Origin of the sequence: Paenarthrobacter sp. TE4293, from assembly GCF_050435325.1 — a bacterium.
Lineage (GTDB): Bacteria > Actinomycetota > Actinomycetes > Actinomycetales > Micrococcaceae > Arthrobacter > Arthrobacter nitroguajacolicus_C.
In genome coordinates this window covers 57,672-115,342 of record NZ_JBNJRY010000004.1, presented here as the reverse complement: position 1 = coordinate 115,342, position 57,671 = coordinate 57,672, and the positions used below count along the sequence as shown (strand labels likewise).

At 63.6% G+C, this 57,671-nt stretch carries 46 protein-coding genes and 5 tRNA genes; 31 read left to right on the top strand and 20 right to left on the bottom strand.

The window, feature by feature from the left end:
* Positions 1–154: 154 nt before the first annotated feature.
* From QF015_RS09390 to QF015_RS09365, 6 genes are all read left to right on the top strand, one after another.
* On the top strand, positions 155–628 hold the full coding sequence (locus tag QF015_RS09390; protein WP_310208775.1) for an Lrp/AsnC family transcriptional regulator: 474 nt from the start codon (positions 155–157) through the stop codon (positions 626–628).
* A gap of 109 nt (positions 629–737) precedes the next feature.
* A complete protein-coding gene (locus tag QF015_RS09385; RefSeq protein WP_429388591.1) occupies positions 738–1,457 on the top strand; it encodes an NUDIX hydrolase in 720 nt (239 codons plus the stop codon).
* Positions 1,454–2,761 (top strand): quinolinate synthase NadA, encoded by a 1,308-nt coding sequence (gene nadA, locus QF015_RS09380; RefSeq protein WP_429388589.1) that lies wholly within the window; start codon positions 1,454–1,456, stop codon positions 2,759–2,761. The genes QF015_RS09385 and nadA overlap by 4 nt, the downstream gene beginning before the upstream one ends.
* Positions 2,762–2,802: 41 nt before the next feature.
* Positions 2,803–4,545 carry an L-aspartate oxidase gene (locus QF015_RS09375; RefSeq protein WP_429388587.1) on the top strand — a complete coding sequence of 581 codons (1,743 nt, stop codon included), beginning with the start codon at positions 2,803–2,805 and terminating at the stop codon, positions 4,543–4,545.
* A complete protein-coding gene (gene nadC, locus QF015_RS09370; RefSeq protein WP_310208769.1) occupies positions 4,538–5,416 on the top strand; it encodes a carboxylating nicotinate-nucleotide diphosphorylase in 879 nt (292 codons plus the stop codon). The genes QF015_RS09375 and nadC overlap by 8 nt, the downstream gene beginning before the upstream one ends.
* Before the next feature lie 15 nt (positions 5,417–5,431).
* Positions 5,432–6,598, top strand: a complete 1,167-nt coding sequence (locus QF015_RS09365) for a cysteine desulfurase family protein (protein WP_429388585.1) — start codon at positions 5,432–5,434, stop codon at positions 6,596–6,598.
* On the opposite strand, the gene QF015_RS09360 is transcribed toward QF015_RS09365, so the two are convergent.
* Positions 6,599–7,084: a GtrA family protein gene (locus QF015_RS09360; protein ID WP_429388584.1), complete on the bottom strand. Its 486-nt coding sequence runs from the start codon at positions 7,082–7,084 to the stop codon at positions 6,599–6,601.
* Between the two features lie 18 nt (positions 7,085–7,102).
* Complete coding sequence (locus tag QF015_RS09355) at positions 7,103–7,951, bottom strand: fumarylacetoacetate hydrolase family protein (protein WP_429388582.1); 849 nt, start codon at positions 7,949–7,951, stop codon at positions 7,103–7,105.
* 124 nt (positions 7,952–8,075) lie between these two features.
* Between QF015_RS09355 and QF015_RS09350 the strand changes: the two genes are divergently transcribed.
* Positions 8,076–9,272: an SLC13 family permease gene (locus QF015_RS09350; protein ID WP_429388580.1), complete on the top strand. Its 1,197-nt coding sequence runs from the start codon at positions 8,076–8,078 to the stop codon at positions 9,270–9,272.
* Here QF015_RS09350 and QF015_RS09345 read toward each other — a convergent pair.
* Positions 9,269–9,937: a DUF1684 domain-containing protein gene (locus QF015_RS09345; protein ID WP_429388579.1), complete on the bottom strand. Its 669-nt coding sequence runs from the start codon at positions 9,935–9,937 to the stop codon at positions 9,269–9,271. The two genes, QF015_RS09350 and QF015_RS09345, sit on opposite strands and share 4 nt — an antisense overlap.
* Positions 9,938–9,992: 55 nt before the next feature.
* Here QF015_RS09345 and QF015_RS09340 point away from each other — a divergent pair, with 55 nt between their 5' ends.
* On the top strand, positions 9,993–10,859 hold the full coding sequence (locus QF015_RS09340) for a hypothetical protein (RefSeq protein ID WP_429388577.1): 867 nt from the start codon (positions 9,993–9,995) through the stop codon (positions 10,857–10,859).
* A gap of 68 nt (positions 10,860–10,927) precedes the next feature.
* The gene (locus QF015_RS09335; RefSeq protein ID WP_429388575.1) at positions 10,928–11,734 is read left to right on the top strand and encodes a transglutaminase-like domain-containing protein; all 807 of its coding nucleotides are present in this window, start codon (positions 10,928–10,930) and stop codon (positions 11,732–11,734) included.
* Here QF015_RS09335 and QF015_RS09330 read toward each other — a convergent pair.
* The 7 genes from QF015_RS09330 to bcp all read right to left on the bottom strand — a co-directional run bounded on the left by QF015_RS09330 (position 11,731) and on the right by bcp (position 20,816).
* Positions 11,731–12,192, bottom strand: a complete 462-nt coding sequence (locus QF015_RS09330; RefSeq protein ID WP_310208755.1) for a MarR family winged helix-turn-helix transcriptional regulator — start codon at positions 12,190–12,192, stop codon at positions 11,731–11,733. The genes QF015_RS09335 and QF015_RS09330 overlap by 4 nt on opposite strands.
* Positions 12,192–13,316 (bottom strand): LLM class flavin-dependent oxidoreductase, encoded by a 1,125-nt coding sequence (locus QF015_RS09325; RefSeq protein ID WP_429388572.1) that lies wholly within the window; start codon positions 13,314–13,316, stop codon positions 12,192–12,194. Before QF015_RS09325 ends, QF015_RS09330 begins: the two co-directional genes overlap by 1 nt.
* A 150-nt stretch (positions 13,317–13,466) precedes the next feature.
* Positions 13,467–16,682 carry an efflux RND transporter permease subunit gene (locus QF015_RS09320; protein ID WP_429388570.1) on the bottom strand — a complete coding sequence of 1,072 codons (3,216 nt, stop codon included), beginning with the start codon at positions 16,680–16,682 and terminating at the stop codon, positions 13,467–13,469.
* Between the two features lie 67 nt (positions 16,683–16,749).
* A complete protein-coding gene (locus QF015_RS09315; protein ID WP_310208749.1) occupies positions 16,750–18,255 on the bottom strand; it encodes a malate:quinone oxidoreductase in 1,506 nt (501 codons plus the stop codon).
* A gap of 79 nt (positions 18,256–18,334) precedes the next feature.
* Positions 18,335–20,002, bottom strand: a complete 1,668-nt coding sequence (locus tag QF015_RS09310; RefSeq protein WP_397337279.1) for an ABC transporter substrate-binding protein — start codon at positions 20,000–20,002, stop codon at positions 18,335–18,337.
* A gap of 201 nt (positions 20,003–20,203) precedes the next feature.
* Positions 20,204–20,285, bottom strand: a tRNA-Leu gene (locus QF015_RS09305).
* 57 nt (positions 20,286–20,342) lie between these two features.
* Positions 20,343–20,816, bottom strand: a complete 474-nt coding sequence (bcp, locus tag QF015_RS09300) for a thioredoxin-dependent thiol peroxidase (protein WP_310208748.1) — start codon at positions 20,814–20,816, stop codon at positions 20,343–20,345.
* Positions 20,817–20,901: 85 nt separating this feature from the next.
* On the opposite strand from bcp, the gene QF015_RS09295 reads away from it, so the two are divergent.
* Positions 20,902–21,369 carry a MarR family winged helix-turn-helix transcriptional regulator gene (locus QF015_RS09295; RefSeq protein ID WP_429388567.1) on the top strand — a complete coding sequence of 156 codons (468 nt, stop codon included), beginning with the start codon at positions 20,902–20,904 and terminating at the stop codon, positions 21,367–21,369.
* Between the two features lie 86 nt (positions 21,370–21,455).
* On the opposite strand, the gene QF015_RS09290 is transcribed toward QF015_RS09295, so the two are convergent.
* The 4 genes from QF015_RS09290 to QF015_RS09275 form a co-directional block, all read right to left on the bottom strand.
* Positions 21,456–21,531 (bottom strand) — tRNA-Lys (locus tag QF015_RS09290).
* 190 nt (positions 21,532–21,721) lie between these two features.
* A tRNA-Lys gene (locus tag QF015_RS09285) sits at positions 21,722–21,797 on the bottom strand.
* A gap of 116 nt (positions 21,798–21,913) precedes the next feature.
* Complete coding sequence (locus tag QF015_RS09280) at positions 21,914–23,068, bottom strand: PQQ-dependent sugar dehydrogenase (protein ID WP_429388565.1); 1,155 nt, start codon at positions 23,066–23,068, stop codon at positions 21,914–21,916.
* A 26-nt stretch (positions 23,069–23,094) separates the two neighbouring features.
* On the bottom strand, positions 23,095–24,063 hold the full coding sequence (locus QF015_RS09275; RefSeq protein ID WP_429388562.1) for a hypothetical protein: 969 nt from the start codon (positions 24,061–24,063) through the stop codon (positions 23,095–23,097).
* 188 nt (positions 24,064–24,251) lie between these two features.
* On the opposite strand from QF015_RS09275, the gene QF015_RS09270 reads away from it, so the two are divergent.
* From QF015_RS09270 to metG, 9 genes are all read left to right on the top strand, one after another.
* A complete protein-coding gene (locus QF015_RS09270; protein ID WP_429388561.1) occupies positions 24,252–25,205 on the top strand; it encodes a LysR family transcriptional regulator in 954 nt (317 codons plus the stop codon).
* A 101-nt stretch (positions 25,206–25,306) separates the two neighbouring features.
* Entirely contained in the window at positions 25,307–27,028 is a 1,722-nt protein-coding gene (ilvD, locus tag QF015_RS09265; protein WP_310208739.1) for a dihydroxy-acid dehydratase, read from the top strand.
* 293 nt (positions 27,029–27,321) lie between these two features.
* Complete coding sequence (locus QF015_RS09260; RefSeq protein WP_017199595.1) at positions 27,322–29,226, top strand: acetolactate synthase large subunit; 1,905 nt, start codon at positions 27,322–27,324, stop codon at positions 29,224–29,226.
* Positions 29,227–29,228: 2 nt separating this feature from the next.
* Positions 29,229–29,741 carry an acetolactate synthase small subunit gene (ilvN, locus tag QF015_RS09255; RefSeq protein WP_021470923.1) on the top strand — a complete coding sequence of 171 codons (513 nt, stop codon included), beginning with the start codon at positions 29,229–29,231 and terminating at the stop codon, positions 29,739–29,741.
* Between the two features lie 76 nt (positions 29,742–29,817).
* Entirely contained in the window at positions 29,818–30,843 is a 1,026-nt protein-coding gene (gene ilvC / locus QF015_RS09250) for a ketol-acid reductoisomerase (protein ID WP_310208736.1), read from the top strand.
* A 285-nt stretch (positions 30,844–31,128) separates the two neighbouring features.
* Entirely contained in the window at positions 31,129–32,724 is a 1,596-nt protein-coding gene (gene serA / locus QF015_RS09245) for a phosphoglycerate dehydrogenase (RefSeq protein ID WP_310208734.1), read from the top strand.
* Between the two features lie 215 nt (positions 32,725–32,939).
* Positions 32,940–35,750: an FtsX-like permease family protein gene (locus QF015_RS09240; RefSeq protein WP_429388558.1), complete on the top strand. Its 2,811-nt coding sequence runs from the start codon at positions 32,940–32,942 to the stop codon at positions 35,748–35,750.
* Entirely contained in the window at positions 35,747–36,502 is a 756-nt protein-coding gene (locus QF015_RS09235) for an ABC transporter ATP-binding protein (RefSeq protein ID WP_310208730.1), read from the top strand. Before QF015_RS09240 ends, QF015_RS09235 begins: the two co-directional genes overlap by 4 nt.
* Before the next feature lie 34 nt (positions 36,503–36,536).
* On the top strand, positions 36,537–38,096 hold the full coding sequence (gene metG / locus QF015_RS09230; protein ID WP_310208728.1) for a methionine--tRNA ligase: 1,560 nt from the start codon (positions 36,537–36,539) through the stop codon (positions 38,094–38,096).
* Between the two features lie 128 nt (positions 38,097–38,224).
* Here metG and QF015_RS09225 read toward each other — a convergent pair whose 3' ends face one another.
* From QF015_RS09225 to QF015_RS09210, 4 genes are all read right to left on the bottom strand, one after another.
* Entirely contained in the window at positions 38,225–40,693 is a 2,469-nt protein-coding gene (locus QF015_RS09225) for an ABC transporter permease (RefSeq protein ID WP_429388555.1), read from the bottom strand.
* Positions 40,694–40,696: 3 nt separating this feature from the next.
* Positions 40,697–41,491, bottom strand: coding sequence for an ABC transporter ATP-binding protein (locus QF015_RS09220; RefSeq protein ID WP_429388552.1), 795 nt, complete (start codon positions 41,489–41,491; stop codon positions 40,697–40,699).
* Positions 41,492–41,579: 88 nt separating this feature from the next.
* Positions 41,580–42,293, bottom strand: coding sequence for a response regulator (locus QF015_RS09215; protein WP_429388549.1), 714 nt, complete (start codon positions 42,291–42,293; stop codon positions 41,580–41,582).
* 3 nt (positions 42,294–42,296) lie between these two features.
* Positions 42,297–43,481, bottom strand: a complete 1,185-nt coding sequence (locus tag QF015_RS09210) for a sensor histidine kinase (protein ID WP_310208719.1) — start codon at positions 43,479–43,481, stop codon at positions 42,297–42,299.
* 125 nt (positions 43,482–43,606) lie between these two features.
* Here QF015_RS09210 and QF015_RS09205 point away from each other — a divergent pair, with 125 nt between their 5' ends.
* The 10 genes from QF015_RS09205 (at position 43,607) to QF015_RS09160 (ending at position 54,130) form a co-directional block, all read left to right on the top strand.
* A complete protein-coding gene (locus QF015_RS09205; RefSeq protein WP_429388545.1) occupies positions 43,607–44,659 on the top strand; it encodes a 3-isopropylmalate dehydrogenase in 1,053 nt (350 codons plus the stop codon).
* Between the two features lie 120 nt (positions 44,660–44,779).
* Positions 44,780–45,892 (top strand): branched-chain amino acid aminotransferase, encoded by a 1,113-nt coding sequence (locus QF015_RS09200; protein ID WP_429388543.1) that lies wholly within the window; start codon positions 44,780–44,782, stop codon positions 45,890–45,892.
* A 316-nt stretch (positions 45,893–46,208) separates the two neighbouring features.
* A complete protein-coding gene (locus QF015_RS09195; RefSeq protein WP_310209263.1) occupies positions 46,209–47,021 on the top strand; it encodes an MBL fold metallo-hydrolase in 813 nt (270 codons plus the stop codon).
* A gap of 23 nt (positions 47,022–47,044) precedes the next feature.
* Complete coding sequence (locus tag QF015_RS09190) at positions 47,045–47,821, top strand: fumarylacetoacetate hydrolase family protein (RefSeq protein ID WP_311213430.1); 777 nt, start codon at positions 47,045–47,047, stop codon at positions 47,819–47,821.
* 132 nt (positions 47,822–47,953) lie between these two features.
* Positions 47,954–49,474 carry a glutamate--tRNA ligase gene (gltX, locus tag QF015_RS09185; protein WP_310208711.1) on the top strand — a complete coding sequence of 507 codons (1,521 nt, stop codon included), beginning with the start codon at positions 47,954–47,956 and terminating at the stop codon, positions 49,472–49,474.
* Between the two features lie 14 nt (positions 49,475–49,488).
* The gene (locus QF015_RS09180) at positions 49,489–50,226 is read left to right on the top strand and encodes an HAD family hydrolase (protein ID WP_429388541.1); all 738 of its coding nucleotides are present in this window, start codon (positions 49,489–49,491) and stop codon (positions 50,224–50,226) included.
* A 126-nt stretch (positions 50,227–50,352) separates the two neighbouring features.
* Positions 50,353–50,424: transfer RNA gene (locus tag QF015_RS09175), tRNA-Gln, on the top strand.
* Between the two features lie 128 nt (positions 50,425–50,552).
* A tRNA-Glu gene (locus QF015_RS09170) sits at positions 50,553–50,625 on the top strand.
* 98 nt (positions 50,626–50,723) lie between these two features.
* On the top strand, positions 50,724–52,514 hold the full coding sequence (locus QF015_RS09165; protein ID WP_429388539.1) for a dynamin family protein: 1,791 nt from the start codon (positions 50,724–50,726) through the stop codon (positions 52,512–52,514).
* A complete protein-coding gene (locus tag QF015_RS09160; RefSeq protein WP_429388537.1) occupies positions 52,511–54,130 on the top strand; it encodes a GTPase in 1,620 nt (539 codons plus the stop codon). Before QF015_RS09165 ends, QF015_RS09160 begins: the two co-directional genes overlap by 4 nt.
* Here the strand turns inward: QF015_RS09160 and QF015_RS09155 are convergent.
* Together QF015_RS09155 and QF015_RS09150 are read right to left on the bottom strand one after the other, a co-directional pair.
* A complete protein-coding gene (locus tag QF015_RS09155) occupies positions 54,127–54,663 on the bottom strand; it encodes a DUF1697 domain-containing protein (RefSeq protein ID WP_429388535.1) in 537 nt (178 codons plus the stop codon). The two genes, QF015_RS09160 and QF015_RS09155, sit on opposite strands and share 4 nt — an antisense overlap.
* 7 nt (positions 54,664–54,670) lie before the next feature.
* Entirely contained in the window at positions 54,671–55,390 is a 720-nt protein-coding gene (locus QF015_RS09150) for an IclR family transcriptional regulator (protein ID WP_014922101.1), read from the bottom strand.
* Positions 55,391–55,533: 143 nt separating this feature from the next.
* Between QF015_RS09150 and leuC the strand changes: the two genes are divergently transcribed.
* On the top strand, positions 55,534–56,985 hold the full coding sequence (gene leuC / locus QF015_RS09145; RefSeq protein ID WP_429388534.1) for a 3-isopropylmalate dehydratase large subunit: 1,452 nt from the start codon (positions 55,534–55,536) through the stop codon (positions 56,983–56,985).
* Between the two features lie 10 nt (positions 56,986–56,995).
* Complete coding sequence (leuD, locus tag QF015_RS09140; RefSeq protein WP_310208699.1) at positions 56,996–57,604, top strand: 3-isopropylmalate dehydratase small subunit; 609 nt, start codon at positions 56,996–56,998, stop codon at positions 57,602–57,604.
* Positions 57,605–57,671: the final 67 nt, after the last annotated feature.

The following is a 57,671-nucleotide window of genomic DNA, read 5'->3' as shown; positions in this document are numbered from 1 at the left end:
TTACATGCTGGTTTGGCGTGCCGGCCTCATGGGCTGGGCGCGCGGGCGTCGACGACGCAGCAAGAGCCGTGGAATAATTCTCGCAGTTTGTAAGATACATCACTTTTTGCTTAGGCGATGTGATGGGTACGGATCCCCGGGGACAGGAACTTTGATGCTGGTCGATGCGCTTGATGCAAAAATTGTACGTTTCTTCACTGATTCACCGCGATCTTCCGTGCTGGAGGCCTCCCGGGTGCTCAGGGTTGCCCGGGCCACGGTGCAGTCCCGCATCGACCGGATGATCGAGAACGGGGTCATCGGCTCCTGGGTTCCCCAGCCCGATCCTGCCAATTTCGGTTTTCCCGTGGTGGCCTTCTGCTCCGTCACCATCACGCAGGAAATTGGCCACGATGCGATCATCGAAAGCCTGGGCGCCATCCCGGAAATCATCGAGGTCCACACGGTCACGGGAAACTCGGACCTTATGGTGCGGATCGCGGCGCGTTCCAACCCCGACATGCAGCGTGTCCTCGATGCCATGATTGCCACCAAGTCCGTGGTCCGCTGCTCTTCGGTGATTGTCCTCAACAGCCACATCCAGGGCCGCACCCTTCCCTTGCTGGAGGCGGCGACCAAGAGCTTGTGACGTAAAGCATTTTGCGTGGCAGCCGCAGAGTCGTACCATTAGTTCTAGTCAAGGTGACTTTAACTAGCGCTCCAGTTCCAGGGAGCTCCCCCTGCGGCAGCGAAGCGAGGTGAATGCCGTGAACACCAACTCAGCCAATGTCGCCGAGAGGCGGCTTGCGCCGCCGTCGTTGGCTATCTCCACGGTGATCTTCGCCCTCCGTCCCAGCGAAAAATCCGGCCGCCCCACCCTTTGGCTGCCGCTGGTCCGCCGGATCAGGGAACCCTACAAGAACATGTGGGCCCTTCCCGGCGGTCCGCTGGCCCACGATGAATCACTCCAGGACGCCGCCTCCCGGAACCTTCGGGAGACCACCGGCCTGACACCGCATTACCTTGAACAGCTCTACGCTTTTGGTGGCCTGCACAGGTCACCCACCCAGCGTGTGGTCTCCATCGTCTACTGGGCACTGGTGCAACCCACCGAAGCTGCCTTGGCCGACGAGTCCGAGAATGTGCGGTGGTTCCGGGCCGACCGGCTCGGGGACCTCGCCTTCGACCACAACGCCATCGTGGACTACGCCTTGTGGCGGCTTCGCAACAAGATGGCCTACGGGTCCATCGCCTACCACCTGCTGGGAGAGTTCTTCACCCTCGCCCAGGTCCGCGAAGTCTATGAGGCCGTGCTGGACCGCCAGCTCGATCCCGCCAACTTCCGCCGACATATCAAGGCAGCACCGGAAATCGAAGAAACCGGTGAATACCTCCAGGGCGGCAAACACCGTCCACCCCGCCTCTACCGCTTCACCGGCACGCCCGGCCTCGGGCCAGATAACAGGAGTACACCATGAGCAGCGTCAACACTGCCGTCCAGCTGATCACTCGCGAGGAAGCCGAGAAGGGCCTCTCCCGGGCAGGGTCCACGTGCAGCCCGGCCTTGGCCAGGGGACCATGGGAGTACGACCTCGCCGAGGCCCTCGCCGGCGAGCCGGCATACGGCCCGGGCGCGTCAAGCGCAGACGTGGCACCCAGGGCCACACCGCGGCAGGGCCAGTTGCCGGAGGAGTACAAAAAGGCCTCCGACGCCGAACTGGACGCCCGCATCCGGGCGGCGAAAGAGATACTCGGGGACCGGGCCGTCATCCTGGGGCACTTTTACCAGCGCGACGAGGTCATCCAGTACGCAGACTTCGTCGGCGATTCCTTCCAGCTCGCCAACGCTGCGCTGACCAAGCCCGATGCCGAAGCCATCATCTTCTGCGGTGTCCACTTCATGGCAGAAACCGCCGATATCCTTTCCACGCCTGAGCAGGCCGTCATCCTGCCCAACCTCGCTGCCGGCTGCTCCATGGCAGATATGGCCGATGAAGACTCGGTGGAGGAATGCTGGGAGCAGCTGGAAGAGATCTTCGGCACCGAGCCTGACGCCGAAGGCCGCGTACCAGTCATCCCCGTCACGTACATGAACTCCTCCGCAGCGCTCAAAGCGTTCTGCGGCCGTAACGGCGGCATCGTCTGCACCTCCTCCAACGCGAAGGTAGTCCTGGAATGGGCCTTCGAGCGCGGTCAGCGGGTGCTGTTCTTCCCCGACCAGCACCTGGGCCGCAACACCGCCAAGGCACTGGGCGTCCCGCTGGAGCAGATGCCCATGTGGAACCCGCGCAAGGAACTGGGCGGCAACGACGAACAGCAACTTCTCGGTTCCCGGGTGATCCTGTGGCACGGCTTCTGCTCGGTCCACAAACGCTTCAATGTGGGCCAGATCGAGAAAGCCCGGCAAGACTTCCCGGGCGTCAACGTGATCGTCCACCCCGAATGCCCCATGGAAGTCGTGGACGCGGCAGATTCAGCAGGCTCCACGGACTTCATCAAGAAGGCCATCGCCGCCGCCACCGAACCCACCACGTTCGCCATCGGCACCGAGATCAACATGGTGAACCGGCTCGCCGCCGAAAACCCGCAGCACACCATCTTCTGCCTGGACCCCGTCATTTGCCCGTGCTCCACCATGTACCGCATCCACCCGGGCTACCTCGCCTGGGTCCTGGAGGAACTCGTGGAAGGACGCATCGTCAACCGCATCACGGTGGACGACTCCGTACAGGACAACGCCAAGATTGCGCTGGAGCGCATGTTGGCAGCCAAGCCGGCCTGACCTTCGTCACGCCACCCCGGACTAGCCGAATCGAGCCTCGCATGACAACAGAGAGCCTTGCCGGTGGCCCCGCGCCCCAACGGCTGATCGTCGTCGGAAGCGGCATTGCCGGACTGTACTCAGCCCTGCTTGCCGCAGAAGCCGGCGCGGAGGTGGTGCTGCTGACCAAGGGAGCGCTCGCCGACAGCAACACCTACTACGCCCAGGGTGGGATTTCAGCCGTCCTGGACGAGCCCGCTGCCGGCGATACTGTGGCCGCCCATATTGCCGACACGCTCAAGGCCGGCGCCGGACACTGCAACGAGGAAGCGGTGCGGGTGCTGTGCAGCGAGGCGCGGCTGGACATCGCCGGGTTGGGACGGTTCGGCGTCCACTTCGACCTTGACGACGACGGCGGTCCTTCCCTTGGTCTCGAAGCCGCCCACTCCGCACCACGGATCCTGCACGCCGGCGGCGACGCCACCGGCGCCGGGGTGGCGGCCGCACTGATCAGGACAGTCCTGGACTTCCATGCCGCAGGCAAGATCCACGTGATCGGGCACGCCCACGTCACATCGCTGACGTTGGGCGGGCCGCAGGGCGGCAAGGTGGTGGGTGCCAATGTCATCCAGGATGGCCGGGAGTTCGGAGTCGGTGGCGATGCTGTCCTGCTGGCAACCGGCGGAGCAGGGCAGGTGTTCGCCCAGACCACCAACCCATCTGTTGCCACCGCGGACGGGCTGGCGCTGGCATGGCGGGTCGGTGCCGCTGTGGCCGACCTCGAGTTTTTCCAGTTCCATCCCACGTGCATGGTTCGGCCCGCCGATGCCAGGGAAGTTGAAGGCAACAACGACCCCCTGCTGATCTCCGAAGCGGTCCGGGGTGAGGGCGCCATTCTGGTGGACGCGGCCGGTCACCGGTTCATGCCCGACTACCACCCCGACGCCGAGCTCGCCCCCAGGGACGTTGTTTCCCGCAGCATCGCCCTGCACCTTGCAAAACTCGGCGATCCCCATGGCCACGTCTTCCTCGACGCCACCGTGATCGAGGAACGGCGGGGCGAAGGCTTCCTTGCCCGGCGTTTCCCGACCCTGAGCAAACGGACCCGCCAGGCAGGCGTTGACTGGACCAAAGAACCGGTCCCCGTGGCGCCGGCGGCGCACTACTGGATGGGTGGGGTCGTGACTGACCTGTACGGCCGGACCTCTGTTCCCGGGTTGCTGGCTGCCGGTGAGGTTGCTTGTACGGGCGTGCAAGGGGCTAATCGGCTGGCCAGTAACTCGTTGCTCGAGGGTCTGGTGTTTGGGCGGCGGGCTGTTGAAGGGTTCCTTGGGTCGTCCAGTGGGTCGCCTGACGGAGTCCCTCTGCGTGCTGACTCGGCCGCGGGCGGCCTCGCTTTTACGAACGCTGCCGGGACCCCGGCAGGCGACAATCGCAGCGGAACCTTCAGCGAAACCGCCGAGTCAGCGGGAGCCAGCGGGTTCTCGAGGCAGGCACTTCGGCGGCTGATGACCGCCAAGGCAGGTGTCCTGCGTTCAGGTGACCTCCTGGCTGAGGCCGCAGAGGTTTTGGGGGAATGGGAAGAGACTGTTGGTCCCTTGAGCGTTCCGGGGTCTTTGGACGTGCGGGAGCATGAGGATTCCAATCTTTTGCTAGCGGCGCAGCTGCTCGTCCATGCAGCGCGGAAACGGCGGGCGTCCTTGGGCGCGCATTACCGCAGCGACGGTGTGGCGGAACCAGCCGCCGTCGAAGATTTTGACAAGCGTTACACCATGAGCCGGAAAGCGAGCCTCGTCCATGACTAACCTGACCCTCCCCGCAGCCCCTGTCCGGGACATTCTGGAACGGGCTTTCGCCGAGGACGCACCCAGTGGGGACATCACCTCGCAACTGCTGATCCCCGCCGATGCCCGGGCAACAGCTGTGCTGAACGCGCGTGTCCCCGGTGTTCTCAGTGGCGGTACCGTATTCCGTGACGCCATGAAGTATGTCGACCCTGCTACCGAGGTGGAACTGCTGCTCGCCGACGGTGAAGCGTTCGACGCCGGGGCGCACCTGGCGCGGGTCAGCGGCAGCGCCCGCTCGGTGCTGCTCGCCGAAAGGGTCGGTCTCAACCTGGTGCAGCGCATGAGCGCCATCGCCACCAAGACCTCGGAATTTGTCCGGCTCGTGGAAGGGACGCGTGCCCGGATCACGGACACCCGAAAGACGACGCCGGGCCTTCGCGTCCTGGAACGCTACGCCGTGCGCTGTGGTGGGGGAGCCAACCACCGGTACAGCTTGTCCGACGCCGTACTGGCCAAGGACAACCACTTGGCCGTCATGACCGGAGGCGATTCCAGCAAGCTGACTGGGCTGCTGCTTGCGGCCAAGGCCCAGCTCGGCCACACCACCCACTTCGAAGTAGAAGTGGACCGGCCCGGGCAGATCGAGGCTGTGCTGGCAGCAGGAGTGGACACCATCATGCTGGACAACTTCTCCCTTGAGGAGCTTCGCTCCGGGGTGAAGCAGGTGGACGGCCGGGCCATTGTGGAAGCCAGCGGCAACGTGAACATGAGCACGGTCACGGAGATTGCCGCAGCCGGCGTGGATGTCATCTCCATCGGCGGGCTCACGCACAGCGTCGCGGCCCTGGACCTTGGACTCGACGTCGAGCTCACGACTTCACGAAACTGAAAGGGCCCGACGCCCATGATCTTCCTCGACGCCGCAGCAACCACCCCAGTGCGCCGCGAGGTGCTTGAGGCCATGTGGCCGTACCTGAGCGGTGAGTTCGGCAATCCCTCCAGCCACCACACCCTCGGCGAAGCAGCAGCTGCCGGGCTTGCAGACGCGCGTGCCGGCGTCGCGGAGGTGCTCAACTGCCGTCCAGGTGAGGTGACCTTCACCTCGGGAGGGACAGAAGCAGACAACCTGGCCGTCAAGGGGATTGCGCTGGCCAGGCGGGCGGCAGATCCTGGGTTGAACCGGGTGGTCATCAGCGCCATCGAACATCCTGCGGTGGAGGAATCGGCGAAGTACCTGGAACGCGTGCATGGCTTCGTCGTGGACGTTCTTCCGGTGGACGGCGACGGCCTGGTGTCGGTGGACGTTCTGCGGTCCGCGATACGGCCCGAAACGGCCCTGGTCAGCATCATGTATGCCAATAACGAGATCGGAACTGTCCAGCCCATTGCATCCCTGGCGGCAGTGGCGCGGGAACTCCGCGTCCCGTTCCACACTGACGCCGTCCAGGCCGCCGGGTGGTTGCCGCTGGACGTCAAGGCGCTCGGCGTGGACGCCTTGAGCATTTCCGGGCACAAGCTTGGAGCGCCCAAGGGAACCGGCGTCCTGTTCAGCAAGGGACGGCTGCGCTTGGAACCCCTGGTTCACGGGGGAGGGCAGGAACGGGGTAAACGGTCCGGCACGGAGAATGTGGCAGGCGCCGTGGCGTTGTCCACCGCCCTGAGGTTGGCCAGCGCCGAGCAACCGGAACAGGCTGCGCGTGTTTCGGCCTTGAGGGACCGATTCATTGAGCGGGTCCTCGCCGGCGTACCCGCTGCCTTACTGACCGGTCATCGGAGTCACCGGCTGCCGTCAGTAGCGTCCTTTTGCTTCCCCGGAACCAGTGGCGAGTCAGTTTTGCTCGAACTCGAGCGGCTCGGCGTGGTGTGCTCCAGCGGCTCGGCATGCGCCGCCGGATCCGACGCGCCCTCGCCAGTGCTGGTGGCCCTCGGGATCGACCCCGGGACAGCCCAGACTGCCGTGCGCTTCAGCTTCACATCGACCGTCACCGACGTCGACTTGGAGCAAGCCGCGGCCGCCGTGGAGACCGCCGTCGGACGAGTCCGGAACCTGGCCTCCCCGCAGCCCAGCTGACTAGACGTGCCGTGCGCGCCGGAAAATCCAATGCCGAAGCAAAGTGAACCGGACGGCGGTGGCGACGAAGCCGGAGAGCGTAGTGGTCCAGAGCTCTTCGGTGACCGTTGCTTCCGGCCGGAAAAGATGCAGCACACCCAGGCTGCCACCGGTAATGACCAAGGCAATACCGATCAGGATTACCCCGTTCAGGTGATCCTGGGTGCGCTTCTTCCTTCCGGTGATTTTGAACGTCAGGCGGCGGTTCAGGGCCGTGTTCATCAACGATGTGAGGATCAAGGCCACCGCATTGGCCAGCTGGGGATCAATCCAGGGACGCAGCAACGCGTAGATGGCGAGCGAACTCGCCGTGCACACCACTCCGACTCCGGTGAAACGGATCAGTTGCCGCACGACGGGGTATTTGAGGACCCCGCGGTGCCGTTTCCGTGGTGGCTTTTGTGGGGGAGACGGCCGAAGCTCCGTGGCGTCTGCAGCTGTCTCCATGGGGTTAAGCCTGACACACTATGGAGTCCCGACCTCCCAGGAGGCGCCGGTGACGGGGTTCCGCAGCTCGCCGATGCCTTCCACGCGGCACACCACGGTGTCTCCGGGCTGGATGCGGGCGCACTCTGCCGGGAAGCCCGTCAGCACGAGGTCACCAGGCTGGAGTGTCATGAACGAGGTCAGGTAGACCATGATTTCGTCCACTTTCCAGCCCAGGTCCGCTGAACTGGCGGTTTTGAGTTCGCCGCCATTGTGGATGATTCCGATCTCGAGGTTCGAGTCGTCCAGGTCCGTGACAATCCACGGCCCCACCGGCGTAAACGTGTCCTGGCTCTTGGCACTGATCCAGAGTTCGTCCGTCTTCTGAAGGTCCCTGGCGGAAACATCGTTGCCAATGGTGTAGCCCAGGATCGCCGCACGTGCCGTCTTCAGCGTCAAGCCCCGGGAAGGACGCCCGACGACGACGGTCAGTTCCGCTTCAGGATCGACGTAGCCCACGGTGGAGCTCAACTGGATCGCTTCGCCTGGGCCGATCACGCTCGACGCAGCCTTGTGGAACGCCTGGGGCGGGAGGTCCCGGCCGGGCTTCCCTGTGTTGTGGGCCATTCCAAAGACATTGACGGGCACGGACGGAGCCAGGAAGTCGAACGAGTCTTCTGTCACCACAGCACCGGTCTCCCAACCGCTCCTTGATGGACTGGGATCGTTGGCCCGCGAAACCGGGAACGGCGAGTCGATGACGGTCCATGCCCTGCCTTCGGTGGAAGTGAAGTCGCCGGCGTCGTTGCCCACGAAGAAATGCTCATCCGGTGACTGGGGAGAGGCGGGTCTGACACGGGCAATGCGGTGGGGGAGGCGTGACGTCATGATGACATCCTACGTCCTCCCCGGGGTGGTGCTCCCTCGGTTACTGGCGGATGACGGTGCCGGGGACGGTGTCTCCAACCGTGCCTCAGGAAGAAACCCAGCGCGGGGGCTTAGAATCCGACTCATGCGGCTGGCGATCATCGGACTGGTTCTCCTCGTGGCAGGCGGGGCAGCCGTCGCTACGGGTGTCCTTCCGTGGCAGGAAGTGGCGGTCCTGGTGGATCGGGTGGCACCCATCCTGGGCTTCGTCGTTGCCATGACCGTGGTGACCGAGCTCGTCAGCGAAGCCGGTGCCTTCCAGTGGATTGCCCGGCGGCTGCGCAGTTGGGGCCGCGGCAGCGGTGTTCTTTTGTGGTTGCTGCTGGCGTTGTTCGCCGTGCTGAGCACCGTTTTCCTGTCGCTGGATACGACGGCGGTATTGCTGACGCCCGTGGTGGTCACAGTGGCCCGCCAGGCAGGACTGCCCGTCCTTCCCTTCGCACTGACAACGGTGTGGCTGGCGAATACGGCCAGCCTGCTGCTTCCGGTTTCCAACCTGACCAATCTGCTGGCCCAGCACAATCTTGGCGGCATCAGCCCGATACAGTTTGCCCAGTTGATGTGGGCGCCCTCGCTCGCGGCCATCGTGGTCCCCTTGGCTTTCATCGCCTTGGTCTTCCGGCGCGAGCTCCGCAAGACCTACGCCCTTGATTCCGCGCGTCCTGCCCCGGCAGCCTCAACCAAGGCCGCCGCCGACAAAGTCCTCCTGGCGGCCAGCGCCGTGGTCCTGGTGTTGCTTTTGCCCGCGCTGGTGTCCGGGGTAGCTCTGTGGATACCTGCCACCGGCGCAGCTGTGGTCCTGGCAGCAATATTTGCCATCCGACGCCCCAAGGTGCTGACGGTGACACTCATCCCGTGGTCGCTCTTGCTGTTCACCTGTGGTCTTTTCCTGGTGGTTGAGGCTGCCCAGTACGTGGGTGCCTCAGTGCTGCTGGGCCGGATGGCAGGCCAGGGAAGTGGTTTTGTTGAACTGCTGAGGTTGGCCATGACAGGAGCCCTCGGTTCCAACGTGGTCAACAACCTGCCCGCCTACCTTCTGGCCGAACCCCTCGCGGGAAGCCCGCAGAGAATGGCTGCGCTCCTGGTCGGCGTCAATGCAGGGCCCCTGATCACCCCGTGGGCGTCCTTGGCTACCCTGCTGTGGCACGATCGACTGGTGCGGATGAACGTGCTGATCACGTGGAAGGGTTATGCCGTTTCCGGCTTGATCGTGGCACCCCTGACGATCGTTGCGGCCGTCGCGTTGCTCGCGGCCTTTGGCCCGGGTGGTGTGCCGGGCTAGCCCAGGTAGAGCTCGCCTACGGGAACTTCCGTGGCCAAGCGGTTGTCCGGCCCTGCCAAGGGGCACGCCCAGGCTTCGTTGTAGGCGCAGGAGGGGTTGTAGGCAAAGTTGAAGTCGAGGATGAATTCCTGATCACCGGCGGAGCCCCTGGTGCCGTGGAATGAGCCCTTGACCGTGTCCAACAGGTATCGTCCGGCTCCATAGCTTCCACCGGCCTTGCCGGCCGTAGCGTCACGGAAGGGGACAAAGATTCCACCTCCGTAGCTCCGCAACCGCCACGCAGCCAAGGAGCCCATCCCGGGAAGTTCGAACGTGCCGATGCGAACAAAGGGCACCACGCCGTCCGTTCCGGTCTCAACGTTCATCTCCTGCCCGGAGCCTTCCGGTGACAAGGCAGCATACCGGCGGAAAGCCGGGTCATACCCGGCGGTTCGCAGGCCTGAGAAAGAGGCCTTCATCTCAGCAGTCAGCGCGGATGCAGGGTGGGTGGCGAACATCAGGTCCCGTTCCTGACGCCAGAAAACGTGGGCGTCGAACGGATTGGTGGCCGCAAGTTGCCGCACCTTGTCATAAAGGGCGAACGTCCGCAGCCGCCAGTCAGCAATATCAACCGCTGACATGCTGGGGATACCGTCCTCGAAGTAGTCCTGTTGATCGGGAGCCATACCCCCCAGCCTAGTCCTGTGCGTGTCGGTGCCTCGGCGCCGATAGGCTGTGGACATGTACGGCATCATGGACCTGAGGAGCGTTCCTGTGAAGCTTGCCGCCGTGGCGCTGGCCGGCAGCGTGCTTGCAGCGGCGGCGGGCTGCTCTGCCGAAAACAAGGGACCCCAGGTCACCTCCACTGCTACGTCCAAGCCCAACAGTTCCGAGTCGGGCACTGGGACGCCATCAGGGAGCACGACGCCGGAACCCGGCGCTGCCGTCAGCCCATCCTCCGGAGCCGCTTCGGAAGGAGCGACAGCTTCAACGGATGCGGCCAGTGCCAGCCCCAGTGCGGCAGCAACCGCGGTGTCATGGAAGACCTACTCGGATCCGGCCAAGACTGTCAGTTTCGACCTACCCAAGGACTGGATCGCCCAGTCGGGAACGCCGGAGGCCGGTTCCCTGCCCGGAGCAGTAAAGGTGGAAGTCAAGGATGCCGTGGGGAGATACATCGCCACCCTCCACACGGGCCTGCCGCCGTCGAGTCCTTCAGCGTGCGCAGAGGGGCAGGGGCGCCCCTATGTAGTGATCAGCAGCGTTCCCCTGGACGTCCCGCATTCCGACGGCCCGGACACCATTGATCCAAGGGTGGTGTTCCGGGTGATCCAGGGCTATAAGTTCTTCGGCTCCTACGGCATCACCAACATGGTGGCCGGGGCCGACGGACAGTCCTGCGAGCTCCGGAACCGAGTGCAAGGGCCCGCTGGAAAAGGCGACTACTTCTTTGGAGACGTGCCCGCGATCCATGCGTTCGCCGCGGATGAGAAGGTGGCGCCGGCCAAGTCGTTCGACACCTTGGACCTGGCCGCGAAGTACGCCGTCCACGGCTCTGAATTCGCCAATGTCCAGCGGATGCTACTGTCTCTGAAGGTCAATCTTTAGTTCTGCGATTGGCTGGTTCACCTTTGGCGGCGGTGGGGGCCGCCCGCCGCAACCCACTCCGGAGATCAATGGAACGCAACGTTGCTGCCACGCTCGTTTTCAAGACCGCAGCCAACACCAAGGTGGCCATGGCCATCGCCGTGGCCGGGAATCCTGGCTACGACTCGCTGACGGAAACCCTGTCGATCACCTCTGCGGGGGAAGAACTTCCCTTCGCCGAACTCAGCGACCATCACGGGGGCCGCTTCCACTACCTGGAGTTCTCCGAGCCCAGCGAAGTGACGGTCGATTACCGGGCTACCGTCCATGGCTTTGGCATCCCTGAAACACCGTCCCCCATGGAACTGATCCGGTACGTTCGGCCCAGCAGGTATGCGGAGTCGGACAGGCTGCTGCCTACGTCCTACGCCGAGTTCGGTTCCCTGCAAGGAGCCGGGCTCCTTCAGGCGGTCCGCGACTGGGTCAACGGGGAATTACGCTACGTCAGTGGGTCGTCCCGGGGAACGGATGGGGCCGTGGAGACGCTGCTCCACCGCAAGGGGGTGTGCCGTGATTTTGCCCACCTGGCCATAGCGCTGTTGAGGGCCAAGGACATTCCTGCCCGGCTTGCAGCGGTCTACGCACCTGGCTTGAGTCCCATGGATTTCCATGCCGTGGCCGAAGCCTATGTTGACGGTGGCTGGCACATCATTGATCCCACCGGACTGGCGCCGCGCGAATCCATGCTCAGGATCACCGCCGGACGGGACTCCTCGGATACGGCGTTCCTTTCCACCGTTGGTGGCAGCCTGACCCTCAAAACCCTCAGGGTCAGTGCCTCAATCAACGGCGAGCTCCCAGTGGAAGACCCCCGGGAGCTCGTCAGCCTGCGTTAGTGCCCGGCCACGGACGCACGCAGCTTTTCCGTCAGGCGAAGCAGTTCGCGCTGTTCCTCTGCGGTGAGTGCAGGTCCCACCAAGTGTGCGATGTCGCGCACGTGTTCCCGGCCGATGGCTTTTTGGAGCTCGCTGCCCGCCTCGGTGAGCGACAGCAGCACTCCGCGGCCGTCGTCGGGGGCTGTTGTCCGCTCCACCAAACCGCGCTTTTCCAAGCGGTCCACCAGCCGGCTCAGACTCGACTGGCTCAGCAGGACTTTGTCGTTGATTTCGTTGAGCCGGAGCTGCCCGGAAGGACACTTGGACAGTGTGAACAGGACGTCGTATTCCTTGACGGGGAGCGTTTTGAAGGCCGGCCCGGACTGGAGCTTCCGCATCACCGCCACCTGGGAGCGGAACAACGACTCCCAGGTTTCGGCGGCGAGGCGAACGGCGGAGGACGCCGAAGGGCTGGACATCAGGCGTCCTGCCCCGCGGCTCCGGCAGGTGCGGATTCGCTGACTTTGTCTTCCAATGCTGCGGCGACGCGGGATGCGTGCGTCGGAGCGTCCGGCACGTGGGCCGGCTTCATGGCTGCGTACTCCTTGCGCAGGACCGGAAGGACTTCTTCGCCGAAGAGGTCCAACTGCTCCAGGACGGTCTTCAAGGGAAGCCCGGCGTGGTCGATCAGGAAGAGCTGGCGCTGGTAGTCGCCGAAAGCCTCGCGGAAGGTCAGCGTCTTTTCAATGACTTCCTGCGGGCTTCCCACGGTCAGGGGAGTCTGTGAGGTGAAGTCCTCCAAGGATGGGCCGTGACCGTACACCGGTGCGTTGTCGAAGTACGGGCGGAATTCCTTGACGGCGTCCTGGGAATTCTTCTTCATGAAGAACTGCCCGCCGAGGCCCACGATCGCCTGGTCTGCCTTGCCGTGTCCGTAGTGTTCGTAGCGCTCACGGTACAGGCCGATCAGCTGCTGGTAGTGCTCCTTGGGCCAGAAAATGTTGTTGGCGAAGAAGCCGTCCCCGAAGTACGCAGCGACTTCTGCGATCTGCGGCGTGCGGATGGATCCGTGCCACACAAAGGGAGCGACGCCGTCGAGCGGACGCGGTGTGGAGGTGAAGTTCTGCAGCGGGGTGCGGAACTTGCCCGACCAGTTGACGGTGTCCTCGTCCCACAGCTTGCGCAGGAGGCTGTAGTTTTCGATCGCGAGTTCCACGCCGTCCTGGATGTTCTTACCGAACCAAGGGTAGACCGGTGCCGTATTGCCGCGGCCAAGGACCAGGTCCACGCGGCCATCGGAGAGGTGCTGAAGCATCGCGAAGTCCTCGGCGATTTTTACCGGGTCATTGGTGGTGATCAGCGTCGTGGCGGTGGACAGTGTGATGCGCTCGGTCTGCGCGGCGATGTAGGCAAGGGTGGTGGTAGGGGAGGAAGAGAAGAACGGCCGGTTGTGGTGCTCGCCCAAGGCGTAGACATCCATGCCGATTTCTTCGACCTTCCTGGCGATGGCAACGGACGCCTTGATGCGTTCGTTTTCCGTGGGCGTGCGGCCCGTGGTGGGGTCAGTGGTGATGTCACTGACGCTGAATACGCCGATCTGCATGATGTGCCTTTCTCCCTGCCCGAGGTCCCGGGCTCTGTTATCAGTGTAACCCAAACTAGATGCATTTGCATGTATCGAAGTCTGTAACAGGGCAGGGCCAGGAAATGTTCCCGGCCCTGCGAGTGAAAGGGGTCTCTGGTGGAGAGTCCGCTACTCTCCGGGGTTGTGGGCTGCGCGGCGGCCCTTGACCCGGGGAATCATGCCCGTTGTCCAGTCCTGGAACTCCTCCGATGAACCGCCGGCCGGGCTGTTGCCGGATGTCGGGGCCGGCTTGTCATGAAGGGCCTTGAGCAGGTCCTTCTTCTCCCTGCGCCCCTCCACCAGTTTGTAAAGGACCGGGACCAGGACCAAGGTCAAGGCAGTGGAAGAGACCAGCCCGCCGATCACCACGATGGCCAGGGGCTGCGAAATGAACCCGCCACCGCCCGTGAGACCCAACGCCATGGGGGTCAGCGCGAAGACCGTGGCCAGTGCGGTCATCAGGATGGGGCGGAGGCGTTGTCGTGCGCCGTGGGTAATGGCGTCCGCCACGTTCATGCCCGGTCGGCCCTCGTGCGGCTTGCGGTATTGGTTGATGAGGTCGATCAGGACGATGGCGTTGGTGACCACGATGCCCACCAGCATCAGCATGCCGATCAGCGAGGGCAAGCCCAGCGGGACACCGGTAACCAGCAGCAGCCCCACCGCGCCGGTCGCGGCGAAGGGGACCGAGACGAGGAGGATCAGTGGTTGGATGAGTGACTTGAACGCCGCCACCATGATCACGTAGACGATGGCGATGGCCGCCAGCAACGCCAAGCCCAACTGCCGGAACGACTCGGCCTGCTGCGTTGTCGCGCCGCCAATGGTGGCAGTAACGCCTGCGGGCAGTTCCACCGTTGCCAACCGCTCCTGGACGGCTGTGCTGACGCTGCCCAGGTTGGAACCCGACGGCGTCACCGTCACCCGCGCAGTACGCTGCCCGTTGCTGCTGGTGATGGAGACTGGAGTATCAACCTGCTCGACGGCGGCGATGGACTCCAGCGCCACGGCACCGCGGGCGGTGGGCAGTTGAAGGGCCCGCACTGAGGCAATGCTGGTGAAGCGTGTGCCCTCACCGATCTGCACCGGATAATCGTTGGTGTCGATCCGGATGGTGCCTGCCGGGATGGGGCTGACGGTGGAGGCAAGGAACGCTCCCACCTGCTCCTCCGTCAAACCTGCAGCAACGGCCTTGGCACGGTCGACACGGACCTGGACCACCGATTGCTTTGACGCGAGGTTGGTTGCCACTTCGGAACTGCCGGGCACGCCATCCATGGCCTTCACCATGGCATCGCTGGCCGTTTGGAGGTCTGCGGAGTTGGCCGCCCTGATGGTGATGTCCACGGTGGAGGACGTACCGAACCCACCTTGCTGGGAACCGACGGTGACTTTCCCGGCTGCCCCTTGAAGTTTCGCGCGGACTTGGTCCTGGAGCTTGGACTGGTTCACTTTCTCGTCGGTGACAATCGTGAATGTCGAGTTGGATGAACCGGTGGATGTCAGGGCAGCGAAGCCAGTCTGGGCATTGCCCGAGGTGACCTGGACGTCCTTGATGCCCTCGATGCCCTTGAGTGCGTCCTCGATTTTAGCGGTCTCGTCGCTGGTGGCTTGGAGGCTCGTCCCGGCCGGAAGGACCTGCCGCACGGTCATGCTGTTCTCACCGGAGCGGCCCAGCAGGTCGGTGGCCAGGAGCGGTGAAACGGCAATGGTCGCCACAAGCACCAGGGCCGCGGCGGACAACGTGATGACCGGGTGTTTCTGTGTTTTCTCGAGAATCGGAAGGTAACCGCGCTGGAGCCTGCTCCGCTGCTCGGCCTCCCGGGCCTTCTCCGCAGCCTCGTGGGTGGACCCTGAAGACTCAGCGCCCTTTGCCGGGGAAGCGAGGAACCAGTAGGCCAGTACAGGAACGATCGTCAGCGAAACCAGCAACGATGACAGCAGTGCGATGGTCACAGTCAGGGCGAAGGGCCGGAAGAGTTCTCCTGCCAGGTCGCCCACGAAAGCGATGGGTAGGAACACGGCCACGGTGGTCAGGGTAGACGCGGTGATGGCTCCGGCGACTTCCCTGATGGAGGTCAGGATGGCCGTAAGTTTGTGTTCGCCGTAACTAAGGTGCCGCTTGATGTTCTCGATCACCACGATGGAATCGTCAACAACGCGGCCGATTGCGATGGTCAGGGCGCCCAGCGTCAGGATGTTGAGCGAGTATCCGGTGGCGGAGATGCCGATGAACGTGATCAGCAGCGATAGCGGGATGGAGACGGCGGTGACAAGGGTGGATCGAACAGACATCAGGAACACCAGGATCACGGCCACGGCGAAGCCCAGGCCCAGGAGCCCTTCCGTGGTGAGGTCCTTGATGGACTTTTCGATGAACGGGGCTTGGTCGAAGACCGGCGTGAACCTGGCGTTGTTGCCCAGTTCGTCCTGCATCGGCCCAATAGCGTCGCGCACCGCATGCGAAATCGCGACGGTGTCGCCCTCGGGCTTTTTGGTCACGGAAAGTGCCAGTGTCGGTTTGCCGTTGGTCCGCGTTATCGAGGTGGCGGCGTCGTCCTCGATACTGACGTCGGCCACTGTCCCGATGGTGGCAGCGTTCCTTGCCCCTGCCAGGGGAAGTCCTTTGATGATGTCCAGGGAATCGACGGGGCTGCCCAGTTGGAGGGACAAAGTCTTGCCCTGGTCCTCGATGGTTCCGACAGGAACCAGCGTGCCGTTGTTCTTCAAGGCATTGCTGATGGCCTGGACGGTAGCGCCGCTGCCTGCCAGGTCTGCCGGACGGGGCTGGATCAGGATGTGCTGGCTGGCTCCGCCTGTCACGTCGGCGCCACGGACGCCGTCGATCTTCTGGAGTCGGGGAACGCTGAGCCGCAGGAGGTCCGCGTTGAGTTCGCTGAGCGGCTTGTCCGAAGATACCGCGAGGTAGACGATGGGGAAGTCGCTGATGTTCCCGGCAATGGATTGAGGCTCGACGTCGGCGGGCAGCACCCGTTTCGCGTTCGAGATGGCCCGGTCGATCTGGTTGCGTGCCCGGTCCAGATTGGAACCGTACGTGAACACCATGGTGATCTGCGAGACGCCGTTGCGGGAAGTCGACGTGGTGGACTCCAGGCCCTCAACACTGTTCAGTGCTGTCTCGAGGGGCTGGCTCAATTGCTTGTCCACCACCTCCGGGGAAGCGCCCGGCATGGAGGTCACCACGGTGATCTGCGGGAACTCGATGGACGGAATGAGCTCCTGCTTCAGGGATCCCATGGTGATCACGCCGAACACCGCCGCGAAGACGGTGATCAGCGCGATCAAGGCCCGGTTTCCCAGGGACAGCTTGGCCAGGCGGAACATTGCATTGACTCCTGAGGTCTACGTAACGATTCGTCTGACGGGAACCGGCCGCAGCCCCGGGCGAAGCCTAGCTTTGGACGGCGTTGGCCACTTCCAGCTGCAGGGATTTTGCGGTGCTTGCTTCCAGTTCGGCAGCCAGTTCCGGGTTCTCGTTGAGCTTGACGCCGTAGCCCGGCATCATGTCCTTCAGCTTGGACTGCCAGCCCTTGAAGTTCTTGGGGAAGGACTTCTGCAGCAGCTCGATCATGATGGGGACAGCTGTCGAGGCGCCCGGCGAGGCACCAAGCAGGGCGCCGATGGAACCGTCGCGGGAAGCGATGACCTCGGTGCCGAACTGCAGGACTCCGCCCTTTTGGGGGTGCTTCTTGATGATTTGAACGCGCTGCCCCGCCGTGATCAGCTCCCAGTTGCCGCCTACGGCCTCGGGGTAGTACTCGCGGAGGGACTCCACTTTGGCCTCATGCCGCTTGGCAACTTCCTTGATGAGGTAGGCCGTGAGATCCATGTTGTCCTTGGCCACGGCCAGCATCGGGATGATGTTTCCCGGGCGGATCGACAGCGGAAGGTCAAGATAGCTCGACGTTTTGAGGAAGTTGGTGGAGAAGCCTGCGTACGGGCCGAAGAGCAGGGATCGCTTGCCGTCAACGTAGCGGGTGTCCAAGTGGGGGACGGACATGGGTGGGGCGCCCACGGACGCCTGGCCGTACACCTTGGCGCTGTGCTGGGACGTGATGGCTTCATCCGTGCAGCGGAAGAACTGGCCGGATACGGGGAATCCGCCGTAGCCCTTGCTTTCGGGAATCCCGGAGGCTTGGAGCAGGTGGAGGGCGCCGCCGCCAGCGCCGACAAAGACGAACTTGGCATGGATACGGCCGTGCTCACCGGACTTGGGGTGCTTCAGGGACAGATCCCATCCGCCCCCGGCTGCGCGGCTGATGTTGGTGACGTCGTGACCGTAGTTGACCTCGGCACCGCTGTCCTGCAGGTAGGTGGTCAGCTCACGCGTCAGCGCACCGAAGTCGACGTCGGTGCCTTCAGCGGCGCGGGTGGCGGCGACGCGCTGCTTGCGGTCCCGACCCTTGACGATCAACGGAGCCCACTTGGCTATCTGGTCCTGGTCCTCGGTGTACTCCATGCTGCGGAACAGCGTGTTGGGCTTGAGGGCCTCGTACCGGGTCTTGAGGAAGTTCGCGTGGTCATCGCCGATGACGAAGCTCATGTGCGGGACGGTGTTGATGAAACCTTTAGGGGACCCGATGACATTGCTGTCCACGAGGTGCGACCAGAACTGGCGGGAAAGCTGGAACTGTTCGTTGATGTGGAGGGCCTTGGACGGATCCACGGATCCGTCTTTGGCAGCGGGGGAGTAGTTAAGCTCACACAGCGCAGCATGTCCGGTGCCGGCGTTGTTCCACGGCCCGGAGCTCTCAAGCCCCGCTTCGTCGAGTCGTTCGAACAGGGAGATGGTCCAGGTGGGTTCAAGTTGCTTGATGAACGCACCAAGGGTGGCACTCATGATTCCGCCGCCAATAAGGACGACGTCGGCATGTTGAGTCTTGGAAATGAAGGTCACGATCAATCTCCGTTAGCGGCGGCACTGGCTGTCACAGAATATCCCCGCGCAGACTCAATACTGAAATTGCGGGGAATCGTCAAGGCTTTAGGCGGACGTTTGTGAAAACTTCGTTGAGCACCGGTGAAGCCGGGTAGCTTTCCACCTTGTTGGACAACGCCAAGGCGGAGATGGGGAACGCAATCGGGACGGCCGGCACCGAGGCGGCGATCTCTGCATTGATCGCTTGGTACTGGGCGTTCCGGTCGTCTCCGTTGGGCATGGCACGTGCCCGTTCGATCTTGTGGAAGACTTCGGAATCTGAATATCCGAACTCTGCCCGGGTCTCGCCGAACAGGGGTCCCAGGAAGTTGTCGGCATCGGCGTAGGAGCCGTTCCACCCCAGGATATGCAGGCCGCGGTCGCCGGCCGATTGGACCCGCTGCAGGTAACCGTCCTCCCAGCCGATGGGCACCGGCTTGATGTTGAAGCCCACCGCGACCAGTTGGCGGCTGATCTCGGCGTAGATCTTCTCGGGTGTTGGCATGTAGGCCCGGGACGCGTTGAGGGGATAGTAGAACTTGATTTCTTCGCCCTTGTAGCCGGCCTTTTGCAGGAGTTCCTTGGCCTTTTCGGGGTTGTATCCCAAGGACGGCGCGTTGTTGTTGAAGCCACTGAGCTTGGGCGGTACGAACTGCGATGCCTGGGCGGTGTTGTCGATGAAGAACCGCCGGATCAGGGTTTCCTTGTCGACGGCCATTTCGATCGCCTGGCGGACTTCGAGCTTTTCGAGGGGTGCCACGGCCTGGTTGATGCCGAGATACATCACCGAGAACGGATCGCGCTGAATGATCTGGACACCTTTTTTGACCAGTTGGTCAAAGGTCCCGGGGGTCACGAGGTCGTACGCATCGATCTTGCCGTCCAGGAGGGCCTGTTGCCGCGTTTCGGCACGGTCGTAGGGGATGAAGTTGATGGTGGCTATCTGCCCCCTGTTGCCCCAATATCCCTTGTACGTGGAGAGAGTGAGCTTGTTCTCGTCCCAACCGCTGAACTGATACGGGCCCGTTCCCACAGGGTGGCCGGCATAGGCGGAAACGGCCTGGCCATTCCGGGCCTGGTCCAGCACATTCGCTTTCTGCGCTTCAAGGGCGGCAGGGGAGGAAATCGCGAAGGCGGGGAGGGTCAAGGCCTGAAGGAAACCGGTGAAGGGCCGCGTCAGGTTGATCTGGACATCGTTGCCGGAGACCACCTTGCAGTCCTTGAAGATGGAAAACACAGGTTCGTCGGAGTAGGCCTTGAACACACCTTGGAACGAAATGCCTGGCGCTTGTCTGCGGAGTTCCGCGGGAAAAGTGAACCAGCGGTCGAAGTTGGCGCAGACGGCGGCAGCGTCCAACAGCGTGCCGTCGTGGAACGTTACCCCGGAGCGAAGCGTGAAGTCGTAGCTGAGTCCGTTGTTGCTGTCTTTCCATTCCGTAGCCAGCAGGGGAGTGGTCTCACCCGTGCTGCCATCGACCCCCACGAGTCCTTCAAGGACCTGGCGGGTGACCCGGTAGGACTCGGAATCGGCGGTCATGGCGGGATCCAGCCCCAACGGCATGGACGCCGTGCCGAAGTTGAAGGTGGCAGTGGGTTCCGCCGGGGCAGAACTGCCAGCGGACGAAGACGGCGCGGGCCCTGCTGTTCCGGTGCACGCTGCCAGCCCCAAAACCGCTACGGCAGCTCCGAACTGTAACGTCAGTCGCCGCATTTTGCTGCTTGCCACTCTTGTCCCCTCAAGCCGGTTGGAAGTGCTGTGGCCGGCTTCGGCCAGACCGCATTCCAGTCTAGTTGACCGTCCTGAGTGCACTTCCCAGCGCATTTTCAGGAAGCCATCCCCGCTGCTTGAGGAAAAACACCCCCATGCTGCAAGGCTCTGCAACCGGGGGTGTTCCGGGTGGCTCGAGGCCACCGTGCTTTCATACTGTGCGCAAGGGGGGACTTGAACCCCCACGCCCGAAGGCACAGGAACCTAAATCCTGCGTGTCTGCCAATTTCACCACTCGCGCTGGCTGTTGGCCGGTGTGCCCCTGGGGGCGGCCATCTACCGGCCTCCAGTGTACCCGCTACTTGTCGAGCTTGAGGTCCCGGCGAAGCTTGGCAACGTGCCCTGTTGCGCGGACGTTGTATTGGGCCAAGGACACCTTGCCTTCGGCATCCACGACGATGGTGGAGCGGATGAGGCCCATGTAGGTCTTGCCGTAATTCTTCTTCTCGCCCCATGCCGCGTAAGCGTCCGCAACTGCATGGTCTTCGTCCGAGAGGAGGGGGAACGTCAGTTCTTCTTCTGCTGCGAACTTTGCCAGTGCTTTGACCGGATCGGGGGAGATGCCAAGAACATCGAAGCCCGCGGCCTGGAGGGAAGCCAGCGTGTCGCGGAAGTCACAGGCTTCCTTGGTGCACCCGGGCGTGGACGCTGCCGGGTAGAAATAGACGATGGTGTTCCGCCCTTGGAAGTCCGACAAGCTGACGTTTTTGCCGGTTTCGTCCGGAAGGGTGAAGTCCGGGGCAACGTCGCCCGGGATAAGTCGTTCTGCCACAATATGCTCCTTGCTTACGTTTGCGATTTCCCAGTTTAGTGGGGAGAAGCCGCGCTGCCTCCCCGTCCGCGCATATACTGTCGGCATGCCAGATATGGAGAGGTGGCCCACCACCCGATTGCTTTCGACAGCTGCACGCTTGGTGGAAATCTCGTGGAACGAAAAACTGAAGTCCATCGGCCTTACCCACGCCGGGGTCATTGCCATGCAGGTGCTCGCTGCGAAGGGCGCAATTACGCAGGCTGCCTTGGCTGAATTGGCGCGGGTCAAAGCCCAGACAATGGGGACGACACTTGCCCGGTTGGAGTTGCACGGGCACATCGCCCGCCAACGCAGCGACTCCGACCGTCGAAGCCATGTGGTGACACTGACCGAGGCCGGAAGTGCGGCCCTTGCGGAAGCCGTGAAGCTTGAGCAGGATGTCTTGTCCCCCGTTGCTGTTGACACCGCACGGCTGCGCGAGGAACTCAGGATCGTCGTCCGGGGGTTGGCCGGTTTGCCCGCTCCCGGGGCGGATTCCCCGGAGACCGGCACTGACGTGCCCCAGGCCTGATCAACGCCAGGCGGTTCCCACCGCGGGCAACCTGGCCCGGAAGACAAAAGGCTCCGGATCGTTTTCACGATCCGGAGCCTTTTTCTTGGTGCACCCCCCGGGACTCGAACCCGGAACCCATTGATTAAGAGTCAATTGCTCTGCCAGTTGAGCTAGAGGTGCAGCTGTTGTTGTCGGGCTCTCCGGGAAATTCACATTCCTCGTTGAGCTCCGCAACGACAAATAACTCTACACCAGATTCTCCACGCACAAAACCACGCGGCACCCCAAGTGATGCACGCCATGAATAGGCCATTCCCAAGCCGTGGAAATGAAAAAAGGCCTTGAAGTGAATTCACTCCAAGGCCTTTCCTGGTGCACCCCCCGGGACTCGAACCCGGAACCCATTGATTAAGAGTCAATTGCTCTGCCAGTTGAGCTAGAGGTGCAGTTGTTGAATTCGATCAACCCGGGCCTTTTATTTCCCCGGCGATCTCCGCAACGACATGTAACTCTACACGACATCTGCCGAACTGTGAAATCGGCTTGCGCCCGATCGCCAGGCTCACGATGCTCCCCCCAGAATCAGCGCAAAGTCAGGGTTTCTGTTGTTGCTCAGGACCCATAATCTGCCATCCGGGGCGCGGGCCACGTCCCTCAGCCGCCCATATTCCCCTGTGAAGTAAGCCACAGGCGTCCCTGCGTTCCCACCGTTGAGCGGCACTGCCCACAGCCGTTGGCCGCGAAGGGCACCCGTGTAGGCCACGCCCTCGATGATTTCCAGACCGCTCGGTGACGCGTCGGACGTTGACGGCCATACGACCTTCGCGTCGATCAGGCCGCTTCTTCCGGGGGCGCCGGTCACTGTGGGCCACCCATAATTGCCGCCGGGCGAAATCAGGTTCAGTTCGTCGTCCACGTCCGGACCAAACTCGCTGGCCCACAACCGCCCTTCGCCATCCCAGGCGAGTCCCTGCACGTTGCGGTGCCCGTAGCTGAAGACAGGATTGTCGCCGAACGGATTTCCCGGCGCCGGGTTTCCATCCGGGCTCAGGCGCAGGATCTTGCCGCCCAAGGCCTGGGTGTCCTGTGGCTGTTCCCGGCGTTGCGAGTCTCCTGTTCCCACGTAAAGGAGCCCATCGGGGCCAAAACGGATTCGCCCACCGTTGTGGGTGGAGGCCTTGGGAATGCCGGAGAAGATCACTTCCGGTTGGCCCAGTGACAGCGTGCCGCCCGCATCTCCCTCCAGCTTCATCCGCGCAATACGGTTGTCCCCGGCAGATGTGAAGTAGGCATAAAGCCAACGGTCGTCCTGGAACGTCGGCGACACTGCCAGGCCCAGCAGGCCGCCTTCACCCCCGGGTTCGACGCCGGGAACCTCGCCGATGGTGGTGGCCTTGCCCTCGCGAATGCCCTTGACCAGGGCGGAATCACGCTCGGAAACCACGGCGGTACCGTCCGGCAGGAACACAACAGACCACGGCAGCTGCAAACCGACGTCGAGCTTTTCAGCGACTACCGGAGTGAACCGACCGGGCGTCTCCTGGCTGCCAACCGGGCCGGACTGTGGGGAAGTGGCGGAAGGCTCCGGCGTCGCCGCGGTGCCGGGTGACGACGGGCTGCCTGTGCATCCTGCCAGCGCCAGGACGAGGACAAGCGCGGCGGCAGGCACTGGCCGTGTCCGCCGTTCCACTGAGTGCCCTCCCGCGTCTGCGCGCATGGGTGATGGTGATGCCGGGACCGGGTTCAGTGCCTGTTGCGCCGGGGTGGCCTGAAGCCGGCGGCTTCTGCATGGGCAGCCGATTCGAACCATACGTCGGCCGTGGCGTCGTCATAGCCGGCGGCATCCTCGTCGTGATAGGTCATGTCGGTCGCGTTGGCCTTGACGGGGTAGCCCGCTCCGGCGGTGCTGGAAGAGCCGGTTCCGTAAGGGTGCTCGGCCGCAAGGTGTCCGGAGGCTGCGGGGTCCTCGGCCGCGGCGGACTCTGCGCCCGGCAGCGTGGGGGAGTGCACATCCGTGTACTCGTGGTGGTGGACCGGTGTTCCGCTCGAGTCGGTCCAGGACGACTCCCACTCGGCCTTGTCGGCAGCGTCATCCTTATTCGGTGCGGCTGTGGGGTCCGGTGCGGCTGTGGGCTGCGAAGCTTCCGTATCCCAATCGTCAACATCGCCTGCGTCAGCTGAGTGCACCTTCGCGTCGGTGTCCACGGTCGGTTCGTCCACGACGGGTTCTTCCACTACCGGCTCATCGACCACGGGAGCGGCAATGACGGGCTCTTCCACTGTCAGTCCGGGTGTTGCTGCCGGCTGGGTGTCGGGGGTCGGAGCTTCCGGTGTTGCCGGTGAATCGTCGACGGCGGCGCGGGGCGCAGCGTCGACGTCGCCGCCCACCGTGGCCTCGGTGTCCGCCTCCTCCCGTTGGTTAATGACCTCGGCTGGTTCATCAGCGATGGATTCATCAACTGGATCACGCCGTGTTTCGTGGGCGATGGGGCCACTTCCTTCGGCAGCCGCCGTGCCGGCATTCGTTACTCCTGCCAGGCCTGCCACGCCTGCTGTCGCAGCGGCCGCATCCGGAAGGGACGCCGTATTGGCGGGCTCCGTTGCGGCCGGAGCGTGGGTTGAAGCGGAATTACGTGATTTGTTGCGGTTCATTAGCCACCAAACAATGGCAATGACCAACACAATGACAATGACCCAAATTATCCAGTCCATGTGGATGCCCTTCTGCTCACGGCGGTGCAGTTCGTGGTGTTCTTGACGTTACGTGCCTGCTAAAGGGCTGTCCAGCGTTTGACCTGCTGTTCCATGGACTTCCCCACGGAATTGGTCAGTTTGCTGAGTAAACTCCGGGGCGGCAAATCCGTGGAAAAGAATTCCATCCGGTCGCCTAGTCTGGCTGAATGGACTTCAAGAGGCTGCAGATTCTGCGGGAGTTGGCAGACCGGCAAACTGTGGGTGCCACGGCGGCAGCCATGAATGTCACAGCCTCGGCAGTCTCGCAACAACTGAAAACGCTGCAAGCCGAAATCGGCGTGGTGCTGGTGGAGAAAGTTGGCAGGGGAGTGCAGCTGACTGAGGCGGGTTACGCCATGGCGGCCGCCGCAGCGGATATCGCCACCGCCATGGCCAAGGCCGAGTCCACCATCGACACCTACAGGAAGGGGTGGCAGACCCGCGTCTCGGCGGCCTTTTTCCCCAGCGCGGCCGAAATGCTGCTGCCCGGGGTGCTGCATCGGGTCGCCGCTGTGGAGGGACTGACTTTCGACGCGCATTTCGAGGACCCGGGAACCGCGCACTTCGCGCCTTTGGTGGCCGACTACGACATTGTTCTGGCCCACAGCGTGGACGGGCCGGAGGTGTTCGCCCGGCAGGGACTGACGGTGGTGCCGCTGCTGGAGGAAGCCCTCGACGTCGCCATGCCCGCGGGCCATCCGTTGGCGGCCAAGGCGCGTCTGAGCCCCGAGGACGTGGTGGGATATCCCTGGATCGGCGTCCCGGAGGGGTTTCCCTTTGATACGGTCCTTCGCCAGATCGAGCTCCATGCCGGCCGCCAGGCTTTGCGGGGCCAGCGGTACCCGGACCTCAGGGTGTTGGAGGCCCTGGTAGGTGCCGGGCATGGAATCTGCCTGCTCCCGCGCTACACAGCCCGTGCCAGTGCCAGGCGTGGCCTGGTTCTTCGCCCGCTGACCGAGGTGAAGGCCAGCAGGAGCATCGTTGCTTTGTCCCGCCAGGAGGTTGCTGCCAGGGCCACCATCGCGATCGTGATGGACATGCTCAAGAGCGAGGCCGCGGAAATCGCCAAGGAACTCCATGAGTCACAGGTGGACAGGCAGTTCCGGATCGACGGAGTGTGACCCACCGGGGAGCCCCGGAATCCTGCGCAATATTTGGCCGATCCGGCTTAACCCGGCGGGGAACAGCGCTGACGGCTGCGAGGTACCCATAGACTTTGGTCATGAGTGACACCACCGACACCGCGACAGACAACACGCCGGACATCAAACCCCGCAGCCGGGTGGTCACCGACGGCATCCACGCGGCACCCGCCAGGGGGATGTTCCGTGCCGTAGGCATGGGCGATGACGACTTTGCCAAGCCCCAAATTGGCGTCGCCAGCTCCTGGAATGAAATCACACCCTGCAACCTCTCCCTGAACCGCCTTGCCCAGGGCGCCAAAGAAGGCGTCCACGCAGGCGGCGGTTTCCCCATGCAGTTCGGCACCATTTCCGTGTCCGACGGCATCTCCATGGGCCACGAAGGCATGCATTTCTCGCTGGTTTCCCGCGAGGTCATCGCCGACTCCGTTGAGACCGTCATGCAAGCTGAGCGCATCGATGGCTCAGTGTTGCTGGCCGGCTGCGACAAGTCCCTTCCCGGCATGCTCATGGCTGCCGCCCGCTTGGACCTCGCCTCAGTCTTCCTCTACGCCGGCTCAATCATGCCCGGTTGGGTCAAGCTTGAAGATGGCTCGGAGAAGGAAGTCACCCTCATCGATGCCTTCGAAGCCGTGGGCGCCTGCGCTGCCGGCAAGATGAGCATGGAGGACCTCACCCGCATCGAAAAAGCCATTTGTCCCGGCGAGGGCGCCTGCGGCGGCATGTACACGGCCAACACCATGGCCTGCATCGGTGAAGCCCTGGGGATGTCACTGCCGGGTTCGGCAGCGCCGCCTTCGGCAGACCGCCGTCGTGATGATTTCGCCCGTAAATCCGGCGAGGCGGTAGTCAACCTGCTGCGCCTGGGCATCACTGCCCGGGACATCATGACCAAGAAGGCCTTCGAAAACGCCATCGCCGTCACCATGGCCTTTGGCGGTTCCACCAATGCTGTCCTGCACCTCCTGGCCATCGCCCGGGAAGCGGAGGTTGAGCTGACGCTGGATGATTTCAACCGCATCGGCGACAAGATTCCCCACCTCGGCGACCTGAAGCCTTTCGGCCGTTACGTCATGACCGATGTCGACAAGATCGGCGGTGTGCCGGTCATCATGAAGGCGCTGCTGGACGCCGGCCTCCTGCACGGCGACTGCCTCACCGTCACGGGCAAGACCCTCGCCGAAAACCTCGCGTCGATCAACCCGCCGGACCTCGACGGCAAGATCCTCCGCGCGTTGGACAACCCCATCCACAAGACCGGCGGCATCACCATCCTCCACGGTTCCATGGCCCCCGAAGGCGCCGTGGTGAAGAGCGCCGGGTTCGACGCCGACGTTTTCGAGGGCACTGCCCGCGTGTTCGAGCGTGAACAGGGCGCACTTAACGCCTTGGACAATGGCGAGATCCACAAGGGCGACGTTGTCGTCATCCGCTACGAAGGTCCCAAGGGCGGACCGGGAATGCGCGAAATGCTCGCGATCACCGGGGCCATCAAGGGTGCAGGGCTGGGCAAGGACGTCCTCCTCCTCACCGATGGCCGGTTCTCGGGCGGTACAACAGGCCTCTGCATCGGTCACGTTGCGCCGGAGGCTGTCGACGGCGGCCCCATCGCCTTCGTGCAGGACGGCGACCGCATCCGTGTCGACATCGCTGCCCGCTCGTTCGACCTCCTGGTTGATGAAGCCGAGCTCGAAGCCCGCAAGGTGGGCTGGGAGCCGCTGCCGGCCAAGTTCACCAAGGGAGTGCTCGCCAAGTACGCCAAACTCGTCCACAGTGCCTCCACGGGGGCCTACTGCGGCTGATTCCTCCCGTAAACTCCGCCCGCCCCCGGGTGGGCGGAGTCCGGCAGGCGGACATGGCTGTCCAAATAGTGAGATACGATAGTGCTCAATTGACACGTATCTCACTTAGAGGGAACACTGAACGCATGATCACATTCGTTACCGTCGGCGTCGTCGTCCTTACCAAGCGCGTGGCTTAGCCCGACTGGTAACGAACCGTCACGCGCAAACCCCTCGAAGAGCCGGAAGGCTGAGGGGTTTTTTTATTCCCTAAGCAAGACCCATCTATTGAAGATCCACTAAGGAAGAGTCCGATGAGCAAAGGATCGCCGATCAGCCCCTCGCTGATGGCTGCAAAGTCCGCTGGAGCCCACAAAGCTCCGGAAAAGGTCGACCGTACGGCTGAGGCCGTCGTCGTCGACGCTGCTGCACCTCTCTCTCCTGTACTTGGGCCGAACACCGTTGTACCCCCAACGGTGATGTCAGGCTCGCAAGCAATTGTCCGTTCGCTCGAAGAACTCGGCGTGGACGATATTTTCGGTTTGCCCGGTGGCGCGATCCTGCCCACCTACGACCCCTTGATGGCCTCCAGCATGAATCACATCCTGGTCCGTCACGAACAGGGAGCCGGCCACGCCGCGCAAGGCTACGCCATGGTTACCGGACGGGTTGGCGTTTGCATCGCCACCTCGGGCCCCGGTGCCACCAACCTCGTTACCGCCATCATGGACGCCCACATGGACTCCGTGCCGATGGTGGCCATCACCGGCCAGGTTTCCAGTGGAGTCATCGGCACCGATGCCTTCCAGGAAGCAGACATCGTCGGTATCACGATGCCCATCACCAAGCACTCGTTCCTGGTGACCGACCCCAACGACATTCCGCACGTCATGGCGGAAGCCTTCCACCTTGCCTCAACGGGCCGCCCGGGCCCCGTGCTGGTGGATATCGCCAAGGACGCCCAGGTTGGTCAGATGACCTTCTCTTGGCCGCCGAAGGTGGATCTGCCGGGCTATCGTCCCGTGGTCCGTGGCCACAACAAGCAGGTCCGCGAGGCCGCCAAGCTGATCGCCGCAGCCAGCAAGCCCGTTCTCTATGTGGGCGGCGGCGTGGTCAAGGGCCACGCATCTGCAGAACTCATGGAGTTGGCGCTGGCCACCGGCGCTCCCGTGGTCACCACCCTCATGGCTCGCGGTGCCTTCCCTGATTCGCACCCCCAGCACGTCGGCATGCCCGGCATGCACGGTTCAGTGTCAGCTGTGACCGCACTCCAGCAGGCTGATCTGTTGATCACCCTCGGTGCCCGGTTCGATGACCGTGTGACCGGTGTGCTGAAGACATTTGCGCCCTTTGCCAAGGTCATCCACGCGGACATCGACCCAGCCGAAATTTCCAAGAACCGTACGGCCGATGTCCCGATCGTTGGTTCGGTCAAGGAGATCATTCCTGAACTCACCGAGGCCGTGAAAACGCAGTTCGAACTCAGTGGCACCCCGGACCTGGATTCATGGTGGGCTTTCCTCGGCAACCTGCGGGACACGTACCCGCTGGGTTGGACCGAGCCGGAAGACGGACTCACGGCCCCGCAGCGCGTGATCAAGCGCATCGGCGAACTCACGGGCCCCGAAGGCATCTACGTTGCCGGCGTAGGCCAGCACCAGATGTGGGCCGCCCAGTTCATCAAGTACGAACGGCCGCACGCCTGGCTGAACTCGGGTGGAGCCGGGACCATGGGATACTCGGTTCCGGCAGCCATGGGAGCCAAGGTGGGCGAACCGGACCGCGTGGTCTGGGCCATCGACGGAGACGGCTGTTTCCAGATGACCAACCAGGAACTGGCCACCTGTGCCATCAACAACATCCCCATCAAGGTAGCCATCATCAACAACTCCTCGCTGGGCATGGTCCGCCAATGGCAGACGCTGTTCTACGAGGGCCGATACTCCAACACGGATCTGAACACAGGCCACGACACCATCCGGATCCCGGACTTCGTGAAGCTGGCCGATGCCTACGGTTGCGCAGCACTGCGTTGTGAGCGTGACGAAGACATCGATGCCACCATCCAAAAGGCGCTCGAAATCAACGACCGCCCCGTGGTCATCGACTTTGTGGTCAGCCCCAACTCGATGGTGTGGCCCATGGTGCCCTCGGGCGTCAGTAATGACCAGATCCAGGTTGCCCGCAACATGACCCCGGAATGGGAAGAGGAGGACTAGGCATGACCCGCCACACACTGTCCGTTCTGGTAGAAGACAAGCCCGGCGTGCTGACCCGCGTAGCCAGCCTCTTCGCCCGGCGCGCATTCAACATCAACTCCCTGGCCGTGGGGCCCACCGAGGTTCCCGGCATGTCCCGCATGACGGTCGTCGTCGACGCCGACGGCGACCTCATAGAGCAGGTCACCAAGCAGCTCAACAAATTGGTCAACGTGATCAAGATTGTGGAGCTGACTTCCGAATCTTCCGTACAACGCGACCACATCCTGGTCAAGGTACGTGCGGATGCCGCGACACGCCTGCAGGTAACCCAAGCTGCAGACTTGTTCCGTGCCGCCGTCGTCGACGTGTCCACAGACTCGTTGGTGATCGAGGCAACCGGTACCCCCGAGAAGCTCGCTGCACTGCTTTCAGTGCTCGAGCCGTTCGGCATCCGTGAAATCGTGCAGTCCGGCACCTTGGCCGTTGGACGGGGATCCCGCTCCATGAGTGACAGGGCGCTCCGCTCGGCGTGAATCGCCGGTTGGTTGAGCCCAGTACCGCAGCACCACTATCAATATCTAAGAAAACCACTCAAGAGGAGTTACGCAAGTGACTGAAATGTTCTACGACGACGACGCAGACCTGTCGATCATCCAGGGCCGCAAAGTAGCCATCGTTGGCTACGGTTCCCAGGGCCACGCCCACGCGCTGAACCTGCGCGATTCCGGCGTCGAGGTTGTTATCGCGCTCAAGGACGGCTCGAAGTCGACCGCCAAGGCCGAGGACGCAGGCTTCACGGTTAAGAACGTTGCCGACGCCGCCGAATGGGCAGACGTCATCATGATCCTGGCTCCGGACCAGCACCAGCGTTCGATCTACAACGACTCCATCAAGGACAAGCTGACCGAAGGCAAGGCCCTGGCCTTCGCCCACGGCTTCAACATCCGCTTCGGCTACATCGAAGCTCCGGCCGGCGTTGACGTTATCCTGATCGCTCCGAAGGCTCCGGGCCACACTGTCCGCCGCGAATTCGAAGCCGGCCGTGGCATCCCGGACATCATCGCCGTGGAACAGGACGCATCCGGTTCCGCCTGGGACCTGGCGAAGTCCTACGCCAAGGCCATCGGTGGCACCCGCGCGGGCGTCATCAAGACCACCTTCACCGAAGAGACCGAGACGGACCTCTTCGGCGAGCAGTCCGTGCTCTGCGGTGGAGTTTCGCAGCTCGTCCAGTACGGCTTCGAAACCCTGACCGAAGCCGGCTACCAGCCGCAGATCGCCTACTTCGAGGTTCTTCACGAGCTCAAGCTCATTGTTGACCTCATGTGGGAAGGCGGCATCGCCAAGCAGCGCTGGAGCGTTTCCGACACCGCAGAGTACGGCGACTACGTCTCCGGCCCGCGTGTCATCACCCCCGAGGTGAAGGAAAACATGAAGGCTGTCCTCGCCGACATCCAGAGCGGTGCTTTCGCCAAGCGCTTCATCGACGACCAGGACAACGGCGGCGCCGAGTTCAAGGAACTGCGTGCCAAGGCCGAACAGCACCCGATCGAAGAGGTCGGCCGCGAGCTCCGCTCGTTGTTCTCCTGGCAGCAGCAGGACGCTGACTACGTCGAAGGTTCCGCAGCCCGCTGATCCTTCGTCGCTTGCGCCCACGGCGCATGCCAGCACGACGCCCGCCCGGCGGACAAAGCCGGGCGGGCGTCGCCGTATCACCAGCAAGCCGACCCCGTTTTCAGCAGCCACCTTTGTTGTGAACTTCTTCACAACGGCTGGCAGTCCGGCCGTAACATCACCGGCCAGCACCGGAATCCCTGCCCGGATTCGATATTCTGGGCTGGTCCCGGCGCCGTGCCCCGGGCCACGCATCCGCTCCTTGTCCAGTTCTGTCCCAAGTTGTCCAAAGTAAGGTGCCACCCCGTGTCAGCCAGCAAACCCGTCGTCCTCCTCGCCGAGGAACTTTCGCCCGCCACAGTCGAGGCTCTGGGCCCGGACTTTGAAATCCGACAGACCGACGGCGCAGACCGTTCCCAGCTGCTGTCTGCCATCGTTGATGTTGACGCCATCCTGGTCCGCTCGGCCACCCAGGTCGATGCCGAGGCCATTGCCGCTGCGAAGAACCTGAAGGTCATCGCCCGCGCCGGTGTTGGACTGGACAATGTGGACATCAAGGCCGCCACGCAAGCAGGTGTCATGGTGGTCAACGCCCCGACATCCAACATCGTCTCCGCGGCTGAACTCACGGTTGGCCACATCCTCAGCCTGGCCCGCCACATTCCGCAGGCCAGCTCCGCGCTCAAGAACGGCGAGTGGAAGCGCTCCAAGTACACCGGCATCGAACTTTTCGAGAAGAAGATCGGCATCATCGGCCTCGGCCGGATCGGTGCCTTGGTGGCAGCACGCCTCCAGGGCTTCGACACCCAGATCCTTGCGTACGACCCCTACATCACCGCTGCCCGCGCAGCCCAGTTGGGCGTCAAGCTGGTTACCCTGGATGAACTTCTGGAAAACTCAGACTTCATCACCATCCACATGCCCAAGACGCCGGAAACAGTGGGCATGCTCGGCGCCGATGCCTTCCGCAAAATGAAGGAAACCGCCTACGTGGTCAACGTGGCCCGTGGCGGCCTGGTGGATGAGGATGCCCTGCACCTTGCCCTGAAGGAAGGCCAGATCGCCGGCGCCGGCGTGGACGTCTTCGTGAAGGAACCCAGCACCGACCTTCCGTTCTTCGAATTCGACAACGTCATTGTCACCCCGCACCTGGGCGCTTCCACCGATGAAGCACAGGAGAAGGCCGGCGTTTCCGTGGCCAAGTCGGTTCGCCTGGCACTTGCCGGCGAACTGGTTCCCGATGCCGTGAATGTTGCCGGCGGGGTCATCGCTCCGGATGTCCGCCCGGGTATCCCGCTGATCGAAAAGCTGGGCCGGATCTTCACCGCCTTGACCCATGCATCCCTCACCCAGATCGACGTCGAAGTGGCGGGCGAGATTGCCGCCCTGGACGTCAAGGTGCTGGAACTGGCGGCGCTGAAGGGCGTCTTTGCCGATGTCGTCACGGAGCAGGTCTCCTACGTGAATGCACCGGTCATCGCCGAACAGCGCGGGATCAACACCCGCCTCATTGCTACGCCGGATGCCGAGGACTACCGCAACGTCCTGACCATCCGCGGGGCGCTCAGCGATGGCTCCCAGATTTCCGTTGCCGGTACCCTCACGGGTCCCAAGCAGGTGGAGAAGCTCGTGGGCGTCAACGGCTACGACGTCGAGATCCCCATCAGCGAGCACCTGGTTGTTGTGGCCTACGCCGACCGTCCCGGCGTGATCGGCACCATCGGACACATCCTGGGCATGAACAACATCAACATCGGCGGCATGCAGGTGGCCCGCCAGACTGAAGGCGGCCAGGTCCTCGCGCTCCTGACCATCGACAGCTCGGTTCCCCAGCAGGTCCTGGAGGCCATCAAGGCCGGTATCGGTGCCGACATGGTCCGGGAAGTGGATCTGGAGGACTAGGACTGCACCTGATTTTCATCAGCTAAGTTCGCGTGCCGGCGACACACCTTTGGCACGCAGGAGTGGCCGGTCTGCTTACAATGGCTGGGTCCGGGATTCGGACCCGGCAGCAGGCCGGCCACAACTTTTGCACATACAGCCCGGTATTCCCCTGTGTCTTCTGAGGAATCACGGACTCTGTGTGCGCGCCCGCAATCAAGGTCTCAGGGAGCCCAATGAACGCCGTCCAAAGGTTCATCAGAAGCCGTGTGCTGCTGCTGACCGCGGCCATTTTGATCGTCGCAATGTGCTTGTCCGTCCTCGTCCAAAGCCAGTCCCAGGCGGCTTTGAACCGGACAGTGGATGAGAACTCGCGGGGACTCTACGACATCCTGGTGCAGGCCAAGCCTGACCAGGCCCAAGACGGCGACGGCGGTGCATTGATCCAGCCGGAAATAGCCAACGGCCAGGGCGGCATCAGCTTTGAGCAGTTGGAGAAGATCCGGACCATGGGCCAAACGGCCGTGGCCGCACCCATCAGCCTGGTCTCGCGCGTATCCCAGAACCTTGAGGCTCCACGCCTCAATGCGATGGACTACCTCGGGTACAACGCGGGACTGGCCGGAGCCGTGACGGCGGGGGACCCCTCCGCCATGGATTCCAGCAAGTGGCCTGCTGCGGAATCGGTGTTGTCCTACACTCCCAAGAAGTACCGGCTGACCGCTTCTGCCACGAGCTCCGACGGAGTCAACCAGCAGACGCTCTTCAAGACCAGCGCCGAAGGCACCTTGGGCAAAGGCCGTTTGGTCCAGGAGCAGGCTGCCGGCGGCACCAACGTCAGGATCGCCGGACCCGATGGCGAGACAGGCATCAAGTTCCCGGCTCCCGCGCTTGGATCCGAGCACAACCTTTTCAATCTCTCCGTCGCGCTGCCCATGGCCCCTGAGGTGACCGAGTCCGTCGTCGCGGTCGATCCCGCCGCCGAAAGGGCGCTGCTGGGTTCCGCTGGCGACTTCCTTGCCCCGCTGGAGAAGGCTCCGCCGGCTGACGCGCGAGACGCAGGAGCCATCGGCCGTCACTTCGAGAGCCTCTTCACCACCGGCCTCAGCATGGACCAATTGGAAGAAGGGCCTGACTTCCTGGGCGTCAAGCTCAAGTACTGGGCACCGTTGATGACCCAATACCAGCAGGCCAAGCGTGACGGTTTGCTGACCGACGATTCCCAGGCCATCCCGCTGATCGTTCGTTCGGGCACGTCCCTGGACCTGCAGTACTCGGTGAAGATCGAGGAACTGGATTCGAGCGGCAAGGTGGTCAACGAGGTCGGCACGGTGACGCGCTCCCTGGACAAGGACTACCTCCCGTTCGTCTCCAAGTCCCCGTTTGCCCTTGAATGGCCGGGTTCGACCGACCACAGCAAGTTGTTGGGCAGCACCGCCTCCTTCAGCCAGGGCCTGTACAACCCGGCCACGTGGAGCACGGCTTTCGCGGCCGCCCCGCAGTACAAGGACGGCGACGAAGCCTCCAACGGTGCTTCGGATAAGAGCGCGACGCCGGGTGACTGGGTGACGGTCAACCGCTTGCCGGAGAAGTCCTCCTTCGGTGCAGCCGTTGACCAGACACAGCGCAAGCCGGTTGACGAGCGCTCCTACCGGGAAGACCTGGAAACGGGCAAGAAGCCGGCCGCACCGCTCCCCATGGTCTACGGCACCTTCGACCCCGCCGATGTCCAAGCTGCGGCCGGGGACGTCAACAAGCTGCCCCTGGGCGGTTATGACCCCACACCGATGACGCTCAGCAAGGACGCTGAGGGCAAGGACGTTGAGGGTACGGAACTGAAGCCTTCACTGAGCGCTACAGGTCTGGTCAGCCAGTCCGCCGGTGCCATCACCGACTACTACGGCCTTGCCGCAGCGCGTGGGTATGACACCAACGCCGACGTCATTGACGCCATTCGGGTCAAGGCGTCCGCCAGCGGCAACTGGAAGACGGCACAGCCCGAAGTGGAGAAGCTGGCCACCCAAATCCGCGAACTCGGCCTTGAAGCCACCGTCGTGGCCGGCTCCGCACGCGAAGACGCCAACATCTTCGTCCCCGGTTACAGCAAGGACGACGCCGGCAAGGAGTCGCCGCTGGGCACCGTCCAGCAGTCGTGGGTCCGCCAGGATGCGGCAGACGCCGTTTCCGGGTCACTGACCGGCACCAACATCACCCTGCTCTTCCTGACGCTTTTGGGCGCAACGCTCCTGACGGGTGCTTCGACCGTCAGTTACATCCGCCAGCGCCGGAGCGAAGCAGGCATCCTCAGGGCGATGGGCTGGACGCAAAAACGCATCCGGTCCTGGGTCCTTGAAGAGTTCGCGGTGGGCGCTGCAGCCCTCGCCGCGGCCGGGATTATCCTTAGCCTGCTGAGCTGGAACATCGCTACCGTGATCGTGTCCGTCACGATGCTCATCATCTACAGCGGAGCTGCGCTGCTGGCAGCCCAGCAGCTGCGCCACCGCGTCGTCATCGACCAGGAACCGCAGCACGATGATCGCCTGGTGACCGTGGACTCGCCGTTGACGTTCGCCAACAGGCAACTGACCACCAACAGGTTCAACTCCATCTCCTTGGCAGTGGCTGTGGGCGTGTTCGGTGCCGCAGTGGGCGCGTTGATCGCCCTGCTGATCGATATTCCACGGGCAGCCGGTGCCAGTGCCTTGAGTGGCCTGGCGGCTGCAAGCATCGCGCTGCCCAGCGTCATCCTGGCGGTCTTCGGCGTCGTGGTCGGCCTCCTGCTGACCCTTGTTACCGGACGCTTTGAACTCCACGCCAAGCGGGAGTACCTCGGTACCTTGAAGGCCATGGGCTGGAACCCGGACATGCTGGGCCAGGTCCGTTTCTTCGAGAACGCCCTTGTAGGCACAGTGGCACTTCCCTTGGGCGTCCTCGGAGCCCTGGGACTTGGCCTGCTGCTGGCTCCCTACGCGGCCCTGTGGGCCGGACTGGCCGGTCTTCTGGCCGTAATTTGCTGGATTCCGATTGCAACGAAAGTAGTCAAATGACTGACAAACTCAACCCCGAGCTGACGGCCACCCCGGAATCCACGGAAGAGTCGCTGCAGACCCGCGCCAACACCATTGTGAAGGCCGCCGACCACGCGACTCCCTTGGAACTGAGCCGGGTGACCATCCACTACGGCGGCGACAAGGGCGGTGCCGAGGAAGTGGACGTCGTCGACGACTTCAACCTCACCCTGCACGCCGGGGAGATGCACTGCATCGCCGGCCGAAGCGGCTCAGGTAAGACCAGCATCCTGACGGTGAGCGCCGGACTGACGCTCCCGACGTCGGGCAAGGTCTTCTGGGAAGGCGTGCCGTTGGACACCATGGGCGATGACGAGATCGCCGACCGGCGCCGCGCGCTCATCGGCTACGTCGACCAGGGTGGCGCCCTCATCGACGGAATGAGCGCCCTCGAAAACGTCCTGCTCCCCGCCGTGCCCGATGGCGAAGTGGAACAGCGGACCGAAATGGCCAAGGACCTCCTGGACCTGGTGGGCCTCGGACGCCGTATGCGCCACCGTCCCGCCCAGCTCTCCGGCGGTGAGCGCCAGCGCGTCGCGATCGCCCGTGCACTGATCCTGGGCACCCGTGTGCTGGTGGTGGATGAGCCTACGGCCAGCCTGGACCGGGCTGCTGCCAACCGCATCATCGGGATCCTCAAGGACACCACCAGCGATGGCATCGCCGTCCTGGTGGCTTCCCACGACCACGAACTGGTCCGGCTCAGCGATACGCTGACCGAACTCAACTAAGCTATTCCATCCCAAAAAAAGGTAACTTCTTAGAGTGACGTCTCCAGAGAAATCCCCGTTCTACATCACTACCGCAATCAGCTACCCCAATGGCGTGCCGCACATCGGCCATGCCTACGAGGTCATTGCGACTGATGCCATGGCGCGTTTCAAGCGCCTTGACGGCCATGAAGTGTTCTTCATGACCGGAACGGACGAGCACGGCCTCAAGATGCAGCAGTCTGCCGAGAAGGAAGGCCTGACCGCCAAGCAACTCGCCGACCGTAACTCGGCTGCGTTCAAGCAGATGAGCCAGGACCTGGGGATCTCCCACGACCGATTCATCCGCACCACCGACCAGGACCACTACGCCGCGTCCCAGGCCATTTGGAAGAAGATGGAAGCCAACGGCGACATCTACCTTTCGAAGTACGAAGGCTGGTACTCCGTACGTGACGAGGCCTACTACGTCGAGGACGACACCGTGGTGAAGGATGACGGACTCCGGTACTCCAAGGAGACGGACACCCTGGTCACGTGGACCGCGGAGGAGAGCTACTTCTTCAGGCTCTCCAGCTACCAGGACAAGCTCATTGCCCTGTATGAGGCGCAGCCGGAGTTCGGCGCACCCCAGTCCCGCTTCAACGAGGTCATCAGCTTCGTCAAGCGCGGTCTTGAGGACTTGTCCATCAGCCGCACCACCTTTGACTGGGGCGTTCCGGTTCCGGGCGACGAGAAGCACGTCATGTACGTCTGGGTTGACGCCCTGACCAACTACCTGACGGGTGTTGGCTACCCGGACACCGAGTCGGAGTCCTTCAAGAAGTTCTGGCCGGCCGACGTCCACGTGATCGGCAAGGATATTTCGCGGTTCCACGCGATCTACTGGCCGGCCTTCCTTATGAGCGCCGGGCTTGAACTGCCGCAGCGCGTCATGATCCACGGCTTCCTCACCAACAACGGTGTCAAGATGTCCAAGTCCTTGGGCAACGTCGTGGCTCCGCAGGACTTCGTGGCGCAGTATGGCCTGGACCAGTGCCGCTACTTCTTCCTCCGCGAAGTTCCGTTCGGCGCGGACGGCAACTACAACCACGAGGCCATTGTGGGCCGCATGAACTCCGACCTTGCCAACAACTTCGGCAACCTTGCCCAGCGTTCGCTGTCCATGGTGGCGAAGAACTGCGATGGCAAGGTTCCGGTGCCCGGAGAGTTTACTGCTGAAGACACAGCCTTGCTGGCGCAGGCGGGGGAGTTGCTGGAAACGGCCCGCTCAGCGTTCGACAAGCAGGAATTCAGCCGTGCCCTGGAAGCTATCTGGGCTGTGTTGGGCGATACCAACGCGTACTTTGCAGAGCAGGCTCCGTGGGTCCTCCGGAAGACGGACATCGACCGCATGAACACGGTCCTGTACGTCACCTTGGAAGTAGTACGGATCGTGGCGATCCTCGCGCAGCCGGTCATGCCGTCGTCGTCCGCCAAGCTGCTCGAGGTCCTCGGGCAGGCAGAAGGTGCGGCCCGGCAGTTCTCCGCCATCGCCACGCCCATTGTGGCAGGCACGCAGTTGCCGGCACCTGCGCCGGTCTTCCCGCGCTATGAAGAGCCGGCCGAGGCCTGACACCCCGGACGCTCTCTCACCTTTTACGTCCTCACGCGAAACGCTCTCTCACATCCTGCCGGTCTTCTGGCGGGAAGTGAGAGAGCGTTTCGCGTTAAGGGTGGTTAGGTGAGAGAGCGTCCGGTGGCTTACGCGGTGGCCAGACCCTCGACCGGTGACAAGCGTGCAGCGCGCCGGGCCGGGATCACAGATGCCAGGAGCCCTGCCACCACGGCCACGCCGAAGACAGCGGCCAGCTGCAGCCACGGAACGGCCGGAACAACGCTCGCCACGCCGCCCAGGGTTGCCTGCGCCCCCAGCCATCCGTAGACGATGCCCAGGCCCGCACCCATGATGGCAGCGACTCCGGCGACGAGCACAGCTTCAATGGCCAGCATGCCGCGCAGTTGGCCCTTCGTGAGGCCGAGTGCCCGGAGCAGCGAATTCTCCCTGGTCCGTTCAAGGACCGAGAGGGACAGCGTGTTGGCCACGCCGATCAAAGCAATCACCACGGCGACACCGAGCAGCCCGGTAACCACCAGCAGCAACACGTCGATGATGCTGTTGAACGTCACCCGTTCGATGGCAGCGCCGCTGACAGTGCGTTCCTGCACGCCCAGTGCCGCAGCAATCTCTTTCTGGATGGCCTGCACCCGGTCCGTGGACACGGAATCATCCAGTTTCACCCACACCATGGACGCCGTTTCCGGCAGCGGGGAAGCGGCGATGCTGGAGCTTTCCACGAACGCCGGGACGTGGCGGGTCCGCAGTACCTTGGCGTCAAGCGCAACCGTTCCCGCCGCCGTCGTGATGGTCGCTTTTCCTTCGGGTGAGTCTTCGGGAAGGTAGACCGTTCCCGGAGCTGGCTTCAGGTTGTTGTCCCGCAGCACGGAGGCAGCGTCGGCAGCGGAGAGGCTGTAAATGGTGCTGCCGCCCCCGGGAGTCTCCGTATCGGTCAACGTCCCCACGGCTTGAAGCACGACCGCAGCACTGACGCCGTCGAGCGCTTTGATCCTTGCAAGGGACTGTCCGGGGTCGGCCGAACCGTCCACGGCGGTCTGTGCTGCAAGGTCCACGGGGTAGTTCTCGGCCAGGGTGTCGTTGAACGCCTGCCGTGAGGTGGCGGCGCCGGTCATCATGAGCGACACCAGGGTAACGCCGATGAGCAAGGCTGCGGCGGTCGCCGACGTCCGGGCGGGGTTGCGCGTCGCATTGACCGCTGCAAGCCTTCCCGGGACGCCTGCCGGTGCGGCGAGACGGCCGGCGAGGGCCACTACCGTGGGGATGAACAGGGTGGAGCAGAGCAGGATGCCGACGAACGAGGCAGCACCACCCAGCAGCGCGACCCCCAGTGATACGTTCATGCTGCCGTAAACCAACAAGGCCGTTCCACCGGCCAAGGCCACCAGGCCCAGTACCAGCCGGACCCTGCCGCGCTTGTTGCGGACAGATGCGTCATCGCTGGGCCGCAAGGCGGCAAGAGGTGCGACGGCGGTGGCCGCCTTGGCGGGCACCAGTGCCGCGACGATGGTCAACAACGTTCCGGCGATCAAGCCCGCAATAATGGCCGACGGCGGTACCGCCAGCGTCGCGAAGGCCTGTTCGGGCTGGGACTTGGCCCAGGCAATCAGACCGGTCATCAGACCTATTGCGGCAAGGACGCCGAGCACGGAGGAAAGGAATCCGACCACCAAGGCTTCGAGCATGACCGACCCGCGGATCTGCGCCCGGCCGGCGCCGAGGCAGCGCAGGAGCGCCAGCTCCCTGGTCCTTTGGGCCACCAGTACCGAGAAGGTGTTGGCCACCACCAACGTCGAGACGAGGATGGCAACGCCGGCGAAGGCGAGCAACACGATCGTCAGCTGGTCCTGCCCCGCGCTGAGCATGGCCACGGTGGACGTGACCTTCTCCTGCGCGGTCTCCAGCACCGGCTCGATGGCGCCCGCTGCTTCCATGCGATGGGTGATGTAGTCCTTGGCGGCGGGGACATTCTCGCCGGACTTGAGCGCGAACTGCACTCCGGTAAAACCGGAACCCGCGTCCTGGACCGCGTTCACGACCGACTCGGACGCCACCAACTGCGCTGCCGATGACGAGAAAGGATCGTTGGTGGCTTGGATCAGGCCGGTGATGGTCACCTTGGCATTCTTGACAGGTCCCGCCCCGTGCAGCTCAAGCGTGCTGCCAACGCTGAGGCCCAGATGCCCGGCCGTCTTGACGTCGATAACAGCCTCAGAGGCCTTCGACGGCATGGACCCGGAAGAAAGCACGGCACCTTCCAAGGCGGCGGGCGCTGCATTCCGCAGCCGGCCATACTGCTCTCCGCCGCCGGCCTCGAACGTGACGTACGTGGAACGCTCCGCGTAGCTTTCCTCCACTGCCGGGGAGGACGCGGCGGCATCCACAGCAGCCTGGGAAAATGCTTCGCCGTTCTTGGACGTAGCAACGAGGTCGGCGTTACGGTAGGCCTCGCCGATACTGGCGCCCAAGGAAGCATTCGTGCTCGCACCCACCATCAGCGTGGCGGAGAGGAACATCACGGACAACATGACGGCGAGGCCGATGGCGATAAACCGCCGGAAATGCGTCGTCAGTTGGGAAAGGGCAACACGCAGCATGCCTCAGGCCCCCAGCTTGCCGAGGGCGGCCAGGACGGAGTCCGCCGTAGGGTTGTGGATCTCGCCCACCAAGCCGCCATCACTCATCAGCACCACCCTGTCCGCATAGCTGGCGGCCACGGGGTCATGGGTGACCATGATGATGGTCTGGCCCATCTCCTGGCTGCTCCGGCGAAGCAACGCCAGTACTTCGCCGCCGGCCTTGGAGTCGAGGTTTCCCGTGGGCTCATCGCCAAACACGACGTCGGGACGGGTCAACAGTGCCCGGGCTACTGCCACGCGCTGCTGCTGGCCACCGGAAAGCTCATGGGGACGGTGCTTCAGGCGGTCCTTCAGCCCAAGGGTGCCGACAACGGTATCCAGCCATCCGGTGTCGGCGGTGGTTCCCGCCAAGGCGAGCGGAAGAGTGATGTTCTGTTCGGCCGTCAACGTTGGCACCAGGTTGAACGCCTGGAAAACGAAGCCGATCCGCTCCCGGCGGAGCGCGGTGAGCTGGCGGTCGTTGAGGCCGGTCAACTCCGTGCCACCCAGGACGATGCGGCCGGAATCCGCCGTATCAAGGCCGGCCAAGCAGTGCATCAGGGTGGACTTGCCCGAACCGGATGGCCCCATGATCGCCGTGAACTTTCCGGCGTCGAAGCTGACAGTCACGTTGTTCAGTGCAGTGACGGTGGTATCAGCGCGGCCGTAGCTCTTGGTCAGCTCATGGGCTTCGACGGCAGGACGGGCCTGGCCGTCAGCCGGGCCTGCGGGCCGATCGGTTCCTGACGGGTTGGACAGAGGCGTGAATGTTGTCATGGTTCCACGCTATGTTTTGCTGCCCGCCGGCGGGATCGGGCCAGGGGCCCATTGTCCGGCAAGCCTGCTCATACCGTGGTCTGAGCTGTCAGGTCCCCGGAGCTACGACGCCGGTCTCATAGGCGATGACCACCACCTGGACCCGGTCCCTGGCGCCCAGCTTGGCAAGAATGTGCCCCACGTGCGTTTTCACCGTGGCTTCAGAGAGGAACAATCCCGCCGCGATCTCGGGATTCGACTGACCCTGGGCGATGAGTTGGAACACCTCGCGCTCGCGGGCTGTCAGGCGTTCGACGGCGGCAGCGTGCTCAGACTGCTCCGGGGTTTGCGTCCTCAGGAGCGGTGCCACATGATCCAGCAAACGGCGGGTGGTGGAGGGAGCGATCACAGCGTCCCCACGGTAGACGGTGCGGATGGCTTCCAGAAGTTCTTCAGGTGGCGCGTCCTTCAAGAGGAACCCGCTGGCGCCGGCCTGGATCGCGGCGAGCGCGTACTCGTCCAGATCGAAGGTGGTCAGGACCACGATTTTGATCTCCGCGCGTTGGGAACCGGCGGGCTGTGCCGCTGCCTGTTCCAGGATGCGCCGGGTGGCTTCAATGCCGTCCATCCCCGGCATGCGCACATCCATCAGGACAACATCGGCTGCGGTTGCACCCAGTGCCTGGACAGCCTCGATCCCGTTGCCGGCCTCGGCCACTACTTCAAGGTCCGGCTGCGAATTGATCAGCATGCCAAACCCCGAACGGACCAAGTGCTGGTCATCAACGAGCGCAACCCTGATGGGTGCAGGAACTTCTGCCATTGGTTAGGCCTCCGAATACGGGATGAAAGCGGACACGCGGAAACCGCCGCCCTGTTCCGGGCCTGCGGCCAAGGAACCATCGTAGAGCGAGACGCGCTCGCCCATTCCCAGCAATCCGTTGCCGCCACCGGCCGCCGGTGGATCGGCAGCGGCGCCCCGGCCGTCGTCGACGATGTCCAGCTGCAGGCCGCGGGCCTGCCACGTGAGGGTGACGCCCGCCGTCGCTTTCGGCCCGGCGTGTTTCATGACGTTGGTGAGGGCCTCCTGGATGATTCGGTACGCCGTGAGTTCGGCGCCCGCAGGCAGCGCCCGGCGGGGGATGCCGATCTGTTCGAAGGCCACCTGCAGTGTGGCGGCGCGGAAACCCAGGAGGAGTTCATCAAGGTCCGAAAGCCTGGGCTGCGGGCGGGTAGGGGAGTCGTCGTCGGAGCGAAGGACCCCCAGCAGCCTCCTCATCTCACCCAACGAGTCCCGGCCCGTGGCGGCGATCGTGGCGAGGGCTTCAGTGGCGAGCTCCGGTTTCGCTGCGGCTGCGTACCGGGCGCCATCGGCCTGGGTGATGATGACCGACAGTGAATGCGCCACAATGTCGTGCATTTCCCGGGCAATGTGGGAGCGTTCATCGGCAGCGGCCAGCTTTCGCTCCTGCAGTTGTTCGACTTCAAGCCGCCGGGTCCGGTCCTCCAGTGCCTGCAGCTGGAGCCTGCGCACCCTTGTCAGATCGCCCAGGGTCCAGCTCACCAGCACCAGCATCCAGATCAGGACCGTGTACAGGGCACCAATGGTCAGACCCATGATTCCTGATTCGACAGTGGTCGAGTACAGCCTGGTGGTGAGCATGATGCCCCCCACCAGGCCCGCAATAAGGACAGTCCGGCTGGCCCATGCGGGTCCGTAGGCGGCGGTAGCGTAGATGACCAAGGGAACGGCGATTTGGCCGGCCACTGGTTCGGCGCCCACCGCCCACTGGATGAGGCAAACGAGGATGACGACGCCGGCCGCCGCGGCCGGGCGGGTGCGGCGCCAGGCGAGGGGGAGCAGGAGGCTGCAGGACAAGAGGGACAGCCATGGCCGGTCGGCCAGTAAGTACACCGGCCCGAAGAGGAGGATCAGCAGGCACGTTGCCGTCAGGTCGACGATGAAGCGGTTGATCCTGAACCATTCGTAAACTGCGTGCCTTCTATCCACGCTTAGACTCTATGCGCTTGTCCCCGGAGCGGGCATCATGCTGTGGTCTGATCCGGGGCGGGAATGGGTGTTCGCAGAGTGAGACGATTTTGACCAGCATGTGGATTGCTTGGCTAGATAGAACCATGAGTGCAACGTCCATCAATCTCGCTGTCATCCCAGGCGACGGCATTGGCCCCGAGGTCATCGCCGAAGCTGTCAAGGTCCTCGAAAAGGCTGTAGCCGCAGAAGGCGTTGCCCTTGAGCTGACCCATTACAAGCTCGGTGCCCAGCACTGGCTTGAGACCGGCGAGACACTCCCGGACGAGGTCCTGTCGGACCTGCGCACCCGCGACGCCATTCTCTTTGGAGCAGTCGGCGCCGCACCTGGTGATACCCGGATTCCGTCAGGCATCATCGAGCGCGAAATGCTCCTCAAGCTCCGCTTCAGCCTGGACCACTACGTGAACCTGCGGCCCTCGCGACTGTACGGAACGGTCGGCAGCCCCTTGGCCAACCCCGGCGCCATCGATTTCATTGTGGTGCGCGAAGGGACCGAGGGTCCCTACGTTGGCAACGGCGGAACCCTGCGCGGCGGTACCCCCCACGAGGTAGCCACCGAAGTTTCCCTCAACACTGCCCACGGCGTAGAGCGCGTTGTCCGCGATGCGTTCCGTCGTGCCAACGATCGTCCGCGCAAGCACGTCACACTCGTCCACAAGCACAACGTCCTGGTTTTCGCCGGCCACTTGTGGAAGCGCACCGTCGAAGCAGTGGCCCAGGAATTCCCTGACGTCACCCACGACTACCTGCACATCGACGCCGCCACCATCTTCATGGTGACCGAACCTTCCCGCTTCGATGTCATCGTCACCGACAACCTCTTCGGCGACATCCTCACCGACCTCGCTGCTGCCGTGACCGGCGGCATCGGCCTGGCGGCATCGGGCAACATCAACATGGACCGCACCGCGCCGTCCATGTTTGAGCCCGTCCACGGCTCCGCTCCGGATATCGCCGGACAACAAAAAGCCGATCCCACCGCGGCCATCCTCTCCGCAGTGCTCCTCCTGGACCACCTTGGCTACACCACGGCGGCCCGAAAGATTGAAGCGGCAGTCGTCGCCGACGTCGAAAGCCGCACCGGCGCGCCGCGCAGCACAGCTGCCATCGGCGATGCCATCGCGGCCGCACTTTAGGCCCATTACTCAGGCGTAAGCTTGTCTTGAATTATTTACCTGCTTCCCTGGTCCATCGCTGAACCACACCCTTTTTGGGGACCCGGTTCGCCCTGCCAGGTAGCTGACTGTGGAGGAAACATGACTCAGACTGCCCATGGCGTCGAATTCAGCCAGCAGCTTTCGGAAACCCCGAAGTCTGCTGAGGAGCGTGCAGCCGTCCTGGCGAACCCGGGATTTGGCGACTACTTCACCGACCACACCGCCGTCGTCGACTACAAAGTTGACGCCGATGGCAATGGCGGTTGGCAGAATGCCCGGATCGAACCTTACGGACCGATTTCCCTGGATCCCTCTGCTGCAGTGCTGCACTACGGCCAGGAGATTTTCGAGGGCCTGAAGGCCTACCGCCACGCCGACGGTTCCGTCTGGACGTTCCGTCCCGAAGCCAACGCCGCGCGCCTGAACAAGTCGGCCCGCCGCCTCGCGCTGCCGGAACTGCCCGAGGAGTACTTCCTGGGCGCCATCCGTGAACTCGTCCAGGCTGACAAGGAATGGGTTCCCTCCGGCGACGGCGAGGCCCTCTACCTGCGTCCGTTCATGATCGCCACGGAGGCCTTCCTTGGTGTTCGTGCCGCCCGTGAAGTGTCCTTCCGCGTCATCGCTTCTCCTGCCGGCAACTATTTTGGCGGCGAGCTCAAGCCTGTCTCCATTTGGATCTCCCGTGAATACGCCCGTGCGGGCCGCGGTGGAACCGGTGCGGCCAAGTGCGGCGGCAACTACGCTGCGTCCCTGATTGCGCAGCAGGAAGCCGAAGCGAATGGTTGCAAGCAGGTACTGTTCCTGGACCACTTCAATGATGACGCGGTGGAAGAACTCGGTGGCATGAACGTCTTCTTCGTCATGAAGGACGGCTCACTGGTGACTCCCGCCCTCAGTGGCACGATCCTCGAGGGCGTCACGCGCATGTCCGTCATCCAGGTGGCCAAGGACATGGGCCGCGAGGTCTCCGAACGCAAGATCACCCTCGACGAGTGGCGCGACGGCGTGGCTTCCGGGGAAATCACAGAGGTCTTCGCGTGCGGCACCGCGGCCGTGATCACGCCGATCGGCGTCCTCAAAGATGCCACCGACTTCATCGGCTCCGAGGACGCGAAGGCCGGCGAAACCACCATGGCCATCCGCGAGCAGCTCCTGGGCATCCAGACCGGCAAGGTCGAGGACCGCCACGGCTGGCTGACCCGCCTGGTCTAGCCGGCAACAACCCACAACGCCCGACGGCGGCCCTTCCCTTGGCAGACAAGCGGAAGGGCCGCTGTTCTGCTCCCCGGACGCCCTCTCACCTTTTGTCCCTTTTTTGAGGACGCTCTCTCACCTTTTGTCGATTTATTCAGGACGCTCTCTCGTACCCCACGTTGGGGGCCTCCGGGACGGTGACAGCCGCGCCTTAGTCGGGTGTCGGCGTCGAGTCCCTTAATGGGGTGGCTGGTGAGAGAGGGATGGCTGGGTGGGGGTGGTTGGTGAGAGAGCGTCGGTGAGGTGCCAAGATGAGAGGGTGACTTCAGAATCGATGGCGACGCCCGGCACGTCTTCCAACAACTCATCTGCCGACAACAACACCTCCCTGCAGCGCAGCAGTGAGCTGACCCGCTTCAGGCTGGCCCCCAACCCGGGACCCATGAGCCTGGACGGCACCAACTCTTACGTGATTGGCCAACAGGGCTCCGGCCGCGTGGCCGTCGTGGACCCCGGTCCCCAAGACGAAGGGCATCTGGCCGTGCTGGCGTCAGCAGGCGTCGTGGACGTTGTCCTCATCACCCACCGGCACGCCGACCACACCGAAGCATCGGCACGCTTCCATGAGCTGACGGGCGCGCCGGTCCGTGCAGTATCCCCGGAACACTGTCACGGCGGCGAACCACTCACGGACGGCGAAGTCCTGACGGCCGGCGGCGTGGAAATCCGCGTCCTGGCGACACCGGGCCACACCTCGGATTCTGTGTGCTTCCATCTCCCCGCCGACGGTCCGCATGGCTCCGTCCTTACCGGGGACACCATCCTGGGACGCGGCACCACTGTTTTGGACTATCCGGACGGCAGGCTGGGGGACTACCTTGCGAGCCTGGACCGGTTGGAAGCCCTCGGCCCGGCAACGCTCCTGCCCGCGCACGGCCCCGTGCTGCCGGCCCTGGACGAGAAGTGCCGGGAGTACCGCGACCACCGGGAACAGCGCCTCGACCAGATCAGGACAGCGCTGCAAAGCCTCGGACAGGACGCCTCGATACCCGCCGTCACCGACGCCGTGTATCCCGACGTCGACCCTTCCGTTCGGTGGGCAGCAGAGACATCCGTGGCGGCCCAGCTGGATTACCTCCGGAGCTAATCGCTGACTGTAGGCTTGAGCCCATGCGTATCGCCCGGTTTGTAGTTGATTCTGATCCCCTTTACGGCGTTGTTGATGGTGAGCCCGGCAGTGAGGAAATCACTGTCATCAACGGTGACCCCTTCTTCAACGGCGTTGAACGTACCCACGTGAAGCACAAGCTGGAGGACGTGCGGCTGCTGGCCCCGATCATTCCCCGCAGCAAGGTGATTGGCGTCGGCCGGAACTTTGCCGAGCACGCCGCGGAACTCGGCAACGAAGTTCCCCAGCAGCCGTTGTTGTTCCTGAAGCCCAACACGTCGGTGATTGGCCCCAACGATCCCATCATCCTTCCCGAGTTCTCGGAGGAGGTCTCCTTCGAAGCGGAGCTGTGCGTCGTCATTGGCCGCATCTGCAAGGACGTCCCGGAGGACCGCGCGGATGACGTCATCTTCGGCTACACCTGCGGCAACGACCTGACCGCACGCGATGTCCAGAAGACAGATCTCCAGTGGGCCCGCGCCAAGGGCTTTGACACGTCGGCACCGCTGGGTCCATGGATCGAAACCGAGCTCGACCACGAGGACCTGTCCATCCAGGGACGCCTCAACGGTGAACTCCGCCAGGACGGCAGCACCAACCAGATGATCCGCGGCGTCCGCGAACTCGTCTCCATCGTTTCCCACGCCTTCACGTTGCTCCCGGGTGACGTCATCATGACCGGTACCCCGGCCGGCGTCGGGCTGGTCAGCGAGGGCGACCGCTTCGAGGTGGAGATCGAAGGCATCGGTCGGCTGTCCAACCCGGTGGTCCGCCGCTAGGCTCCCAGCGAAACCTCAAAACAACAAACGCCGACGGCGGTACGTGCCTTCCCTGCGAAAGGCTCAGTGCCGCCGTCGGCTGCTTCCAGCGGGGAAACCGAAGCGGCGCCAAGCGGTAAAGTTGGAACCACTATGACTACTGCTTCTGCGTCGAACGCTGCCTCCAGCGCCATCCCTGCCGTCAACGCCGAGACTCCGGTCCGCGTCCGCTTCTGCCCGTCACCGACGGGAACTCCGCACGTTGGCCTGATCCGCACGGCCCTGTTCAACTGGGCCTATGCGCGCCACACCGGCGGCAAGCTGATCTTCCGCATCGAGGACACCGACTCTGCCCGCGACAGCGAAGAGAGCTACCACCAGTTGCTGGACGCCCTGAAGTGGCTCGGCATCGACTGGGATGAGGGCGTCGAGGTTGGCGGCCCGCACGAGCCCTACCGGCAGTCCCAGCGCGGGGATATCTACCAGGACGTCATCGCCAAGCTCAAGGCGGGGGGACACGTCTATGAGTCCTACTCCACTCCGGATGAAATCGAAGCCCGCCACAAGGCAGCCGGGCGCGATCCGAAGCTGGGCTATGACGGCTTCGACCGCCACCTGACGGAAGAGCAGCTGGCCCAGTTCAAGGCCGAGGGCCGCGAGGCCGTCCTGCGTCTGCGGATGCCGGACGAAGACCTGACGTTCAATGACCTCGTCCGCGGCGAGATCACCTTCAAAGCCGGCTCCGTGCCTGACTTCGCCGTGGTCCGCGCCAACGGTGCCCCGCTGTACACGCTGGTGAACCCGGTGGATGACGCACTCATGGGCATCACCCATGTCCTGCGTGGCGAAGACCTCCTGAGCTCCACGCCACGCCAGATCGCGTTGTACCGCGCCCTGTATGCCATTGGTGTTGCGGAGTACATGCCGGAATTCGGCCACCTTCCGTACGTCATGGGCCAGGGCAACAAGAAGTTGTCCAAGCGCGACCCGGAATCGAGCCTGTTCCTCCACCGCGAGCGTGGCTTCATTCCCGAAGGCCTGCTGAACTACCTCTCCCTGTTGGGCTGGTCGCTGAGCGCCGACGAGGACATCTTCACGGTGGAACAGCTCGTGGCGAACTTCGACATCCATGATGTCCTGGGCAACCCGGCGCGCTTCGACATCAAGAAGGCCGAGGCCATCAACGGCACGCACGTCCGTTTGCTGGCACCGGAGGACTTCAAGGAGCGACTGGTACCTTATCTCCGCGCGGCCGGCTTCGTGGGGGAGATCCTCACTCCGCGGCAGGAAGAGATCCTCGCCGAGGCAGCTCCGCTGATACAGGAGCGCATTACCCTGCTGGGTGAGGCTCCCGAGATGCTGGCTTTCCTGTTCAAGGCCGACGACGCCATTGACGTCGCCGATGATGCCCGCAAGGGACTCCCCGCCAATCTGGAAGAGGTACTGGACGCCGCGCTGGCCGCGCTGGAGCCCATCGAAGAGTGGACGGCCGAGAACATCCAGACGGCCCTCAAGCAAGCACTTGTAGAGGATTTGGGCATCAAGCCCCGGGCTGCTTTCGGGCCCGTCCGCACGGCTATCTCAGGCCGCCGTATTTCACCGCCGTTGTTCGAATCGATGGTGATCCTTGGCAAGGACTCCTCGTTGGCCCGCGTTCGCGCTTTCCGCGGCTAGCAACGGAAGCAGTCATGGCTATCGCAAGCTCATTCGGCACGATCCGTGGTGTCCTGTTCGACATCGATGACACCCTGGTGGACCTTGAGTACGCCATGACGACGGCACTTCGCGATGTCAGCGAACATCTCCTGCCCGGCCTGGACCAGGCCGGGTGGGTGAAGTTCGGGCGCATCTTTACGCACGAAACCACGCACTTCTATGACCGCTACCTGGCTGGAGAGCTGACCTTCAACGAGCAGCGGTTGCTCCGCGGCAGGGCCGCGTTGGGCCACTTCGGCGTGGAACTCGACGACGGTGAGGATGCGCAGACCTGGGTGGCTGAGTATCACCAGCGCCAGACGGCGTACGTGAGGGCCTTTAGTGACGTTGAGGCAGTGTTGGACGCCCTTGATGCTGCAGGTGTGCCCTACGGGGCCGTCAGCAATAACGTGCACGATTACCAACGGGCCAAACTGGACGGCGCAGGTCTCTCACGGATCAAGATCCTCGTGGGAACAGACACAGTGGGTGTGCCCAAGCCGGACCCGGCCATCTACCTCGAAGGTGTGCGACTCCTCGGGACCGCCCCGGGAGAGACCCTCTATGTTGGCGATAACCGTCTCCTCGACGCCGACGGAGCAACGGCAGCAGGTCTGGTGGGTGTGTGGCTCAACAGGACCGGGGAAGAAGTGGAAGAATTCACCGGACGCCAGGTGGACTCGCTTTCGCGGCTTCTGGTGGCAGCTCCCAGCAGCTCCAGGTCCATGTGATGCAGGTAACGGCTTTCCGATTTGTGCAGGTGGCCGGACTCCGGTAGAGTCATTACTCGTGCTGAGGGGCACGGAGGGAAAAGCCGAGGGAAACTGAAGCGGCGAACTCCGGTCCAAAAGTCACTTTGGGATATGGTGTAATTGGCAACACTACGGTTTCTGGTACCGTCATTCTAGGTTCGAGTCCTGGTATCCCAGCTCTGAAAATCCGCGTGAATACACTGGAAATTCGGAACCTCCAAGCCGCTGAGTCGATTTGGAGCGAAGCTGAAAGTATGAAATACTCATTCAGCTTGATCGCCGGAAACGGCGACAAAAAAGTGCGAGGCCCCATCGTATAGCGGCCTAGTACGCCGCCCTCTCACGGCGGTAACGCGGGTTCGAATCCCGCTGGGGTCACAGCGAATCCCCCGGAACCCTGGTTCCGGGGGATTTCTTTTTGTCCTTTGCGCGCTTCCCGGCACGCGGGGCCGGGAACTGACTGGCATGATGATGCTGTGACTGCAAACGAAGACCCCGTGCCGGCAGCGAACCCTGTACCGCCTGCAGAGCCGCCAGGTGCGGCAGCCGCCGTCGACATCCTGGAAGCTGCCCGTAGCGAACTTGCGGCCACAACTCTTCCCCTCGCGGTGCCGGAGGCGCAGGAAGCCCGCCGGTGGGTCCGTGAATCCTTGGCGCAGCTCGACGATTACGTCATTCCCCGGTACCGCAGCCTCGACGCTCCACTGCTGGCCGTCGTCGGCGGTTCCACGGGTGCGGGAAAGTCCACGCTGGTCAACGCACTGGTCGGCTACCCGGTAACCCGTGCGGGCGCTATCAGACCCACTACGCGCCAGCCCATTCTTTTGCACCATCCGCAAGACGCAGGGTGGTTTGAAGGCCACAGGATACTTCCCAGCCTGGATCGTATCCGCGGGACTGTGTCGTCGACCCCGGTGCCGGCCAATCAGGCAGGGGCCGCCCCGGATGCCCAGGCGATCACCTCTTTGGTGCTGGTGGGACACGACTCTGTTGCCCAGGGCATCGCGCTTCTGGACGCGCCCGATGTCGATTCGATCTCCGATGACAACCGAAGGCTCGCCGGACAGTTGCTGGCGGCGGCCGACCTGTGGGTATTCGTCACGACGGCAAACCGATACGCCGACGCCGTCCCGTGGCGACTGCTCCTGGACGCGGCTTCACGGGATATCACCGTTGCCGTGGTCCTGGACCGCGTGCCCCCCGCCGCCGAAGACGAAGTAAGGACCGACCTTCAGGCAATGCTGGACCGGCAGGGGCTCGGTGATGCGAAGCTCTTCGTTGTTCCGGAAAGCGCCTTGGATGCTTTCGGAATGCTTCCCGCGGAGTCAGTGGATCCCTTGCGTCAGTGGCTGGGAGCGTTGGCAGCCGACGCTGCGGGAAGGGCGGAGGTTGCCAGGCGGACACTCAACGGAGCCGTGAAATCGGTCAGCGTCCGTTTGGAAGGAATCGCCGACGCCGCCGCAGCGCAGGATGCAGCCGCCCGTGAACTGCAGGCCAGCTGCGTCGCGGAATATGAGCAAGCACTCTCACGCATCCTTGAGGCGACCAAAGACGGTGCGCTGCTCCGGGGTGAAGTCCTGGCACGGTGGCAGGACTTCGTGGGAACGGGGGAGTTCTTCCGGGTAGTCGAGCAGAACATCGGCCGTTTCCGCGACCGTGTGGGAGCCTTTTTCCGTGGCGAACCCGCTCCCGCTGTGAAGGTCGAGACGGCCATCGAAACCGGGCTGCAGGCCGTGATCCTCGATGAAGCCGCCAACGCGGCAGAAAACGTGGACAGGCGATGGCGCTTGGACGCCGCGGGCCGTCAACTGCTCGGCGTCGATGACCTGTCCGGAACGAGCGCCGGCTTCGATGCGAAGGCCGCTGCGGCCATCCGGTCCTGGCAGGAGGGGCTGATGGAGATGATCCGAACGCAGGGCCAGGGGAAACGCACCCAGGCCCGGTGGTTGTCCTTCGGCGTCAATGGTCTTGGTGCAGCTCTCATGGTGGTGGTGTTCTCCATGACTGCGGGCTTGAGCGGCCTGGAAATCGGTATCGCCGGTGGTACGGCAGTGGTTGGCCAGAAGCTGCTCGAGGCTGTGTTCGGCGAAGATGCGGTCCGCCGTTTGGCGCAGCAAGCAAGGGATGACCTGCACACACAATGCCAGCGGCTGCTTGACGGCGAGCGGCAACGGTTCCTCAGCCGGCTTGAAGCTGCCCATCCCAGCTCCGGCAACCACCTCGCCGGCCACGCCAAGGCGCTGCGCCGGCTGGCGGATGCCGCATGAGCCGCCACAGCCAGGTCCGCGAGTTTTCCCAGCTGCAGCGCCGCCTGGAATCCTTGAACACTGCCCGGGAACTCGCCGAGGGCGTGCTTCCGGATCAGGAATTGCAAGAAGTCTATGACGTCCTTGAGCGTGCCGCCTCCCGGCGGTCTTTGTCCGCAGAACACACAGTGGTGGGCTTTTTCGGGGCTACCGGCAGCGGAAAGTCATCGTTGTTCAATGCCGTGTCCGGCACAGAACTGGCCACGGCCACCGCCCGACGCCCCACAACGTCCCAGGCTCTTGCAGGCATCTGGGGTGAAGACGGCAGTGGACCCCTGCTCGACTGGTTGGACGTCAAGGAGCGGCACGCGCTGCCGCCCGTTTCGGGATTGGCCGATGGGAACAGTGGACTCGTACTCCTGGACTTGCCGGACTTTGACTCGACGCGGGTGGAAAACCGGGAAATCGTCCAAAGGATGGTGGGCATGGTTGACGTCCTTGTCTGGGTGCTGGACCCCCAAAAGTATGCTGACGCCGCGGTGCACAATGACTTCCTTCGGCCCATGGCGTCCCACGGCGCCGTCACCTTGGTCGTGCTCAACCAGACGGACACCCTGGGCCCTGGCGATGCCTCGGCTGTGATGCGGTCATTGGAAGGAATCCTGGCCCGTGATGGCCTGGAGAAGGTCCGCGTTATTGGCGCGTCCGCGGTGACGGGCGACGGCGTCGATACTGTGCGCGGGGCGATCAGGAACGTTGTCCTCCAGCGGGAGGCCACCACGCAGCGCCTGGCGGCGGATGTAGCGAAGGCTGCCGCTGAGCTGGCCCTCGCTTCCGGCGAAGGCGAAGCCCGCGGCATCAAGGGAAGCGCCAAGGCCCGCCTCGCCGCTGAATTGGCGACGGCGGCAAACGTGCCGGTCGTGGTGGACGCCGTTGAGCGATCCTTCAAGAGGGAGTCAGCCAAGAGAACGGGGTGGCCTGTGACGCGGTGGCTTTTGCGTTTCCGGCCCGACCCCCTGCGCCGGTTGAACCTGGGCAAAGCCGACACCCGGCCTGAGCTCAGCCGGACATCCTTGCCTCCAGCAGGCGCACCCGAGCGTGCCAGGACGGACGCGGCAGTCAGGGATTTTGCCGATGATGCATCCTTTGGCGCTCCCGGCCCGTGGCGCGCAGCCATTCGTGGCGCAGCACGGGACGGCCGGGAGCAGCTGCCCGATGCGTTGGATCAGGCTATTGCCGGTACGGACCTGAAAGCGACGAAGCGGCCTCTGTGGTGGGTACTCTTCAATGCCCTCCAATGGCTGGCGCTTTTGCTGGCCCTGGGCGGCCTCGGCTGGCTCGGTGTCCTGGCCGCGCTGGGTTATTTCCAGATGCCCGTCCCTGAGGTGCCGCGGACAGAGGGCTGGCCCTGGCCCACGCTCATGGTCGCCGCAGGTGTGGTGCTGGGCATTGTCCTGGCCATTGCCGGCAGGATCCTGGGTGGCTGGGCGGCGAGAGCCCGTGCGTCCGGCGCAGCAAAGAGGTTGAGGGCCGCAGTGGCAGCCGTCGCCGAGCAATCGATTGTGGAACCTGTGGACGTGGAAATCACGCGCTTGAAAGCCTTCAATGCTGCCCTGCAGGAGGCACGTTCGGCTTAGAGTGCCGCTGCCGCGTCCCTGACTTTGATCAGGGTACGGAGGTTCCTGGTGGTGGTGCCGGCTTTGTAGCGTGCTTTGGCGGAGAGCTTGCTGAAAGGGCTGTCAAGCGTGCCGCCGGCCGGAGCGAGCCACGCCGAGGCTTCCGGTCCAAGACGCACCTGCTCCACACCGCCAAGGGCCTCGCCGGCCGCGAAGAGTTCATCAAGCATCGCACTGTCGGAGGCCAGGGTGATGTAGCTGTGCGTGGAGGTATCGTCTGCCGGGTACGGACAGGCGTCCACGAGTTCACCCACCCTCGTTGCCGTGAGCACCACTACCCAGGCGTCGTATCCGAACGTTTCCCGCAGGCACTTCTCGAACTGTGCCTTGACGTCCGTGGCGCTGAGTTCGCTCTGCAGCACCACGTTTCCGCTGGCCAGCAGGGTTTTGACCTTGGAGAACGGGTACTCCTGGAGCGCTGCCTTGAGGTCGGCCATCTTGATGTTGATGCCACCGACATTGATGCCCCGGAGAAAGACGGCATAGTTGTGCATGCTGAACCTAGTCGTTGTTCTTCCGCAGGGCTTCCGTCAGCACCCGGGCGGCGTTGCAGACCACTTCGGCGTGCAGGCGCCCCGGCTGGCGGGTGAGGCGTTCAATCGGTCCTGAAATTGATACGGCCGCGATCACCCTTCCGGACGGACCACGTACCGGGGCCGATACCGAGGCGACCCCGGGTTCGCGTTCGCCGAGGCTCTGACCCCAGCCCCGGCGTCGTACTCCTGCCAGTACGGTGGGCGTAAAGCGGGCGTTTTGAAGGCCTTCCAGCAAGCGGTCATGGTCTTCCCATGCCAGCAGGACCTGGGCGGCGGAGCCCGCCTTCATGGACAATTGGGTGCCTACGGGAATGGTGTCGCGCAGCCCGATGGGGCGTTCGGCCGAGGCGACGCAGACACGCCAGTCGCCTTGCCTGCGGAAGATTTGGGCGCTTTCGCCGGTCGCGTCACGCAACTGGATGAGGACAGGGCCGGCTGAAGCGATAAGCCGGTCTTCGCCGGCGGCGGAGGCCAACTCCACCAGCCTGCTTCCCAGGACGAAGCGGCCCTGGATGTCGCGGCTCACCAACCGGTGGTGGACCAGTGCCAGCGCGAGCCGGTGAACCGTAGGCCGGGCAAGGCCCGTAGCCGCTACAAGTTGCGCGAGTGTCGTGGGCCCGGCCTCGAGGGCATCGAGTACCTGGGCCGCTTTATCAATGACACCGACTCCACTAGAATTGTCCATGTAATGATATTGCCGTCTCAATATCTGAGATGCAAGTTCTTTCGCTGGCCTATCTTGCAGCGGTGCTGCTTCAGTGGAAGAAGACCACAGTTCAGTGGGCGAAGAACAACGCAACATGCCAACGCAGTGAAGGGAGCAAGGCCGTGGGAAAGACACTGGCCGAGAAAGTCTGGGACGCGCACGTAGTGCGCAAAGGTGAAGGCGAAGGAGCCAACGCCCAGCCCGATCTTCTCTTCATCGACCTTCACCTGGTCCACGAAGTAACGTCCCCCCAGGCCTTTGAAGGCCTGCGCCTGGCTGGCCGGCCCCTGCGTCGCGTGGACCTCACGATTGCCACCGAGGACCACAACACTCCCACTCTTGACATCGACAAGCCCATTGCCGACCTCACCAGCCGCACCCAGATCGAAACCCTGCGTGCCAACTGCAAGGAATTCGGTGTCCGCCTCCACTCGCTGGGGGACAAGGAGCAAGGCATCGTGCACGTAGTCGGCCCGCAGCTGGGCCTGACGCAGCCCGGCATGACCGTGGTCTGCGGCGACTCCCACACCTCAACGCATGGCGCCTTCGGTGCGCTGGCCATGGGTATCGGCACGTCCGAAGTTGAGCACGTCATGGCGACGCAGACGCTGTCCTTGAAGCCGTTCAAGACGATGGCCATCAATGTTGAAGGCACCCTGCGCCCCGGCGTCAGCGCCAAAGACATCATCCTTGCCGTCATTGCCAAAATCGGCACCGGCGGCGGGCAGGGCTACGTCCTGGAATACCGCGGATCGGCCATTCGCGCACTGTCCATGGACGCCCGGATGACAATCTGCAACATGTCCATCGAGGCCGGCGCCCGTGCGGGCATGGTGGCTCCGGACCAGACCACCTATGACTACATGCAGGGCCGTCCGCACGCGCCGCAGGGCGCTGACTGGGATGCCGCCGTCGAGTATTGGAACACGCTCCACACCGACGCTGACGCGGCCTTCGACGTCGAAGTCGACCTGGACGCGGACACCCTGGAGCCATTCGTGACCTGGGGGACCAACCCGGGCCAGGGTGTTTCCCTCTCGGCCAGGGTTCCGTCCCCGGAGGACTTCGGCGATGAGAACGCCAAGGCTGCTGCCGAGCGCGCCCTGCAGTACATGGGGCTGGAAGCCGGTACGCCCATGAAGGACATCCGCGTGGATACTGTCTTCCTGGGCTCCTGCACCAACTCCCGCATCGAGGACCTCCGCGCTGCCGCGGACATCATCCGCGGCCGCGAAAAGGATCCCAAGGTCCGCATGCTCGTGGTTCCCGGATCCGCCCGCGTCCGATTGGAGGCCGAAGCTGAAGGCCTGGACAAGGTCTTCAAGGAATTCGGTGCCGAATGGCGCTTTGCCGGCTGCTCCATGTGCTTGGGAATGAACCCGGACCAGCTCGAACCGGGGGAGCGCTGCGCGTCAACGTCCAACCGCAACTTTGAGGGTCGTCAGGGCAAGGGTGGACGGACACACCTGGTCTCACCCGTCGTGGCCGCAGCTACAGCCGTGCGTGGCACGCTGAGCTCGCCGTCGGACCTTGAGTCCGCAACGGCCGGCACCCTGACCGGAACCGCAGTCTAGGAGGATCACCATGGAAGCATTCACCACCCACACCGGAATCGGCGTGCCGCTGCGCCAAAGCAACGTTGACACGGACCAGATCATCCCCGCTGTCTACCTCAAGCGAATCACCCGCACAGGCTTCGAAGACGCCCTCTTCGCAGCATGGCGCAAGGACGAATCCTTCATCCTCAACCAGGCCCCGTTCACGGCAGGTTCCGTGTTGGTAGCCGGACCGGACTTCGGAACGGGTTCATCCCGTGAGCACGCCGTTTGGGCACTGAAGGACTACGGATTCAAGGCCGTGCTGTCCTCGCGGTTTGCCGACATCTTCCGTGGCAACTCGGGCAAGCAGGGACTGCTCGCGGCGCAGGTGGCCCAGGATGACATTGAACTGATCTGGAAGGTCCTGGAAAACAATCCCGGCGCCGAGGTCAAGGTGGACCTGGTCAGCAAGACCGTCGAGTGCGGCAATATCGTAGCTCCGTTCGACATCGACGATTACACCCGGTGGCGCCTCCTGGAAGGCCTCGATGACATTGGCCTGACCCTTCAGCATGAGGAGGACATCACGGCTTACGAGGCGACGCGTCCGTCCTTCAAGCCGACGACGCTTCCCGCGAAAGTCGACGCTGAATAACGCCTCACGCTGAGGCCGCAGTGCTGTGGTCGATGGGCCGGTGGACACCCTCAGGGAGTGTCCGCCG

Bases quoted from the DNA above. Each gene is read 5' to 3' on its own strand.
- QF015_RS09390 (WP_310208775.1), top strand. From the start codon at position 155: ATGCTGGTCGATGCGCTTGATGCAAAAATTGTACGTTTCTTCACTGAT.
- nadA (WP_429388589.1), top strand. From the start codon at position 1,454: ATGAGCAGCGTCAACACTGCCGTCCAGCTGATCACTCGCGAGGAAGCC.
- QF015_RS09375 (WP_429388587.1), top strand. From the start codon at position 2,803: ATGACAACAGAGAGCCTTGCCGGTGGCCCCGCGCCCCAACGGCTGATC.
- nadC (WP_310208769.1), top strand. From the start codon at position 4,538: ATGACTAACCTGACCCTCCCCGCAGCCCCTGTCCGGGACATTCTGGAA.
- QF015_RS09365 (WP_429388585.1), top strand. From the start codon at position 5,432: ATGATCTTCCTCGACGCCGCAGCAACCACCCCAGTGCGCCGCGAGGTG.
- QF015_RS09360 (WP_429388584.1), bottom strand. From the start codon at position 7,084: ATGGAGACAGCTGCAGACGCCACGGAGCTTCGGCCGTCTCCCCCACAA.
- QF015_RS09355 (WP_429388582.1), bottom strand. From the start codon at position 7,951: ATGACGTCACGCCTCCCCCACCGCATTGCCCGTGTCAGACCCGCCTCT.
- QF015_RS09350 (WP_429388580.1), top strand. From the start codon at position 8,076: ATGCGGCTGGCGATCATCGGACTGGTTCTCCTCGTGGCAGGCGGGGCA.
- QF015_RS09345 (WP_429388579.1), bottom strand. From the start codon at position 9,937: ATGGCTCCCGATCAACAGGACTACTTCGAGGACGGTATCCCCAGCATG.
- QF015_RS09340 (WP_429388577.1), top strand. From the start codon at position 9,993: ATGTACGGCATCATGGACCTGAGGAGCGTTCCTGTGAAGCTTGCCGCC.
- QF015_RS09335 (WP_429388575.1), top strand. From the start codon at position 10,928: ATGGAACGCAACGTTGCTGCCACGCTCGTTTTCAAGACCGCAGCCAAC.
- QF015_RS09330 (WP_310208755.1), bottom strand. From the start codon at position 12,192: ATGTCCAGCCCTTCGGCGTCCTCCGCCGTTCGCCTCGCCGCCGAAACC.
- QF015_RS09325 (WP_429388572.1), bottom strand. From the start codon at position 13,316: ATGCAGATCGGCGTATTCAGCGTCAGTGACATCACCACTGACCCCACC.
- QF015_RS09320 (WP_429388570.1), bottom strand. From the start codon at position 16,682: ATGTTCCGCCTGGCCAAGCTGTCCCTGGGAAACCGGGCCTTGATCGCG.
- QF015_RS09295 (WP_429388567.1), top strand. From the start codon at position 20,902: ATGCCAGATATGGAGAGGTGGCCCACCACCCGATTGCTTTCGACAGCT.
- QF015_RS09280 (WP_429388565.1), bottom strand. From the start codon at position 23,068: ATGCGCGCAGACGCGGGAGGGCACTCAGTGGAACGGCGGACACGGCCA.
- QF015_RS09275 (WP_429388562.1), bottom strand. From the start codon at position 24,063: ATGGACTGGATAATTTGGGTCATTGTCATTGTGTTGGTCATTGCCATT.
- QF015_RS09270 (WP_429388561.1), top strand. From the start codon at position 24,252: ATGGACTTCAAGAGGCTGCAGATTCTGCGGGAGTTGGCAGACCGGCAA.
- ilvD (WP_310208739.1), top strand. From the start codon at position 25,307: ATGAGTGACACCACCGACACCGCGACAGACAACACGCCGGACATCAAA.
- QF015_RS09260 (WP_017199595.1), top strand. From the start codon at position 27,322: ATGAGCAAAGGATCGCCGATCAGCCCCTCGCTGATGGCTGCAAAGTCC.
- ilvN (WP_021470923.1), top strand. From the start codon at position 29,229: ATGACCCGCCACACACTGTCCGTTCTGGTAGAAGACAAGCCCGGCGTG.
- QF015_RS09240 (WP_429388558.1), top strand. From the start codon at position 32,940: ATGAACGCCGTCCAAAGGTTCATCAGAAGCCGTGTGCTGCTGCTGACC.
- QF015_RS09235 (WP_310208730.1), top strand. From the start codon at position 35,747: ATGACTGACAAACTCAACCCCGAGCTGACGGCCACCCCGGAATCCACG.
- QF015_RS09225 (WP_429388555.1), bottom strand. From the start codon at position 40,693: ATGCTGCGTGTTGCCCTTTCCCAACTGACGACGCATTTCCGGCGGTTT.
- QF015_RS09220 (WP_429388552.1), bottom strand. From the start codon at position 41,491: ATGACAACATTCACGCCTCTGTCCAACCCGTCAGGAACCGATCGGCCC.
- QF015_RS09215 (WP_429388549.1), bottom strand. From the start codon at position 42,293: ATGGCAGAAGTTCCTGCACCCATCAGGGTTGCGCTCGTTGATGACCAG.
- QF015_RS09205 (WP_429388545.1), top strand. From the start codon at position 43,607: ATGAGTGCAACGTCCATCAATCTCGCTGTCATCCCAGGCGACGGCATT.
- QF015_RS09200 (WP_429388543.1), top strand. From the start codon at position 44,780: ATGACTCAGACTGCCCATGGCGTCGAATTCAGCCAGCAGCTTTCGGAA.
- QF015_RS09195 (WP_310209263.1), top strand. From the start codon at position 46,209: ATGGCGACGCCCGGCACGTCTTCCAACAACTCATCTGCCGACAACAAC.
- QF015_RS09190 (WP_311213430.1), top strand. From the start codon at position 47,045: ATGCGTATCGCCCGGTTTGTAGTTGATTCTGATCCCCTTTACGGCGTT.
- gltX (WP_310208711.1), top strand. From the start codon at position 47,954: ATGACTACTGCTTCTGCGTCGAACGCTGCCTCCAGCGCCATCCCTGCC.
- QF015_RS09180 (WP_429388541.1), top strand. From the start codon at position 49,489: ATGGCTATCGCAAGCTCATTCGGCACGATCCGTGGTGTCCTGTTCGAC.
- QF015_RS09160 (WP_429388537.1), top strand. From the start codon at position 52,511: ATGAGCCGCCACAGCCAGGTCCGCGAGTTTTCCCAGCTGCAGCGCCGC.
- QF015_RS09155 (WP_429388535.1), bottom strand. From the start codon at position 54,663: ATGCACAACTATGCCGTCTTTCTCCGGGGCATCAATGTCGGTGGCATC.
- QF015_RS09150 (WP_014922101.1), bottom strand. From the start codon at position 55,390: ATGGACAATTCTAGTGGAGTCGGTGTCATTGATAAAGCGGCCCAGGTA.
- leuD (WP_310208699.1), top strand. From the start codon at position 56,996: ATGGAAGCATTCACCACCCACACCGGAATCGGCGTGCCGCTGCGCCAA.